Annotated in this window: 53 protein-coding genes and 1 riboswitch (2 of these 54 running past the window's edge); of the genes, 16 read left to right on the top strand and 37 right to left on the bottom strand. The window is 43.0% G+C overall.

Features of this window, described 5'->3' with window-relative positions; genetic code table 11:
• The 3 genes from QNH36_RS08060 to QNH36_RS08050 form a co-directional block, all read right to left on the bottom strand.
• A protein-coding gene (locus QNH36_RS08060) for an AAA family ATPase (RefSeq protein WP_283905028.1) crosses the window boundary here: on the bottom strand, nucleotides 1-727 show its 5' portion. Its footprint begins 218 nt before the window's first position; the window shows 727 of its 945 coding nt (coding positions 1-727); it begins with the start codon at nucleotides 725-727; the stop codon falls past the left edge of the window.
• Nucleotides 728-850: 123 nt separating this feature from the next.
• Entirely contained in the window at nucleotides 851-1,015 is a 165-nt protein-coding gene (locus QNH36_RS08055) for a Spo0E family sporulation regulatory protein-aspartic acid phosphatase (protein WP_395883495.1), read from the bottom strand.
• 100 nt (nucleotides 1,016-1,115) lie between these two features.
• A complete protein-coding gene (locus tag QNH36_RS08050; protein ID WP_144474690.1) occupies nucleotides 1,116-1,310 on the bottom strand; it encodes a hypothetical protein in 195 nt (64 codons plus the stop codon).
• Nucleotides 1,311-1,617: 307 nt separating this feature from the next.
• Here QNH36_RS08050 and QNH36_RS08045 point away from each other — a divergent pair, with 307 nt between their 5' ends.
• Nucleotides 1,618-1,806: a YkvS family protein gene (locus QNH36_RS08045; protein WP_023615106.1), complete on the top strand. Its 189-nt coding sequence runs from the start codon at nucleotides 1,618-1,620 to the stop codon at nucleotides 1,804-1,806.
• Nucleotides 1,807-1,903: 97 nt separating this feature from the next.
• On the opposite strand, the gene QNH36_RS08040 is transcribed toward QNH36_RS08045, so the two are convergent.
• Complete coding sequence (locus tag QNH36_RS08040) at nucleotides 1,904-2,020, bottom strand: DUF6254 family protein (protein WP_222125050.1); 117 nt, start codon at nucleotides 2,018-2,020, stop codon at nucleotides 1,904-1,906.
• A 125-nt stretch (nucleotides 2,021-2,145) separates the two neighbouring features.
• Between QNH36_RS08040 and QNH36_RS08035 the strand changes: the two genes are divergently transcribed.
• Both QNH36_RS08035 and QNH36_RS08030 read left to right on the top strand, forming a co-directional pair.
• Nucleotides 2,146-2,757 (top strand): CPBP family intramembrane glutamic endopeptidase, encoded by a 612-nt coding sequence (locus QNH36_RS08035; protein ID WP_283905027.1) that lies wholly within the window; start codon nucleotides 2,146-2,148, stop codon nucleotides 2,755-2,757.
• Between the two features lie 170 nt (nucleotides 2,758-2,927).
• Nucleotides 2,928-3,587, top strand: coding sequence for a DUF8580 domain-containing lipoprotein (locus QNH36_RS08030; protein ID WP_251542236.1), 660 nt, complete (start codon nucleotides 2,928-2,930; stop codon nucleotides 3,585-3,587).
• A 225-nt stretch (nucleotides 3,588-3,812) separates the two neighbouring features.
• On the opposite strand, the gene QNH36_RS08025 is transcribed toward QNH36_RS08030, so the two are convergent.
• Nucleotides 3,813-4,862 carry a YkvI family membrane protein gene (locus QNH36_RS08025; RefSeq protein ID WP_283905026.1) on the bottom strand — a complete coding sequence of 350 codons (1,050 nt, stop codon included), beginning with the start codon at nucleotides 4,860-4,862 and terminating at the stop codon, nucleotides 3,813-3,815.
• 410 nt (nucleotides 4,863-5,272) lie between these two features.
• Between QNH36_RS08025 and QNH36_RS08020 the strand changes: the two genes are divergently transcribed.
• Nucleotides 5,273-7,426, top strand: a complete 2,154-nt coding sequence (locus tag QNH36_RS08020; protein ID WP_283905025.1) for an ATP-dependent Clp protease ATP-binding subunit — start codon at nucleotides 5,273-5,275, stop codon at nucleotides 7,424-7,426.
• Nucleotides 7,427-7,552: 126 nt separating this feature from the next.
• On the top strand, nucleotides 7,553-10,579 hold the full coding sequence (locus QNH36_RS08015; protein ID WP_283905024.1) for an efflux RND transporter permease subunit: 3,027 nt from the start codon (nucleotides 7,553-7,555) through the stop codon (nucleotides 10,577-10,579).
• A 450-nt stretch (nucleotides 10,580-11,029) separates the two neighbouring features.
• Here the strand turns inward: QNH36_RS08015 and QNH36_RS08010 are convergent, their stop codons facing one another.
• Nucleotides 11,030-12,724, bottom strand: coding sequence for a M3 family oligoendopeptidase (locus QNH36_RS08010; protein WP_144474684.1), 1,695 nt, complete (start codon nucleotides 12,722-12,724; stop codon nucleotides 11,030-11,032).
• Between the two features lie 146 nt (nucleotides 12,725-12,870).
• Entirely contained in the window at nucleotides 12,871-13,308 is a 438-nt protein-coding gene (locus tag QNH36_RS08005) for a MarR family winged helix-turn-helix transcriptional regulator (protein ID WP_079508228.1), read from the bottom strand.
• Nucleotides 13,309-13,570: 262 nt separating this feature from the next.
• On the opposite strand from QNH36_RS08005, the gene QNH36_RS08000 reads away from it, so the two are divergent.
• Nucleotides 13,571-14,140, top strand: coding sequence for a LemA family protein (locus tag QNH36_RS08000; RefSeq protein ID WP_251542243.1), 570 nt, complete (start codon nucleotides 13,571-13,573; stop codon nucleotides 14,138-14,140).
• On the top strand, nucleotides 14,140-14,880 hold the full coding sequence (locus QNH36_RS07995) for a TPM domain-containing protein (RefSeq protein ID WP_251542245.1): 741 nt from the start codon (nucleotides 14,140-14,142) through the stop codon (nucleotides 14,878-14,880). Before QNH36_RS08000 ends, QNH36_RS07995 begins: the two co-directional genes overlap by 1 nt.
• Nucleotides 14,881-14,994: 114 nt before the next feature.
• Here QNH36_RS07995 and QNH36_RS07990 read toward each other — a convergent pair whose 3' ends face one another.
• A complete protein-coding gene (locus tag QNH36_RS07990; protein WP_283905023.1) occupies nucleotides 14,995-15,987 on the bottom strand; it encodes a phosphotransferase enzyme family protein in 993 nt (330 codons plus the stop codon).
• 142 nt (nucleotides 15,988-16,129) lie between these two features.
• On the opposite strand from QNH36_RS07990, the gene QNH36_RS07985 reads away from it, so the two are divergent.
• Complete coding sequence (locus QNH36_RS07985) at nucleotides 16,130-17,362, top strand: MFS transporter (RefSeq protein ID WP_144474680.1); 1,233 nt, start codon at nucleotides 16,130-16,132, stop codon at nucleotides 17,360-17,362.
• 113 nt (nucleotides 17,363-17,475) lie between these two features.
• Nucleotides 17,476-17,670: a hypothetical protein gene (locus tag QNH36_RS07980; RefSeq protein ID WP_144474679.1), complete on the top strand. Its 195-nt coding sequence runs from the start codon at nucleotides 17,476-17,478 to the stop codon at nucleotides 17,668-17,670.
• Between the two features lie 47 nt (nucleotides 17,671-17,717).
• Here the strand turns inward: QNH36_RS07980 and QNH36_RS07975 are convergent, their stop codons facing one another.
• Nucleotides 17,718-18,245 carry a hemerythrin domain-containing protein gene (locus tag QNH36_RS07975; RefSeq protein ID WP_251542258.1) on the bottom strand — a complete coding sequence of 176 codons (528 nt, stop codon included), beginning with the start codon at nucleotides 18,243-18,245 and terminating at the stop codon, nucleotides 17,718-17,720.
• Between the two features lie 215 nt (nucleotides 18,246-18,460).
• On the opposite strand from QNH36_RS07975, the gene QNH36_RS07970 reads away from it, so the two are divergent.
• Nucleotides 18,461-18,796, top strand: a complete 336-nt coding sequence (locus QNH36_RS07970; RefSeq protein ID WP_144474677.1) for a hypothetical protein — start codon at nucleotides 18,461-18,463, stop codon at nucleotides 18,794-18,796.
• 264 nt (nucleotides 18,797-19,060) lie between these two features.
• Here QNH36_RS07970 and QNH36_RS07965 read toward each other — a convergent pair whose 3' ends face one another.
• The 10 genes from QNH36_RS07965 to QNH36_RS07920 all read right to left on the bottom strand — a co-directional run bounded on the left by QNH36_RS07965 (nucleotide 19,061) and on the right by QNH36_RS07920 (nucleotide 28,501).
• Nucleotides 19,061-19,345, bottom strand: coding sequence for a ferredoxin family protein (locus QNH36_RS07965; protein ID WP_023615122.1), 285 nt, complete (start codon nucleotides 19,343-19,345; stop codon nucleotides 19,061-19,063).
• On the bottom strand, nucleotides 19,345-20,640 hold the full coding sequence (locus QNH36_RS07960) for an FAD-dependent oxidoreductase (protein ID WP_144474676.1): 1,296 nt from the start codon (nucleotides 20,638-20,640) through the stop codon (nucleotides 19,345-19,347). Before QNH36_RS07960 ends, QNH36_RS07965 begins: the two co-directional genes overlap by 1 nt.
• Nucleotides 20,633-21,658 carry an electron transfer flavoprotein subunit alpha/FixB family protein gene (locus QNH36_RS07955; RefSeq protein WP_144474675.1) on the bottom strand — a complete coding sequence of 342 codons (1,026 nt, stop codon included), beginning with the start codon at nucleotides 21,656-21,658 and terminating at the stop codon, nucleotides 20,633-20,635. Before QNH36_RS07955 ends, QNH36_RS07960 begins: the two co-directional genes overlap by 8 nt.
• A 27-nt stretch (nucleotides 21,659-21,685) precedes the next feature.
• Nucleotides 21,686-22,513 carry an electron transfer flavoprotein subunit beta/FixA family protein gene (locus QNH36_RS07950; RefSeq protein WP_251542260.1) on the bottom strand — a complete coding sequence of 276 codons (828 nt, stop codon included), beginning with the start codon at nucleotides 22,511-22,513 and terminating at the stop codon, nucleotides 21,686-21,688.
• Nucleotides 22,514-23,183: 670 nt separating this feature from the next.
• Nucleotides 23,184-23,429 carry an aspartyl-phosphate phosphatase Spo0E family protein gene (locus QNH36_RS07945; RefSeq protein ID WP_251542262.1) on the bottom strand — a complete coding sequence of 82 codons (246 nt, stop codon included), beginning with the start codon at nucleotides 23,427-23,429 and terminating at the stop codon, nucleotides 23,184-23,186.
• Nucleotides 23,430-23,581: 152 nt separating this feature from the next.
• The gene (locus tag QNH36_RS07940; protein WP_144474673.1) at nucleotides 23,582-24,121 is read right to left on the bottom strand and encodes a 1,2-dihydroxy-3-keto-5-methylthiopentene dioxygenase; all 540 of its coding nucleotides are present in this window, start codon (nucleotides 24,119-24,121) and stop codon (nucleotides 23,582-23,584) included.
• A 51-nt stretch (nucleotides 24,122-24,172) separates the two neighbouring features.
• Nucleotides 24,173-24,808 (bottom strand): methylthioribulose 1-phosphate dehydratase, encoded by a 636-nt coding sequence (locus QNH36_RS07935; protein ID WP_144474672.1) that lies wholly within the window; start codon nucleotides 24,806-24,808, stop codon nucleotides 24,173-24,175.
• The gene (locus QNH36_RS07930; protein ID WP_144474671.1) at nucleotides 24,805-25,467 is read right to left on the bottom strand and encodes a 2-hydroxy-3-keto-5-methylthiopentenyl-1-phosphate phosphatase; all 663 of its coding nucleotides are present in this window, start codon (nucleotides 25,465-25,467) and stop codon (nucleotides 24,805-24,807) included. Before QNH36_RS07930 ends, QNH36_RS07935 begins: the two co-directional genes overlap by 4 nt.
• Complete coding sequence (gene mtnW, locus QNH36_RS07925) at nucleotides 25,464-26,687, bottom strand: 2,3-diketo-5-methylthiopentyl-1-phosphate enolase (protein WP_251542267.1); 1,224 nt, start codon at nucleotides 26,685-26,687, stop codon at nucleotides 25,464-25,466. The genes QNH36_RS07930 and mtnW overlap by 4 nt, the downstream gene beginning before the upstream one ends.
• Before the next feature lie 447 nt (nucleotides 26,688-27,134).
• A riboswitch (SAM riboswitch) is annotated at nucleotides 27,135-27,242 on the bottom strand.
• Between the two features lie 62 nt (nucleotides 27,243-27,304).
• A complete protein-coding gene (locus QNH36_RS07920; protein WP_251542268.1) occupies nucleotides 27,305-28,501 on the bottom strand; it encodes a pyridoxal phosphate-dependent aminotransferase in 1,197 nt (398 codons plus the stop codon).
• Nucleotides 28,502-28,626: 125 nt separating this feature from the next.
• On the opposite strand from QNH36_RS07920, the gene QNH36_RS07915 reads away from it, so the two are divergent.
• Nucleotides 28,627-29,409 (top strand): carbon-nitrogen family hydrolase, encoded by a 783-nt coding sequence (locus QNH36_RS07915; protein WP_251542269.1) that lies wholly within the window; start codon nucleotides 28,627-28,629, stop codon nucleotides 29,407-29,409.
• A 72-nt stretch (nucleotides 29,410-29,481) separates the two neighbouring features.
• Here QNH36_RS07915 and QNH36_RS07910 read toward each other — a convergent pair whose 3' ends face one another.
• The 4 genes from QNH36_RS07910 to QNH36_RS07895 all read right to left on the bottom strand — a co-directional run bounded on the left by QNH36_RS07910 (nucleotide 29,482) and on the right by QNH36_RS07895 (nucleotide 35,323).
• Nucleotides 29,482-30,066, bottom strand: a complete 585-nt coding sequence (locus tag QNH36_RS07910) for a DUF2087 domain-containing protein (RefSeq protein ID WP_251542399.1) — start codon at nucleotides 30,064-30,066, stop codon at nucleotides 29,482-29,484.
• Between the two features lie 216 nt (nucleotides 30,067-30,282).
• The gene (locus tag QNH36_RS07905; protein WP_283905022.1) at nucleotides 30,283-31,860 is read right to left on the bottom strand and encodes a PAS domain-containing sensor histidine kinase; all 1,578 of its coding nucleotides are present in this window, start codon (nucleotides 31,858-31,860) and stop codon (nucleotides 30,283-30,285) included.
• Nucleotides 31,861-32,015: 155 nt separating this feature from the next.
• Nucleotides 32,016-34,310: a thiamine pyrophosphate-dependent enzyme gene (locus QNH36_RS07900; protein ID WP_283905021.1), complete on the bottom strand. Its 2,295-nt coding sequence runs from the start codon at nucleotides 34,308-34,310 to the stop codon at nucleotides 32,016-32,018.
• Entirely contained in the window at nucleotides 34,310-35,323 is a 1,014-nt protein-coding gene (locus QNH36_RS07895) for a 2-oxoacid:acceptor oxidoreductase family protein (protein WP_144474664.1), read from the bottom strand. The genes QNH36_RS07900 and QNH36_RS07895 overlap by 1 nt, the downstream gene beginning before the upstream one ends.
• Before the next feature lie 345 nt (nucleotides 35,324-35,668).
• Here QNH36_RS07895 and QNH36_RS07890 point away from each other — a divergent pair, with 345 nt between their 5' ends.
• Entirely contained in the window at nucleotides 35,669-36,712 is a 1,044-nt protein-coding gene (locus QNH36_RS07890) for an acyltransferase family protein (RefSeq protein WP_283905020.1), read from the top strand.
• A gap of 137 nt (nucleotides 36,713-36,849) precedes the next feature.
• On the top strand, nucleotides 36,850-38,610 hold the full coding sequence (locus tag QNH36_RS07885; protein ID WP_251542277.1) for a B12-binding domain-containing radical SAM protein: 1,761 nt from the start codon (nucleotides 36,850-36,852) through the stop codon (nucleotides 38,608-38,610).
• Between the two features lie 15 nt (nucleotides 38,611-38,625).
• On the opposite strand, the gene QNH36_RS07880 is transcribed toward QNH36_RS07885, so the two are convergent.
• Together QNH36_RS07880 and QNH36_RS07875 are read right to left on the bottom strand one after the other, a co-directional pair.
• A complete protein-coding gene (locus QNH36_RS07880) occupies nucleotides 38,626-38,772 on the bottom strand; it encodes a hypothetical protein (protein WP_222125049.1) in 147 nt (48 codons plus the stop codon).
• Entirely contained in the window at nucleotides 38,769-38,930 is a 162-nt protein-coding gene (locus QNH36_RS07875) for a hypothetical protein (protein WP_186326636.1), read from the bottom strand. The genes QNH36_RS07880 and QNH36_RS07875 overlap by 4 nt, the downstream gene beginning before the upstream one ends.
• A 136-nt stretch (nucleotides 38,931-39,066) precedes the next feature.
• Between QNH36_RS07875 and QNH36_RS07870 the strand changes: the two genes are divergently transcribed.
• A complete protein-coding gene (locus tag QNH36_RS07870; RefSeq protein WP_144474661.1) occupies nucleotides 39,067-39,414 on the top strand; it encodes a DUF3905 domain-containing protein in 348 nt (115 codons plus the stop codon).
• Between the two features lie 32 nt (nucleotides 39,415-39,446).
• On the opposite strand, the gene QNH36_RS07865 is transcribed toward QNH36_RS07870, so the two are convergent.
• On the bottom strand, nucleotides 39,447-40,802 hold the full coding sequence (locus QNH36_RS07865) for a TrkH family potassium uptake protein (protein WP_144474660.1): 1,356 nt from the start codon (nucleotides 40,800-40,802) through the stop codon (nucleotides 39,447-39,449).
• Between the two features lie 211 nt (nucleotides 40,803-41,013).
• Here QNH36_RS07865 and QNH36_RS07860 point away from each other — a divergent pair, with 211 nt between their 5' ends.
• On the top strand, nucleotides 41,014-41,214 hold the full coding sequence (locus QNH36_RS07860; RefSeq protein WP_144474659.1) for an alpha/beta-type small acid-soluble spore protein: 201 nt from the start codon (nucleotides 41,014-41,016) through the stop codon (nucleotides 41,212-41,214).
• 91 nt (nucleotides 41,215-41,305) lie between these two features.
• Here the strand turns inward: QNH36_RS07860 and QNH36_RS07855 are convergent, their stop codons facing one another.
• From QNH36_RS07855 to QNH36_RS07815, 9 genes are all read right to left on the bottom strand, one after another.
• Nucleotides 41,306-42,385 carry an anti-sigma factor domain-containing protein gene (locus QNH36_RS07855; RefSeq protein ID WP_144474658.1) on the bottom strand — a complete coding sequence of 360 codons (1,080 nt, stop codon included), beginning with the start codon at nucleotides 42,383-42,385 and terminating at the stop codon, nucleotides 41,306-41,308.
• Nucleotides 42,382-43,128, bottom strand: a complete 747-nt coding sequence (gene sigI / locus QNH36_RS07850) for an RNA polymerase sigma factor SigI (RefSeq protein WP_283905385.1) — start codon at nucleotides 43,126-43,128, stop codon at nucleotides 42,382-42,384. The genes QNH36_RS07855 and sigI overlap by 4 nt, the downstream gene beginning before the upstream one ends.
• A gap of 119 nt (nucleotides 43,129-43,247) precedes the next feature.
• The gene (locus tag QNH36_RS07845) at nucleotides 43,248-44,435 is read right to left on the bottom strand and encodes a DUF5667 domain-containing protein (protein WP_283905019.1); all 1,188 of its coding nucleotides are present in this window, start codon (nucleotides 44,433-44,435) and stop codon (nucleotides 43,248-43,250) included.
• A gap of 188 nt (nucleotides 44,436-44,623) precedes the next feature.
• A complete protein-coding gene (locus tag QNH36_RS07840; protein WP_251542401.1) occupies nucleotides 44,624-45,058 on the bottom strand; it encodes a hypothetical protein in 435 nt (144 codons plus the stop codon).
• Nucleotides 45,059-45,349: 291 nt separating this feature from the next.
• Complete coding sequence (locus QNH36_RS07835; protein WP_251542279.1) at nucleotides 45,350-46,897, bottom strand: aldehyde dehydrogenase family protein; 1,548 nt, start codon at nucleotides 46,895-46,897, stop codon at nucleotides 45,350-45,352.
• Between the two features lie 31 nt (nucleotides 46,898-46,928).
• A complete protein-coding gene (locus QNH36_RS07830; protein WP_251542280.1) occupies nucleotides 46,929-48,026 on the bottom strand; it encodes an SDR family oxidoreductase in 1,098 nt (365 codons plus the stop codon).
• 188 nt (nucleotides 48,027-48,214) lie between these two features.
• Nucleotides 48,215-51,481 (bottom strand): efflux RND transporter permease subunit, encoded by a 3,267-nt coding sequence (locus QNH36_RS07825; protein WP_251542281.1) that lies wholly within the window; start codon nucleotides 51,479-51,481, stop codon nucleotides 48,215-48,217.
• Between the two features lie 635 nt (nucleotides 51,482-52,116).
• Complete coding sequence (nhaC, locus tag QNH36_RS07820) at nucleotides 52,117-53,514, bottom strand: Na+/H+ antiporter NhaC (RefSeq protein WP_144474652.1); 1,398 nt, start codon at nucleotides 53,512-53,514, stop codon at nucleotides 52,117-52,119.
• 845 nt (nucleotides 53,515-54,359) lie between these two features.
• Nucleotides 54,360-55,934 (bottom strand): peptide chain release factor 3, encoded by a 1,575-nt coding sequence (locus tag QNH36_RS07815; protein ID WP_186326635.1) that lies wholly within the window; start codon nucleotides 55,932-55,934, stop codon nucleotides 54,360-54,362.
• A 150-nt stretch (nucleotides 55,935-56,084) separates the two neighbouring features.
• Here QNH36_RS07815 and QNH36_RS07810 point away from each other — a divergent pair, with 150 nt between their 5' ends.
• Entirely contained in the window at nucleotides 56,085-56,960 is an 876-nt protein-coding gene (locus QNH36_RS07810) for a metal-dependent hydrolase (RefSeq protein WP_251544030.1), read from the top strand.
• Between the two features lie 27 nt (nucleotides 56,961-56,987).
• On the opposite strand, the gene QNH36_RS07805 is transcribed toward QNH36_RS07810, so the two are convergent.
• Both QNH36_RS07805 and QNH36_RS07800 read right to left on the bottom strand, forming a co-directional pair.
• The gene (locus QNH36_RS07805) at nucleotides 56,988-57,203 is read right to left on the bottom strand and encodes a hypothetical protein (protein ID WP_144474649.1); all 216 of its coding nucleotides are present in this window, start codon (nucleotides 57,201-57,203) and stop codon (nucleotides 56,988-56,990) included.
• Between the two features lie 235 nt (nucleotides 57,204-57,438).
• Nucleotides 57,439-57,671, bottom strand: the 3' end of a protein-coding gene (locus QNH36_RS07800; RefSeq protein ID WP_251544032.1) for an alanyl-tRNA editing protein. 949 nt of this gene lie beyond the right edge of the window; only the last 233 of its 1,182 coding nucleotides appear in the window; its start codon lies off the right edge, out of view; it ends in the stop codon at nucleotides 57,439-57,441.

Below are 57,671 nucleotides of genomic sequence, written 5' to 3'. Positions count from 1 at the left end.
TGATGCCTAATTCGATGGATCCATGATTCCTTGTTTCCCTTGTGATTTTCAATAGATACTCTTCAACCACATCAGCCAGCTTAACCTTCCTTAGTTCCTGCTTAAGAAAGAGGATATCTTCCTCTTTAAAGACAGCAATGATTTCTGCAGCTTCAGTTCCAAATCTGTGCTTTTTGATCATTTCTTTTTCTTCATTGATATCTGGATACCCAAGTGAAAGTTTAATGAAGAAACGGTCCATCTGGGCAACAGGCAGCTGGAAGGTACCCTGCTGTGATTCAACCGGGTTTTGTGTTGCAATGACAAGAAAAGGAGTGTTCAGCGGAATCGTATGTCCATCGATTGTCACCTGATGTTCTTCCATTGCTTCCAGCAAACTAGACTGTGTTCTTGGGGTGGCACGGTTAATTTCATCTGCTAAAAGGATATTGGTTACCACAGGACCTGGTTTCAATTCAAACTCCTGCAGCTTCGGATTGAAGAACTGGATGCCGGTTATGTCACTTGGCAAAACGTCTGGTGTAAACTGGACCCTTGAAAACTTTCCCGTTATGACGTTTGCGAATGTTTTCGCAAGAAGCGTTTTTCCTGTTCCCGGCACACTTTCCATTAAGATATGGCCATCATTCAAAAGGGATATGACCATCATTTCTACTTCCTGGTCCCGTCCGACCACAACCTTCCTAATTTCGTCCTTCAGCTGTTCAAGCTTGTCTATTAACTCCATCCCTCATCATCCCCCTCATATTTCTTATAAGGCCTTAAAAAAGTTTATCATCAGCAAATAAATATGTGAATTTTCAACCAATTAGAGATATAAAAAAGACACTGCTTAAGTGTCTCTCAACATTCATTTTGATAATGGCTGAATTTCTTCCTGAAAAATATTTAACAGCCGATCAAGTTCCTGGCTTACTGATATGGTCTGGACGCTTAGAAAACCTGTTTCTTTTGCCGAATAAATCATTTCTTCTCGTTTTTGTTCGATTTCTTTTTTTATTCTATTACGGCACATAGTTTCCATCTGCGATCACCTCATCAGTCTATGTTAATATTTTACTACTATTCCACTAATAGGTATAGTACATTTTTCCCCTTTAACATAGGTAATCGGATTAGCTCCTTGGTTCATCCATATATTGATAAATGACATCTCCGCCTCTTTGGGCAATACCCCTGAAATATTTAAAGTCTTCTCTCTTAACAATCACTTCACGGAAAACCATAAAATCCTGCTTCGCAACAAAAATCTCTTCAACCTCTCTATTTTTCAAGTTTTCGAGCATTCTTTCAGCTTGTTCCTTGTCCATATTTCACACCCCTTATAACTAATAGGTTAAAACCATTTTATATCCTATTGTTCAATTTGCAAATTGCAATCTTACAGATACATGTTTTCGAACTTAATTAAATGGGAAAAATCCTAAAAAACTTTTAAAATTTTTTCTGGATAGAAATGTTATTTTTCTATATAATAAAAATATAAATTGAATTTTCTAAATTTTAAATTTGAAAATTTCGTGAACATTTAAACTTTATTACAGATTTTTCTTTACGCATTGAAATATTTAAGGCAAAATGTTAGTAATTCGAAATATAACGAAGGAGCGAGGTTATTTGAAGAAAGCTGAAGTTGGAAATGTAATCGAATTCAAAGAAGGATTACAGGGAGTTGTGGAAAAGGTAAATGAGAATTCTGTCATTGTTGATTTAACATATATGAACAATTTCAGGGATTTGGAACTGGACCAGCGTACAGTAATCAATCATAAAAATTATAAAATTGTAAAAGAAACAGCCTATTAATATATTTTATGCAAGAAGAAAAAAGCAGCCTTGGCTGCTTTTTCTTCTTTGGTAAACATTCCGGCTGCGGAGCTGCGTTCCGGCTCTTCAAATTTTTCTATTCCTTTGTTTCTTTGCCAGCTAATTCCTTGTACGATTTAACTTTCCCGTGAGGATGCTGGTCCTGTTTGCGGACAGTCCAATTACGCTCCTTTTCGCGTTTCGATTGAGACATGCTCTTCCCTCCCATCGTTTTTCGTTCTGTCTTAACATACCCCATCTTGTAGAAATCTTTTCCTTACAACTTTAATGAATTATTTGGTACAATAAATTTTGTTTCTGGAAAGGGGTTTATCGAGAATGAAGAAATGGATGGCGGATCCCAGACTGATTCTGGGCATTTTAATCGCGCATCTTCTTATGTTTTTTACCTTCGAGGATCAAAACGTTTTCTGGTATATTTTCACAGCTTCAATGCTTGTTCTTATAAGCTTTTCTATCATCCATGAAGAAATCGAGGACAATGCATCCACACTCTCTTATTTAACATTAGGAATTGTTTCAGGAGCAGGTTTATTTGGTCTCTTTTGGTTCGGAAGTTTATTGATTGAATTGCTGAACCTGCCTTTTTCAGGTCAAATCACCCGCCTGTACAGCAGATTTTCTCCTGAATTATTCTGGCATTATATTGTACTTGTCTTGATTATTGCTCCTGGAGAGGAAATTTTTTGGCGGGGATTCATTCAAAAACGACTTAGTCAATACTTTGGAATGAAAATGACGATTGGTTTATCTGTACTTCTATATTCTTCTGTCCATTTCTATTCCGGTCAATTCATTCTGATACTGGCTGCAGTGATCGCCGGCCTTGCATGGAGCATTTTATATGCGTGGAAACGGAGCATGCCGCTGGTGATTGTATCCCATATTGTTTTTGATTTATTATTATTTGTTTTTCTTCCTCTCAGGTAGCAATGAAAATAATGAATCCTGAAAATGACCCACGCTGGCTCGTGGGTCATTTTCATTATTGTCGGAAGAGACATGTCCATGTTATTTTGATAAGGGATTGTAACATTCTTTCTTTTTTTTCGTCTAAAATTGTAGAAAACATCAAATGAAATAACAGGGGGCAATTCGACATGAACAAATTAGTAAAACCAATCGCACTCATTGGCTTGTCGGCATTTATCATTTCAGGCTGCGGATCCGCAGAAGAGTCTGAAAAAGCAGTGAAAAAGACACCTGAATCACAGCAGGCATCTGCACCGGAAGCTGCGAATGAAGAGCAGCAAGCGGCGGAACAGGAAAAGACCAATGAAGAAGGCCTGATCCGAATCATGGAACAGAACCTTGATTATACATTGAATGGAGAACAGAAGCAGCAAACCGGTTTTCTAAAGTATAACGATAATCAAAATTATTCAATGTATGTCTTGCCTGATTATGAATTGACAGCAGAAGAACCAAACAAAGATGTTCTGATGTTGACCGAGGATGACAGTATCTTCATGAGGATAGAACTGCTTCCAGCAGATGCAGAATGGGAAATGGTTGAAGAAAACGCAAAGGCGCAGCTGGCCGCAGTCGGGCCTGAGGTAAATGAAACTGAAATTCCTGAGGATCCATTTTTCAGCAATGCCTGGGGTATGGAAACAAAAAACGGAGCAGACAATGTTACCACCTACCTTATTAAAAATGAAGAACAGCCTTTGAAGCTTACTCTATTCACAAAAGAAGGTTCTGATCATCGTGATGCCTTCATCCAAATGGCGAAGACAATCATGAAAGAAGAGAAATAAATAAAAAAAGAAGGGCACCCCCCTTCTTTTTTTTTTAGGCTCTTTTCTCAAACTTTGTTGCTATTGACTACTAAATGGGATTGAATGACCTAGTTTTCTTTATAAAATTCAAGCTTATTATGAGAAAAGAGCTTGCACACTTAAAAACGAACTACAAAATTGCTTATAGCACGTTAAAATCGGCTTTAAGATTTTAACAACAATCTTTACGAAAACAGCCTTTTTTTATGATCGATTTGTTAAATTGACAGGCTTCATCCACAGTAAGACAATGAATACTAAGCTGATATAGCCGAATACCGGATACAGGAACGAAAGAAGTGTTCCATAATCAATCAAGCTGATGAAATAACAGATCAGGAAGAGAAAAGAGACAATCAGCATGCTTGGCACTTTGATATGTTTTTGTATCTGTCTTTCCAGACCATAGATATTGCCGATTACAGATGTGAAAATTTCACCATAAACAATTAAGACAAATATCCAATAAAGGCTGGCTGCCAGCTGTTTCATGATAACCGCCATCGGAATCTCGAATGTATCGAATCCTGGAAGCATAATCAAAGTCAAGTGACTTGAGAGCAAAATCAATGTCAGTGCAATTCCCCCAAGAATCCCCCCCCACTTAACTGTCTGATCGTCCTTTATCTCTGCCGCGACAGGTACAAGCACCGCCTGGGCAAGAGACAGGTTCAGTGCCGTATAGGAAAACGGGCCGATTACGGCTTTCCAGCCATCCTCGGCATATGGAATAAACACAACCTGTTCAAAAAAACCAGGCAATTTGACTGACAGGGAAAATAGAATCAGGCTGAACAAGATCATCATCGGAACCACAAAAGTATTAACTGCAAAAACGCCCTTTAGGCCGACTACCATTACTGCAAGTGACAAAGCAATCGTTACAATGATTCCAAGTGATTTCGTTAATCCCAGTTGTTCCTCAAATACAGCCCCGGCTCCGGAAAGCATAACAGCACAAACGCCAAGAAGCATGAACAGCATCAATATATTAATGATCCTTCCAAAAAATCGCCCGAATAAATGCACATTCATTTCTTCATAAGAACGGGCACCAATGGCCGCTGCAATACGCATTAATTTAGCACCCATATATGTAAGAATGTATCCAGCCATGAACACTCCAATCAGTCCAAATATGCCAAAACGGGAAAAGAATTCAACGATTTCCCTTCCGGTCGCAAAACCAGCCCCCACCACAGTTCCGACATAAACAGCTGCAATTTGAAAGGCAGCACCCCAATTTGTTTTCAAAGCGTTCCCCTCCCTCTTCTCAATATATGTATGGAAAGACAAACCATGACGAGCTTTTTATTAAGCTCATTTCATGAACTCCGTTGCTTTCACATCATCAGTAAAAACAGCCTGCTCGGTTTTCGAATATTCCTTTCCATCCATCTCGGTGCACAGTCGAAAAGAGCCTCGAAGCCATATAGGGAGTTGAAAATGGAATTAGCCCGGAAAGCAATACTTTAGGCGAAAATAGCGTTTTATCATGAGGAGAGTATGCCCGCAATGTTATATTGAATTACCAATAATTTCTACAGACAAATATCTTGAAAGTCAAAGTTGGTCAAAGTATAATAAAGTTAAATTGATCAAAGATAGTCAAAGTCAAAGACTTTTTTGATTAAATATAGGAAAAATTTGAAGGAGGAATTTAAATGCTCTGCCAAAATTGCCAGGAAAAACAGGCGAATATTCAATTGAAGGTAAGCTTAAATGGTAACCAGAAGCATTTAATGCTCTGTGAAGACTGCTACCAAAAAGAGAGAGAAAAATTAGGTGCTTCACTCGGCAGCCCAACGTCCGGTTTTAACGGATTCGGAGGTTCGCCGTTTAATGATATGTTCAAACAATTCTCTGGGAATATGAATGATGAACCCCAGAATTCAAAACCTGCTTCTGTAACTAAAACAGCCGGCGGTGGGAATGGCTTTATTGACCAATATGGAAGAAACCTGACTCAAATTGCCAAGACAGGTTTGATTGACCCTGTTATTGGCCGGGACGAAGAAGTTAAACGTGTGATTGAAATATTAAATAGAAGAAATAAAAATAACCCTGTACTGATCGGTGAACCTGGTGTAGGTAAAACAGCTATTGCAGAAGGCCTTGCCTTAAAGATTGTCGAAGGTGATGTGCCAGAGAAGCTGAAGAATAAAGAAGTCTACCTTTTAGACGTCGCTTCAATGGTATCGAACACCGGAATCCGTGGTCAATTCGAAGAAAGAATGAAGCAATTGATTTCTGAATTACAGGCACGCAAAAACATCATTCTTTTCATTGACGAAATCCACCAGCTTGTAGGTGCAGGTTCTGCTGAAGGTTCCATGGATGCAGGCAATATCCTGAAGCCAGCACTTGCCCGTGGTGAACTTCAGGTAGTAGGTGCGACAACCCTGAAGGAATACCGCAAAATTGAAAAAGATGCCGCTTTAGAAAGACGATTCCAGCCCGTCCATGTACTGGAACCAACTGTGGACGAGGCCATCGAAATCCTGGCAGGAATTCAGTCCAAGTATGAGGATTTCCATCAGGTGACTTTTGCGGATGAGGCCATCAAGGCATGTGTCCAGCTTTCTCAACGCTATATCCAGGATCGTTTCCTTCCAGACAAAGCGATTGATCTAATGGACGAAGCAGGATCCAAGCTAAACCTGGTTTCTGACTATACAAATAAAAATGATGCTGAAAGCCGCCTTGCTGAAATTGCGAAGGAAAAGGAAGAAGCATTGAAGCAGGAAGACTATGAAACTGCTGCCAGGCTCCGTGATGAAGAAGCGAAGCTTGAGAAAGCAATAAACGAAAATGGCAATGCTGAACGACCTGTTGTAACAGTCAAGCATATCCAGGAAATCATCGAGAAGAAAACTGGCATTCCCGTCGGCAAGCTTCAGGAAGATGAACAGGAAAAGATGAAAAATCTTGTTGCCAACCTGAATGGCAAAGTCATTGGACAGGAAGATGCCGTGCAGAAAGTAGCCAAAGCGATCCGCCGCAGCCGTGCGGGTCTGAAATCAAAGAACCGTCCAATCGGCTCGTTCCTGTTCGTCGGCCCTACTGGTGTCGGTAAGACAGAGCTGACCAAGACTTTGGCTGAGGAACTCTTTGGTTCAAAGGAGGCAATGGTCCGTCTCGACATGAGTGAGTATATGGAGAAGCACAGTGTTTCCAAGCTGATTGGTTCTCCTCCAGGCTATGTAGGCCATGATGAAGCTGGCCAGTTGACGGAAAAAGTCCGCCGCAACCCATACAGCATCATTTTACTGGACGAGATTGAAAAAGCTCATCCAGATGTACAGCATATGTTCTTGCAGATTCTCGAAGACGGCCGCCTGACTGACAGCCAAGGCCGTACAGTAAGCTTTAAGGACACAGTCATCATTATGACAAGCAACGCAGGTGTTGGACATAAAACCATCAAGGTAGGATTTGACCAGAATACTGCTGTCAATGAATCAAGCATTCTCGATTCACTCGGAGGATTCTTCAAGCCAGAATTCCTGAACCGTTTCGACAGTATCATAGAGTTCAAGTCTCTTGAGAAGGAACACCTTCTTCAGATTGTGGATTTGATGCTTGCAGAGTTGAAAGAAACACTTGCAGAGCAGAATATCAGCCTTGAAGTGACAGTGGAAGTGAAGGCAAAACTGGCTGAGCTTGGATACCATCCAGCATTCGGTGCACGCCCGCTGCGTCGTTCCATCCAGGAACAACTGGAGGATTCCATTGCCGATTTCATTCTTGAAGCTCCGGAAGCAAACCAGTTGGAAGCGGTCATTGAAACTGACCAGATTATCATCAAGCAGAAATAATATTTATTTGATGCCCGAAGTTTTGAAACTTCGGGTTATTTTTATTTTTTACAGTTTAAAAATGAAAACTACATAGAAGGCATATAGAATAGAGTCATAGCTTTTTTATAGAAAAGAGGTATTCTAATGGGATTTTTGACAAGATTCAGTCTTAAAAATGCATTCGCTGTATTCATCATTTCATTTTTACTGATACTTGGCGGCCTGTACTCATTCACCAGGCTAAAGGTTGATTTGCTGCCAAATATCGAATTTCCCCAGCTCTCTGTGGAAGTCATATACCCGGGGGCTTCTCCGCAGGATATCAATGAACAAGTAACCGAGAAGCTTGAAACAAAATTCAAAGGGATCGATGGCATCAAGAAAATGCAAAGTTCTTCATTTGAGAGCATCGCCATCATCAATCTGGAATTCCCGTTTGATACTAAGCTTGATGATGCTGAGCAACAGGTCAACACCTTCATCAAGGAAGCTGGACTGCCTGAGAACGTGCAGACGAATATAAACAGATTCTCTTTTGGTACATTCCCGATTTTCAATATCTCCCTGTTTGCAAAAGGTGATGAAGATCTAGAGACTCTTGTAAACGAAGAAATCCTTCCGGAACTGAATAAAATCCAGGGAATAAACAGTGTTTCTGTTGGCGGCATGACCGATGACATCCTCCAGATCACCGTGGACCAGGAAAGAGCAGCACAGTTGGGGCTCAGTTTGAATGATATTAAAGAAACAATTGATTCCAGAAAATTAAGCTTCCCGGCAGGCAACCTGAACGAAAACGAAATCCAGGTTCCGGTACGGGTGCAGGAAAAAATAGAAAAAATTGAAGAGCTTGAAAACCTGGTGATTCAATCTAAATTTGTGCCTGATGCTCCCCAGGTAAAGTTAAGCGAGCTTGCCTCAATCAAAGTAGTAACTGAAAAACCGGAAATCACGCGATATAACGAAAAAGAATCATTGTCAATGGCCATCACGAAAAAGCAGGACGCGAATACAGTCGAAGTTGCTGAAAAGGTTTTAGCTGTCATCAATAGTTATGACGACCGCCTGGAATACGCAATTGGATTCGATTCAGCTGAAGGAATTGAAAAATCGGTCAACACTCTCGTCAAGGAAGGGTTGCTCGGTGCCCTGTTTGCTTCTATTGCGGTATTGATTTTCCTGAGGAATTTCAGGGCAACGATTATCGCGATGGTCTCCATTCCGCTGTCACTATTGATTTCGTCGATCTTTTTAAACCAGCTTGATATTTCATTGAATATCATGACCCTCGGCGGGATGGCAGTGGCAGTAGGACGTGTCGTCGATGACAGCATTGTCGTCATCGAGAATATCTTCCGGAGGGACCGGAAAACCAATCAGGGAATGACGGATGATCTGATTCAGGATTCAACTAAGGAAATCCTGAAAGCCATCACCTCATCAACGATTACGACAGTTGTAGTCTTCTTGCCGCTTGGCCTTGTCGGTGGAATTACTGGAGAATTCTTTTTGCCTTTCGCACTGACAATCGTCTTTTCACTGCTTGCATCCTTGATTGTTGCCGTCACGATCGTACCAATCCTGGCAAAGTTCTCTTTCAAGAGAGTGCCAAAGGAAGAAAAAGAAGGTGCAATGCAAAGAGCATATGCCTCTTCCATTAGATGGTCACTGAACCATAAGGCTCTAGTGATCTTCCTGTCGATTGTCCTGCTTGCAGGTTCGGGCTTCCTGGTTAAAGGACTTGGTTTCACATTTATACCAAACGAGGAGCAAAAGCTGCTTGTTGCTACATTCCAGCTGCCCTCTTCTACTTCACTGGAAAAAACAAATGAAGTTTCACTGAAAGTCGAGAATATGTTCGCAGAACAAAAAGAAATCAATGATGTAACCGTCGGAATCGGAAGCCGTGATTTTCAGACTGGTTTAAAACGCCAGAACCAGGCAAACTATTTTATCAGCCTTGGAGAAGGAGCGAGTGTTTCTGAGTTCATTCCGAAACTCGAGAAAGAAATGGAAGATACCGTCCTTTCCCTCGAGCCGGATGCGAAAATCGGCATCCAGGAGCAGTCAACAGGTGGACCTCCTTCCAATAACAATGTCAATATCGACTTATATTCTACTGACCTAGCCGCCTTACAGGATGCAGCAGCAAAAGTCGAAGATTACATGAATAAGCAGAATGACTTAAAATATGTTTCTAACAACTTTTCTGAAAAACAAAAACAGGTACTGGTCGATATCGACCCAGAAAAAACAGCGCAGCTTGGTCTTTCGGGCTTCCAGATCCTCGGCACCATCACGGATAAAACAAAACCAGTCGATGCCGGTACCATGCAGCTCGATGGCGATGATCGAAAAGTTTTGATTATCTATGATGAGCAGTCCGAGACAATCGAAGATTTAAAAAATACCATGATTTTCACCCAGCAAGGACCTATTCCAATTACAGAAATCGCGAGAATAACCGAGACAGAAGCATTTACCTCCATACAGAAACTGGATGGCAAAATTTTCGCCCGGGTTTCTGCGCAGATCGATTCCAATGATATCAGGGCCGTTTCGACTGCTGTCATTGAAGGGGTCAAAAATGATATCGACCTTCCAGATGGAGTTTCACTTGAAGGCGGCGGCGGAAGCGATGAAACGGTTGAAACCTTCACTCAACTGGGAATCGCAATGGTTGTGGCCATCGGGCTGGTCTACTTGACGATGTTGATTACCTTCGGGCAGGCAAGGATTCCGTTCATTATCCTATCCTCCCTGATATTTGTCCCAATCGGTTCCCTCCTGGGATTGTGGATTGCCGATGAACCCATGTCAGTCAGTGTCATGATAGGCTTGCTGATGCTAATTGGAATCGTTACGACCAATGCCATTGTCATGGTAGACCGTATTGGCCAGAATCGAACCGAAAAAGGAATGCCTGTACGTGAAGCTTTAATTGAGGCAGGAATTACAAGGCTCCGTCCCATCCTGATGACCGCTTTTGCAACAATCGCTGCATTGATTCCATTGGCACTCACCACCTCATCAGGCACCCTGATCTCAAAAGGGCTGGCAGTAACCGTAATCGGCGGACTTACCTCCTCCACCCTGTTGACATTAATCCTGATCCCAGTGATTTATGAAGTCTTCTTCTTCAAACAAGTGAAAAAAGAACGCAGTATGTAAGACTGAAGCCCGCATTTAGGTGCGGGCTTTTCCTATTGAATCAGCAATGGGGAAAGTGTAATCACCGAATAAGAAGGAGTTGTTATCTCAATGCCTTGAAGCCTCTAAACTCAATCATTCATCAGAAGTGGCATTGGTGACCTGTTTTCTTCAGATTCCTAAAAAACGGACACCAATAATGGCTATTGGTGAACTGATTTCTTACGATTCATAAAAAGCGGGCACCAAAAGCGGTTAAATGCCACTAATAATACCAACAAATTCAGCTATTATCCATTTCCAGGTATACACTCTGCAGTGACTATCAACGAAAATCTATTCAATCCCAGATAACGCTTAGATGTCGGGAACCATAAATTGCATAACAGAAACAAAAAACTGCAGACAAACTGGATTTCCATCAAGTTCGTCTGCAGTCTATAGTGTTGCCCGCAGGCTCCACTTTTCTTTTTACAATTTACTGTCTTCGACTGATTCCAGCCAGCTGTCGATTTCGCCTATCACTGACTCGACACAGCCTTCTTCAAATGGTGATATCAGGTTTGCTTCCTTCACAAGTTCGGTGAATGCCATGCTTCCGCCGAGTTTGCAGAGGTTAGCATAGTCATTCCAGGCTTCTTCCTTGTTTTCCCTTGAACGCTTCCAGAATTGGAATGCACAAATTTGTGCAAGCGTGTAATCAATATAATAGAATGGCGAGTTGTAAATATGGCCCTGACGCTGCCAGAATCCGCCTTCTTCCAGATAGGTGTTGCCATCATAATCTTTGTGCGGCAGATATTTTTTTTCGATTTCACGCCATTGCTGTTTTCTCTCTGCAGGTGTTGCCTCGGGATTCTCATATACCCAGTGCTGGAATTCATCAACAGAGACTCCATATGGCAGGAACAGCAGGCCGCTGCTCAGGTGAGAGAATTTGTACTTATCGGTATCTTCTTTGAAAAATAGATCCATCCATGGCCATGTGAAAAATTCCATGCTCATAGAGTGTATTTCACATGCCTCATATGTTGGCCAGTTATACTCTGGAATCTCAAAATGGCGGCTTGAGTATACCTGGAAGGCATGCCCTGCTTCATGTGTCAGGACATCTATATCCCCTGAAGTTCCGTTGAAATTCGAGAATATGAACGGCGATTTATAGTTTTCAATATATGTGCAGTAACCCCCACCGGCTTTCCCTTTCTTGGCAACCAAATCCATCAGGTTGTTATCGTTCATATATTTGAAGAACTCACCTGTTTCAGCCGAGAGTTCATCATACATCTTCTGGCCGTTTTCAATGATCCACTCCGGACTTCCCTTCGGTGCAGCATTACCCGTCTTGAAATCGAATGGTTCATCATAATATTTCAACTCATTGACACCAATTCGATTTTTCTGGCGTTCCTTCAACTTCGTCGCTACAGGTACGATGTATTTATGGACCTGGTCACGGAATGCCGCTACCATGCTGCTGTCATAATCCGTTCGGGACATACGGTAATAAGCCAGCTCGACAAAGTTGCTGTAGCCGAGTTTATGTGCCATTTCCGTCCTTACTTTTACCAGTTCATCATAAATGCGGTCAAACTCTTCTCCATGCTCTGAGAAAAATGCGAATTTCGCTTCACTGGCTTTTTTCCTCGTTTCACGGTCCTTTGACTCTGTAAATGGATCAAGCTGAGCAAGCGTCCTTTCTTCTCCTTCGAACATAATTTTTGCTGATGCTACAAGCTTTGTATATTGGGTAGAAAGTTTATTTTCCTTTTGCATCAAAGGAACAATTTCCGGAGAAAATTGCTTCAATTGTGCATCAGCAAGTGCGAACAGCTGCTTTCCCCATTTCGCTTCAAGCTCGGCACGGAATGGAGATGACATAAGTGCTTCATAATATTTTGTCACTAGACCTTCTACCTCTGGTGCCAGTTCATCAAGAAAATCTTGCTCTTGCTTATAAAATTCATCTTCAGTATCAATCGAATGACGGATATAGCAAAGATTGAACATGGTTCCGACATCATTTCGCAGGCCATTGATTCCATCCATAGCAACACTTTGTTCCTCAACCGTTCCGGCATTCTTGAATTGTTCAAGAAGCTGATCGAATTTAGCCGTCACTTCGTCCAAATTCGGCCGTGTATATGTATATTCCTCAAACCTCATCGTATTGCCCCCTTTATCTATATAAGGGTGAAAATTCACCCCATCTCCATCCTATTCTACGGATGGTCCCTTTTTTCCTGTTTAATGCCTTGTCTTTTCGAAAAATTTTATTGCCAGGATAACAAAAAAAACGGCAATCGCCGTTTTTAATATTTGCTTACAGATAGACCCAGCTTTTTTAACAGCTCGATCGCCGTACCTTTTTCATCATCTGACAGGCTGTCCATCAATTCGTGAATTAAGGCGCTGTGTTCTGGAAAAATTTCTTCTATTAATTTTTTTCCGTCTTCTGAAATTTTTGCGTATGTCACTCTTCGGTCTTTTGGACATGCCACCCGATTTAAGTAGCCCTTTTCTTCAAGCTTGTCCACTACATAGGTGATACTGCCGCTTGCAAGCAGGATCTTCCCGCCGATTTGCTGGAGTGGCTGCTCCCCTTTATGGTAGAGAAGCTCAAGCACGGCAAACTCCGTTGGGTTTAGTCCATTCTTTTGGATAACCTTATTCACTTTTTCATTAACTGCCCGATAGGCACGGGACAATACAATAAATAATTTTAAAGATTTTTCTGTCTCATTGTTCATGCGTATTCATTCCTTTACCTTTAACGACTAATCCATAACTAGAGTATATCTGAATTTGTTGTTTTTATCAGTATTTCCCTTAATTTTATCATGAAAAACTATTTCGATTCATTATCCAGGTGAACATCGGGAAAGATTAACCCATGCAAAAAGTTTAAAAACATGTCTAATGAGGGAAAAATACGGTCATCTGCAGAAACATCAAGGCTTTCGTTTAACCATTTTAGCGAAAGCCTTCAACAAAGAATTGGGAGTGTCTTGGATGAAAAAAGGTTTAGGAATTGTTATTGGTTTATTGGTGATACTGGGAATTTTCATCATGATGGGTGTTGGCAGCTACAATAAATTTGTCGCTGAAGAAGAGAATGTCGACCAGGCTTATGCCCAGATAGAGAACCAGCTGCAAAGAAGGCTGGACCTGATTCCTAATCTGGTGAATTCAGTAAAAGGATATGCCTCACATGAAAAAGAAGTGATCCAATCGATTTCAGATGCCCGCGCAAGGCTGGCTGGCGCAAATACACCAGAAGAGCAGGCAAACGCAAATGCTGAATTGTCAGGTGCATTAAGCAGATTGTTAGTGGTGGTCGAGAATTACCCAAACCTGAAAGCGGATAAGCAATTCACACAATTGATGGACGAGCTTGCCGGCACAGAAAACAGACTGGCTGTGGCCAGGAAGGATTACAATGACCAGGTGTCCATATACAACAAAATGGTTAAACAGTTTCCAGGTGCCCTTATCGCAAACATAACAGGATTTGATGAGAAGGAATATTTCAAAGCAGACCCTCGGGCACAGGAAGCTCCTGAGGTTGACTTTGGAGGCTGATGATGACTCCAAAAAGATTCCCCGGATTGGCAGCACTGCTTGGCATCCTGCTCTTGCTGCTTCCATCCGGTGCAATCGCGGCACCAAGTGAGATACCGGCACCTGTTGGAGATATCTATGTCCAGGATTTCGCGGACGTTTTAAGTGAAAATGAAGAAATCCAATTACGAACCATCGGCCGGTCGATTGATGGCCAGACAACCTCACAGATTGCTGTTCTGACCGTAGATTCGATCGGGGAGAGAAGCATCGAGGAATATTCCGTTGAGGCATACCGCAAATTTGGCCTGGGAACCAAAGAAAATGATAATGGTGTATTGCTTGTTATTGCCATGCAGGAAAAGAAAATCAGGATTGAGGTCGGTTATGGACTTGAGGGCGTCATTCCTGATGGCAAGGCAGGGAGAATCCTTGACGAATACGCTATTCCCCACTTGAAAAATGGCCAGTCAGACCTGGCAGTAATGAATACGTACCAGGCACTAGCTAATGAGGTGTCAGGTACGAAAGAATATGGGAGCGCCCCGAATGATGTTCAGCAGCAGCAGGATTTCCCCATCCCTTCCTGGCTGCTTATCATTATCGTAGTCGGTGTGATCATCCTCGATTTCATGTTCTTTGGCGGTACCCTCACCTATATGCTTCTATCGATCATTTCAAGAGGCGGCGGAGGGGGTGGAGGGCCCCGGGGAGGAGGAGGCGGTTCCTCGGGTGGCGGCGGATCAAGCCGCGGCTGGTAAGTGGCGCCAATTTCTCTCTTTCAAGTGCCATCTCACATTTGGCATAGGGATCCAATTAACAACAGAAAACACCAGCAGCGGTTGCTCTGGTGTTTTTTTGTGTAGACATCTTCATCAGCCGATTTTCACAATTGGAACTTTACATTTAATTCTTTCGGCGATCTCATCCATCATAGCCAGCAATTTATCATCTCTGTCTTCGGGAGCGATTTTCTTATGCAAGACCGCATACAGGACAACATCCCTAAGCATCAGGAACAATGGAACATGTTCTTTCCATCCTTCGGGGAGTTGATTCCCTTTCTGGTACCCATTGATGAATGAGTCCAGAAACAATTGCCCAAAGCGCTGGCGTTCCTCTTTTTCACTGGCTGGAATTCGATAAAGCAAGGAATAATACAAAGGAATTGCGATATCCGATGCAAACCAGTGGTAACTGGCATCATCAAAATCAAAAACATGGACCTCTTCCCCATCATAAAAGAAATTGCCAGAATGAATATCCGTGTGGATGATTCCAAAATTATCGATTTTTTTCGGGAGAGATGAAATAACCGATATCACTTCTTTTGCATTCTCGACCAGCTCCTGCTCTTCAGCAGGATAATACTTTTCAATCTGGAGGAGGTCATCTTCATCCCAGCTGCTGCGTTTTTTGATGCCTTCGGATGGCTGGTAGTTCTTTGTTGCTCTGTGCATCCTTCCAGTTACCTCTCCCCACTTTTCAAATAGTTTATCACTGAATTGCTCTGATCGGACAGAGACAGCCTTTCCTCTTGCTTTTGCGAATAAGCATCCGTAAAAAATGCTGCCATCCTCCGCTGCTGCTTCTTCAACCAGACTTCCGCCTAACGAAGGAAAAACTTCTGGAACAGACAGGCCTTCACAGTATAAATGTTTCATCCAGTCGAGCTCGGATAAAATCTCATCCTTATAGCGATGGGTACTATGAGTGATTCGCATGATATATGGATGGCCAGCCCTATACGTTTCAAATACATAATTCTCGAAATCCCCAAGCTTCTTTACTTCAGGCTCTAAACCAAAACGCTCCAGAAAATCATTCAACACTTCCCCTGTCATCTGTAAATTCACTGTCTGTTCCATGAATCGGTCTCTCCTTTGAATAATCTGTATTTTCTCAAATTATATTAGACCATATTTTTTAATAGAAAAGCTATTCTTATCTGGTGACTTTTTTTGTAAAATGATATGTAGGAAACCGAAATAAATTTTAAAGGAGAAAAACATGAGCCAAACAGCAGCTGCTGTCAGAGCAAAAACGCAAGATCAAAATGTGACAGCCTATAAAATACTCTTTATCATCGGATTAGTACATTTATTGAACGATTCTATCCAGTCCGTCATTCCGGCGATGTTCCCTATACTCGAAAAATCGATGGGCCTTTCTTTTACCCAGCTAGGGATGATCGCCTTTTCCTTGAATATCGTTTCTTCCATTCTTCAGCCTTTGATTGGGATGGCAACCGATAAAAAGCCGATGCCGTTTGCCCTTCCGCTCGGCCTTACCTCTACAATGTTCGGTGTTCTCGGCCTGGCTTTCGCATCAAGTTTCGAGTTAGTCATTCTCTCTGTTTTATTCATCGGACTTGGTTCAGCTGTCTTCCATCCTGAAGGCTCGAGGGTTGCCTATATGGCAGCAGGACCGCGCAGGGGGCTGGCACAGTCCATTTATCAGGTTGGCGGAAATTCCGGGCAGGCACTAGCTCCGCTAATAACTGCACTGATACTAGTTCCGCTAGGCCAGGTTGGAGCTGTTTGGTTTACGCTTGTCGCTGCCATAGCCGTAGGTTTGCTTATCTATATTGCGACATGGTACAACCGTAAATTGAACTTTGAAAAGATTGCAGCCAAAACCAGACAAGCCACCACTAAAATCAATAAAGGCATTTCTAGAAATATCAAGATGGCTCTAGTCCTGATTTTATTTTTAATCTTTGCAAGGTCCTGGTATATTTCTGGCATGACGAATTTCTATGCTTTTTATGCGATTGACAAATATGGACTTTCGATTAAGGAGGCACAACTATTCCTGTTCGCTTTTCTGGTTGCAGGTGCGTTTGGAACATTCTTTGGCGGCCCGCTCGCTGATCGTTTTGGAAAGAAGAAAATCATTTTCCTTTCCATGATCGCGACTGCTCCTATGTCGGCAATCATCCCATATATGCCACTTTCTGTTGCAGTCATCCTCTTGACCATCAGCGGCTTTATCCTGATGTCGAGCTTTTCCGTTACGGTCGTATATGCCCAGGAACTGGTTCCTGGCAAAATTGGTACGATGGCCGGACTGACAGTAGGATTGGCATTCGGTATGGGTGCTATTGGGTCTGTCGGCCTTGGATATCTCGCTGACATGATCGGGCTTCCAATGATGATTATCTGCGTCGGCTTCCTTCCCCTGCTGGGAATCCTGACGATGTTCCTTCCGACAGATCAACAATTGGCAGAATGGAACCAGTAAATCGCCACACCGGTCTGATCGGCAATTAAAATTTTCCAACTGCATTTTTTACGTTTAGGCATGCCCCTGTTAAGGAAAAAAAGGTAGTAAGGATATATTGAAGGGAGATTATCATGTCTAAGTTTAAGATTAATTATTTTTTTGAAAAAGATTTTGCCGTTTCACGACCAATCGAAGTGGAAAACATTTCTGAAGCCATCCAGGATGCCAAAGACCAGGAAGGCATGATTGAATACACCGGTGAAGATGATGTTTTTTATAAATTCGATACAAAAGACATTAAGCTGGTGACAATCACAAAGGCTTAATTGTAAAGGTAAAGGGTGAAGCAATCGCAGCTTCACCCTTTTTATTTTTATTTGATTAACTTAATGCGCTGAGCCAATTCTTGCTTTTCTTCTTCGCTGAACATATTTTCTGCCATAGGGAACAGGATGCTCTCTTCCTTTGAGAAATGGCTCACCAAAGTGTAGTTTGCATTTTTGATCAGTTGCGCATTGTCGATCATCTGCTCTGCTGTTAGTCCCATTCCATCCTTTGTGTTATGAAGGAAAGTTCCGATAAACCGTTTTGCCTGATCATGTTCATATTCCATCACCGCTATTGGTCCCATTTCCCTGCCGATATAAGCAGCCATCATCTCAAACAAAACGCCCTCTTCCCGCTCTGAATGAGGCTCCAGTTCAGCGAGGAATTCGACGACCAGCTCCTTCAGCTTTAAAAAGTTCTCCTCTATTTCCATACCTTCCTCAACTTTTCGTGAAAGATCCAAAAGGTCCGCAAGCTTTTCCAATAATGGCGGGTGTTCACTTTTTAACTGTTGAAGACCTTCACTTAATGTAAAACTAGAATCCTGGTTTAAACCGCTCATACAGCCAGTCATGTTAACCTGCCTCCTATACATTTTATACCTTCATTATAAAAACCAGTGATCTCACAAGTTGTGATAGGAATCACAATTAGCATTATACGAGTGTAAATGTGAAGGAAATATGACACTTCGTTAAAATTTCTAAAAATTTTAACAATTAGCCTTCAAATATCTAGATACCTTACATATAATGAAGTTATAGCTAATGTAAAAGGAGTGAATGTAGATTGCAGAACTCTTTATATCGCGATTTTTATGGTAAATCACTTGTCCCCGCGGGGCTTAGTGACCAGAAATCCTTCCTTGGCATCCAGCCTGACCTGTTTCATACACATTTAATGATCGGATTGCAGGGTCATCAGGAAGAAGAAAAAGATTTTTTCCATTGGAGTGTTGCCATTTATAAATCAGACTCTTCCGGAATCTATGATGCCAGCAAACCCGTATATGCTTCGGAAAAGTTTGATCGGTTTGATGATGCCATGTTTGAAGCGCGGAAATTAGAAAAAGAAATCCGCAACGATGAACTTCACTTAATGCGTCATCAAGAAAAAATCAGCTGATCTCCCCTCTAAATCTTTACCTCCTTTAGCTTCACTCTTTTTTGTACCCACTTGTGAATTAACTTACATATGATGAATATAGAACATTTCTATAAGATTAATTTTGTAAACTGGTATCCCTCCCCCTATTGAATGACAATACCAATACTTTGATTACCAATATTCCTTTCTCTTCTTCAAAGTTCCCTAAGTACCCAAGCCAAATAAAAAAGCAAAAAGCTGGCGACCATGAAAGTTCAATCGCCAGCTTTTACTTATTCTATATCACGCGAGCCTGAATACGATTCCGTGGCCGCCTTTTGGATATTCCCATTTGATGTTCTGGTACGGGCAGCCGATCCGGCAGCTGCCGCATTCATGGCAGCCTTCATAGCCTACCTGCATCCTTTTTCCTTCCCATTTATAAACCTCAGCCGGGCAGAATACGGTGCAAAGTTTATCAGGGCACTGTGTCATGCAGACGTCATGGTCAAGTACGGTAAGATGCGATTTCGTGTCACACTTAAACCTTAAAAGAAATTGTTTTTCCTCGATGTTTGTTGTTGACATTATTTCACCGCCTTCCAGGCACGATAGATATCTTGCATTACCTTAAAGGTTCCTTTTTCGGCCGTTACACTTCGCATGATTTCTTTTTGCTTCTCTCTCTTTGGTGTCCCATCCACTGTAAAGAATTTGCTCATCGCTTTGTTCATCATTGGCAGATATTCCTTGAAATATTGCGGGTATGTCTCGAAGGTATGTGCCGCATCCTTATACTTTTCAAGGTCTTTAATGATGAAACTTCCAAATAATGCTTCCTTATAGCGATTCAGGCTGCGCTCACTGAAGTCGCCATCTTTCTTGGCCTCAACGATCGCTTCTGCAGCCATTTGTCCCGAAGCCATCGCCATATTGGAACCCTCACGGTGAATTGCATTGACAAGCTGGGCAGCATCCCCTACGACAAGCACCCCGTTTCCGGCAACTCTCGGAACAGAATGGAATCCACCCTCAGGAATCAAGTGGGCGAGATATTCCGCCGATTCTCCTCCCTCCAGATATGGACGGACCATTGGATGCTTTTTCAGATAATCCAGCAGCTCATATGGCTTAAGCTTTGCTTTGATCATACTTGAAAGTGTCGTTCCTACCCCGATATTCAAGCTTTCTTTGTTCGTATAAAGGAAGGCAGTGCCCAGATTGCCTTGTGTAGAATCCCCGAAAATCTCAATAGTCGTTCCATGATTTCCTTCAAGATTGAAGCGTTCATTGATTTTGTCCTTCGGAAGATTGATGACTTCCATCACCGTCAGGGCCACCTCGTCAGGCCGGAATTCCCTATGGAAGCCCAGCTGCTTGGAAAGCAGGGAATTAACCCCGTCTGCCAGCACGACAACATCTGCAAACACTTCTCCATCTGGACGATCGGTCCTTACGCCTATCACTTTACCGTTTTCAACGATACATTCCGTAACAACTGTTTCATTTATCAATAATACCCCTTGTTCGACAGCTTTCTGTGCGAACCATTGGTCAAAATGTGCCCGCAGTACTGTAAAGTTATTATATGGTTCGACCGCCCATTCGAGACCTTTGTAACCAAACTGGACAACTGATTCTTTATCCATCATCCAGAACCGCTGTTCAACGACTGGTCTTTCCAGCGGTGCTTCCTTCCAGAACTCGGGAATGATGTCTTCCATCTGTTTACGGTAAAGAACTCCTCCCATAACGTTCTTTGAGCCTGGATATTCCCCACGTTCAATCAACAATGTTTTCAATCCGTTTTTTGCACAGTTGTAGGCACATGATGTTCCAGCAGGGCCGGCTCCTACGACGATTACATCAAATTTTTCAGACATAGCTCATTTCCCCGCCCTTCTCTTTGCTGAGCTCTTTGAACTGTTTGATCAGCTTTGGAATAATTTCCAATGCATCACCCACTATGCCGTATGTGGCGACATCGAAAATCGGTGCATTCGGGTCTTTGTTGATTGCGATGATCAATTCGGAGTTTTTCATGCCCTCCACATGCTGGATCGCTCCAGATATCCCGATTGCAAAGTAAATTTTTGGTGTGACGGTCTCTCCCGTCTGCCCGACCTGCTGTTCATGCTTAAGCCAGCCTGCTTCAACAACATCCCTTGTTCCTCCGACGCTTGCGCCGATGACTTCGGCCAGTTCATGAATCAGCTGGAATCCCTGGATATCGCCCATTCCTTTTCCACCTGCCACGATGACATGAGCTTCCGCCAGGCTTGCCTTTTTTGTTACGTCCTTCACAATTTTAAGCACTTTTGTGCGCATATCCTCTTCCCTAAGCTCCAGCTCTTCCTCAATGATGACTCCCTTTCGGCCTGTATCAGCTTCCAGGGCCTTCATGACTTTCGGTCTTACGGTCGCCATTTGCGGCCGGTGTTTTTTGCAAAGGATCGTGGCCATGATATTTCCGCCAAATGCCGGACGGCTTGCCTCGAGCAGCCTTTTCTCCACATCAACGTCAAGCATTGTCGTATCTGCAGTCAACCCTGTGCTTAAATCAGTTGCAACTGCACTGGCCAGGTCCTTTCCATTTGGTGTCGCACCATAAAGGAAAATCTCGGGTTTATATTTTTCTGCGAGTATACAAACACCTTTCATAAACGACTCAGTCCGGTAATCTTTCAGGACTGGATGATCGACCACATATACCTGGTCTGCCCCAGCATAAATCACTTCGTTTGCCAAAGGCATAACACCTTCGCCGAGCATCACACCAGCAAGCGGAACCTCCAGCTTGTCTGCAAGCTTTCTGCCGGCACCCAGTAATTCCAGCGAAACACCTTCGATTTTTCCGTCATTTACTTCAATGAATACCCAGACTCCCTGGTTTTCTTGCATCCTTTTATTCCCCCTTCAAATTCGGAATCAAGAGTTGGCTGTATTTAATTTCAATAAATCTTTTCGTTCCAGCAAGACTCCCATCAGCTGTTCTACTTGAGAATCCGGGTTTCCTTCCAGTCTTTTTCCGCCTTCCAGTTTAGGAGGGCTGAACATCTTGCCTACGATGGTTGGAGATCCCTTTAAGCCAAGCTGTGTTTTATCCACATCCTCGAGGTCATTCACTGACCATATTACAGGTTCATAGCGTGCAGCCTTGATCATGTTAGGCATCGGTGCATATTCGATGTCATTAATCTCTTTTTCAACTGTCAGCAAACAAGGAAGCTGCGATTGAAGTACCTCATAACCATCGATTTGCTTCCGTTTGATATGAACATATTTTTCATCCTTATTAACCTCTGAAACTTCTATAACATTTGTGATTGGCGGTATATCAAGACGACGGGCGATACCCGGTCCTACTTGTCCTGTGTCGCCATCAATTGCGTGCTTTCCGCAGATGACAAGGTCAATCGGGTTATTCTTTGAAATTTTTTCGAGCGCTTTGGAAAGAGCATAGCTTGTAGCAAGTGTATCCGCACCCGCGAACGCTCTGTCAGAGATCAAGTAACCCTGGTCCGCGCCAATTTCAACGCTTTTCTTGATGACGGCAACTGCCTGTGGCGGTCCCATGGACAAAACAGAAATCGTTCCACCTGTTTTATCCCTGATTTTGACCGCTTCCTGTACAGCATGGGCATCATAAGGATTCAATATCGCAGGTGCACTCCTTCTGTCCAGAGTATTCGTCTTGGGATTGATTTTAATGATCTTAGTATCGGGCACTTGCTTGACACATACGACAATGTGCATACTCTCTTTTCCCCTCCTTGGATTGAAAAACTATTAAATTGTAAGCGGTTACTTTTAGCTGTTTTCCTATATAGGCCGTTCTTCTTGAAAGAGAGGGACAATATTAGGTCCTTCACTCTTCTGTATCGTCAATCGTGATTAGAAAGAACGAGTACTTCAGAAAACAACTATTTATAAAACGGCCATGTTGACAGATTTCTTCTCTCTATGAGGAAACATCCTTTCAAGGCCTTATAAAAATAAAATGCTTTGTAGTACGATATATGAATCGCATTACAAGCATAGTACCAACAATTAAAAAAGTGAAAAACAAAGATGATATTGATAGTAAAATTTGAGGTTGAAAAAACTTGGATGAGCATCGATCATTGAACCAAATCGATAAAATGGTAATCCGCTGAAATCAACATGATGTTGGGGTAAATTGAATTTGATGATATAAACCTTTCTATGTTAAAAATATATAAAATAAGCTTATAAAAATATGATAAAAATCACACAAAGTCATATTATCGTGAAATTTTGAGCAAATTGTTACATATTTTTGGTTCTGTCAATGTTATTAGTGGATTTCCTTGAACGGAGATATACTTAGATGCTTATAAGGGGGGGAATTGCCTAAATATAATAGCCACCGCCATGGGCCAGCAGTGGCTTTTAATCTGAACATTTAAGCATGTGACAAAATATATTGTTTCTTGGTAAGCAAGATTATCTGTCTGAAGAGGATTTTTGTTTTTTGCCGTTGCACTTCTGTCTCCTTGCACAATGCCTGATATTCATAAATCAAGGTGTCAAGTTCCTGGCTGTGTCGCACTGTTTCATTACTTGTATATCCAGTTTCCAGTGCAGCAGTGATCATCAATTCCCGGACGCGATCAATTTCTTTCAATAAAGCATTTTGCGTTTGATACACTTCTAAAATCTCCTCTACTACTTTAATTGCTTAATAAAATAAATAGATTACTTGAAGAATTATTGCAAATGCTTTGATGAATGTAAATAGAATCGCAAAATAAGACAATTTTCATTCCCGAAATTTTTTTCTTCGACAAAGTTTGCGACTTCTTATTGTGACTGGCTTACTTTATCATTTTCGTAAATCGGCACCCAGCCCTCAGTGGTAACGAAAATCCTGACTGCTACCACCTGGCGGTCTTCCTGAAGCGTAAAGTAGTGGCGGATATTTTCAGGAACAGAGATTAAATCCCCCGGATTCAGGAATACTTCAAAGAATTCACCGTCTTTTCCCTGTATAACGAATACACCATGCCCGCTGACAATGAACCTTACTTCATCATCTGTATGGTGGTGCTCCTGCTTGAAATTCGCAAGCAGCTGGTCAAGATTTGGTGTATGATCTGACAGCGAAATGACATCCTGTGCTTTATAACCGCGACGCGCTGAAATATCATCGATTTCAGCCTTGAATACATCAAGGATCTGCTGCTTTTCTTCATCAGATAACAGGAATTTTTCCTGAAGGCTAGCTGGCAGCTTATTGATCTCCCATTTTTCATAAATGACTTCCTGTGAATTCAGGAATGCTTCTACCTGTTGTTCCTCAATGATTCTTTCCTGTGTGTTCTGCTTAACAATGTATGCCATCTGAATCTCTCCTTTATTTAAGTCGCTTTGTAAATAATTTTAATAATTCATTTAAACTACTTTGAACAGCTGGAATGGTTTATGCTCGAGCAGTCTCAATTGATAACGGAACAAAAACTCCGTCGCTTCGAGGATTTTCTTGGCTTCGAAGGCACTTCTGCCCCAGACGGTAACACCATGATTGCGAATCAGAACGGCTCCAGTATCCCCTTTTACGTGTTCGGAAAATGCCTTAGCAAGCGTTGGGATATGAGCATAATTTGGAATAATGGGAATTTTGAGAACAGCATCTTCCTCCCAAAGATCAAATGCCTTAATCAATTCTTGTCCTTTGAATTGAACCTCCCCCCTGTCACCATACACCTCGGAAATCACATTATTGTCAATGGTATGGACATGCAGGCTGCAGCCTGCATTGGTCTTCTTATAGACCTCCACATGAAGGAGGGTTTCAGCAGAAGGCTTTAAGTGTGTTTCCTCTGCCGGCCGACCATATTGGTCAACAAGTAAGAAGTCCTCATCCGTCCGCTTCCGCTTATCTTTCCCGCTTGCTGTCACAAGGAATTGCACCGGGTCGCTCTCCACTTTAATCGCCAGGTTCCCGCTTGTTCCCATGAACCAATCCCGCTCTGCTAATTCGGCTTTCACATCAGCCAGCTCTTCCCATTTTGATTCTAAAATGCTCATCCTCTCACCCCTGTCTGAATTTTAAGAGCTTCAATACAATCATGGAATGTCTCAAAAGGTGTATATGGAATCTTCCATTCTTCGCATTTATCTTTTAAATAATCTCTCGCAAACACATAATCTGCCTGTTTGGCTGCTTCGAGGTCGGTCACGGAATCACCGATGACGATTTTATAGATTCCGTCCTGATCCAGATTCCTCATGATGGTTGGCTTGCAACAACCGCAATCATTTGAACATTGATCATCACAGCTGTTTGGCCATTCAATTTTTATTGATTCACCTGAGAAATCTGAGCCATTGCAAAAAATGCCTTCAATCGGCCCGAATGATTTGATGATCGGTTCAATGAAAAAGTCAATCCCGCCGCTGACAATATAGACAGGAATCCCCTCCTCTCTCGCAAAATCAAGGAAATCCTGGAACCCGGGACGAATTCTCGCATTTTTCAAGGCAAACTCTATTATTTCCTCCTTCAGGCTGACTGGAAGGAGGGAGAACATTTTCCCGACTCCTTCCCTGATGGAAATCGTACGATTCAGCACTCCTTCCTTCAGTTCTTCCCACCCATCTGGAGCAAACCGGTTCATGATGGCTATAATGTTATCCTTTTCGGTCACTGTACCATCAAAGTCACAGAAAATGACTGGGTGGCTCATTTTGCCACCGCCTTAGCCAAACCCCAAAGTTCGATTGCTGCCCTCAACTCATTGAATTCATGAGCACCTTCCTCGAGCGTTTTACCTTTAAGCACTGTGTCGATCGCCTGCCTGAAAGCTTTTCCGCCTCCCTGTGCTCCCCCGGGATGTCCATGAACACCGCCGCCAGCATTGATGATCGAATCCAGTCCGAAATCCTCGATAAGAAGGGGAACCATTCCCGGATGGATACCAGCGGATGGGACAGGGAATGTTCTCTTGAATTGGTCCTCGGCAGTCAATGCCTCAGCGATCGAAAGAGCCTGCTGTTTTTCAAGGGCGACACTGCCATAAGGAGATGGAAACAGGGAGAAATCTGCACCAGCATAGCGTAGAAGCTTCCCGAGCAGCAAAGAATGGGAAAAACCATATTCATCCGCTGCTGTAAACGCACCGCTTACCGCGGGATGCGCCATGATCGGAATGCCAATCTCATCATCTTCCCTTAGCTCCTGCAGTACATCAAGTCCGTAGGCAAAAACATTGAACAGCAATGCGTCCGCTCCCAACTCAGCTGCTTTTCTCGCCTTGTCTTTCAGCTGGGTCGTTCTGCCCGTCAGATTGGCAGCATAAAGCGTTCTGTGACCGGTAGTTTGATAGACTTCTTCAAGGACCTGTTTTCCTGACATGATTCGTTTTTCAAAAGGAGCAAGCTCATTTTCAAACAAGATTTCGTCATCCTTGATCAGGTCGACTCCGCCAAGACTTTGTTCTTTCAATTGTTTTAACAGGAATGGAAGGTCGCGGCCGATCACTCCTTTGAAGATACTCATCAGCAATGGCCTGTCATAAACACCCAGCTTATTGCGGATTCCTTCAATCCCGAATCGGGGACCTGGAAAAGTTTTTTTCAATTGATCTCCGAATTCGAGATCGACCAGCTTTATTTTTCCGTCGAGCGATAGCTTGCCAAAAACCGTTGTAAGAATTGCCGGCAAGTCTGGAGAAAAATTGATAGCCGGATAAGCGATCTTAATGGTCGCCACGGTATCAGAATTTGCGTCCAGGCCACTGCCTTCGACCGAAACCACTCTTCCCTTATGCTTTTTTAATTGTTTTTGGTCCAATTCCGGCAAATCTGTCCAGGATCCTACTGTCAAACCAAGTGCTATTCCCTCTGCTTTTTTCTCTGGGTTATGCTTAGCGTCATGGACTATGTAAGTTGCTGTAATTTCACTCATGAAAATCAATTCCTTTCAGTTAGAAAATCGATAGCGCCTTATCCAGCTCCGACAAGCGCTGGAGGGCCAGGCAGTGAAGCCGTTCTTTGAATTCATTGCCCAGTATCGAAATCGAAAAGTATAGCTGACTGCCCAGAAACGCAGAAACTGGAGACTCCGATAAAGAAGCGCTTTTTGCTTCTGCCGGCGGAGTTGAAGTTTCGGAGTTTCCAGGAGGCGACACTAGATAATTCGAAAAGCGAAGGCGACTGCCCAACTCCGACAAGCGTTGGAGGGCCTGACAGTGAAGTCGTTCTTTGACTTCATTGGCAGGACCGAAACGTCTCGAGGAGTTAGGAGCCGCAGCTAGCCAAGCGTCTCGAGGGCTGGGCACTGGAGCCAATCAAATTGTAAAAAGCATTAAAAAAACCTCTTCACAAAGAAGAGGTTAGGACGTTCACTAAACTCTTCTTATCTTTCAGCTTTCGCTGCAAGAATTAGCACCGTGCCCAGCATTATGCTGGATCGGTTGCCGGGCTTCATCGGGCTCGTCCCTCCGCCTGCTCTTGATAAGAAAATAATTTAATTAAGTTATTTAATTGGTTAAAGTGAATTTATTAATTAGGATTATGTCAGGTTCACAAATCATTGTCAATATCTTTTTTGAAAATTCCTAAGCTTTCGATTCTGCTGACTGCTTCCTTCAATCTCTTTTCAGAAGTGAGCAAGCCTACCCGAACATAGCCTTCACCATACTCGCCAAACCCAATTCCAGGTGCAACGGCAATATGGGCTTTTTCCAGAAGAAAGTCAGCAAAATCAACGGATGAGGTGAATCCTTCGGGTATCTTAAGCCAGGCAAAAAAAGACCCTTTGGGTGCAGTGACCTTCCAGCCAATACCTGTCAAACCGTCAATGAGTATGTTTCTTCTTGATTCATACAAGTCATTCAATTCTGCTACACATTCCTGTGATCCAAGCAACGCTTCGGCAGCAGCCTCCTGGATCGCACCAAACAAACTGACGTACATATGGTCCTGGAGTAAATTAATTGCAGCAATCACACTCTTGTTGCCAGCTGCAAAACCCACTCGCCATCCGGCCATATTATACGTCTTCGATAAAGTATAAATCTCGATGCCTATATCCTTGGAACCCTTTGACTGCAGAAAGCTATATGGGCGTTTTCCGTCAAAGCCAACCGCCCCATAAGCAAAATCGTGGACAACACATATATTATGTTTTTGTGCAAGATCGATTGTCTGGTCAAAGAATGCTTGATCCGCAATCGCTCCAGTGGGATTATTAGGATAATTCAAGAACATCAATTTCGCCTGGGCGAGTTCTTCGGAGCCTAACTCGGTGTAGTCAGGAAGGAAGCCATTTTCTTCTCTCAGCGGCATTTTTATCATTTCTGCCCTTGCCAGCTCGACTCCTGACCAGTAGTCAGGATAGCCAGGATCTGGAACAAGGATCGAGTCTCCAGGGTTCAACAAGCATTGAGGAATTTCGACCAGTCCAGCCTTGCCGCCAAACAAGATGGCAATTTCCTCTTCAGGATCAAGATCGACGCCATATTCCCTTTTATAAAACTCAGCTGCCGCTTCTTTTAAATACCGAAATCCACGGAATGGTGAATACTTATGGTTCAGAGGATTTTCGGCAGCTGTTTTTAATGTGTCCACAATATGTTCCGGGGTAGGCTGGTCAGGATTCCCCTGTCCGAGATTGATGACATCAGCCCCTTTTTCGGTATATGTGCCCACCTTTTGCACGAGCGAAGCAAAAAATTGTCTGGGCAGGCTTTTCAATAACTCAGATTGTTCGAACTCCATTCTCTCACCTGCTTAATTATTTATTAATTTTAAATTTTTTAATTTGAAATTCTAGTCACAAATGATATAACGTAAATAGTAACTTGTAAAGATATAATTTTCAGAAACTATGGCGGTGACTTTATATGAAATTCAAGATTGCATGCTTGCAGATGGATATAGCATTCGGAAACCCTGAAAAAAACTACGCTGCTGCATCCCTTATGATTGACCGGGCAAGTTCTCATAATCCAGATATCATGGTCCTTCCTGAACTATGGACAACCGGATACGATCTGGCCAATTTGGATGGCACAGCCGAAGAAGAAGCACAGAAGGCCAGAGTTTTTTTCCATGAAGCAGCTGTGAAGCACCAAACCCATTTTATTGGCGGTTCCGTTGCCAACAAAACAGAAGCTGGCATTGAAAATACAATGCTCATTTATAACAAGAATGGTAATTTTGCCGGAAAATACAGTAAGCTTCACCTGTTCCAGCTTATGGATGAGCACTTATACCTCGCTGCTGGGAAAGAAAAAGGCTTGTTCTCTTTGGACGGACATAGTTTCGCCGGGCTGATTTGCTATGACATCCGCTTCCCGGAATGGGTGCGTGCCCATGCCCTTCAAGATGTTGAAGCACTCTTCATTGTCGCAGAATGGCCTATCCAGCGGCTTGAACACTGGCGCGCTTTGCTTATTGCCCGTGCCATTGAAAACCAATGTTTTGTCATTGCCTGCAACCGCGCCGGAGCGGATCCTAACAATACATTTGCGGGCCATTCAATGATCATCGGTCCCTGGGGTGACGTGATCGCTGAAGGCGGGGAAGGCGAGGAGATCCTGTTCGCAGAAATCGATCTTGATCAGGTTAAAGAGGCGAGGAGCAAAATCCCTATTTTTGCAGACAGGCGGCCTGAACTGTATTAATGCATATATCCAGCAAAAAAACCGCCTGGGAAAAGCCCTGTGGCGGTTTTTTTGAATGAGATAATAGAACCATCACTCTGGTTGTGCCCACATCTCTTCCGGATTCAGTTCGTAAATCCCATTTTCGCGATACATATAGTGATTGATGATGAATTCACGCCTGATTGTAGCATAGTCCTCGTAAAACTTTTTAATATATTCGTTCAACTCTTTTTCCGGGTATTTTTTACCCGCTTTTAAACCACGGATCATGTATTCAAAAATCATCAGCCTTTTCTTCCGCTGGGCCGGAATATTTTTTAATTTACCGTCTTTTGTCATGAAATTCTCAATGACCTTCTGCCTTTCGATATTCTGATCGAGCAATGCTTCCACCTCCTCTTCCTTTTTCATGATTAACTTGCCAAGCGACTTGGTCTGCTGCTTGATGACCGACTCGTTCAAATGGAAATAGATTGTGTTCTTATCCCGGCGCTCAATGATGACATTGACATCACGCAGTTTTTTTATATGATGTGTGATTGTGGGCGGCGTGAGGCCTAATTTGCCAGCGATCGCCTGGCCATGAAGCGGCCCGCGGGCCAGCAGCGCAACAATTCTTATCCTTGTAGGGTCGCCCATTGCTTTATGAAAAGCGACAATTCTATCCAGCTGAATGATAATCCCTCCATTATTTCATGATCATCTAATTAGGTATACATCTAATATATAGCATCTTCCGTTATTTGAAAAGCTCTTTTCATTTTCACTTATTTCACATTGCTCATTATGGTTTAAACAGAGTGATTTTCTTCCAAAACTGGCGAAGCCCTATCTTGATAAAATTCTGAGAGACTGTCGCTCAACAAGATCAAAAAAACGCCTGATTATCATTCAATCAGGCGTTCCTTCAGTGATTGGCAAATACAGATGGAAAGTAGTTCCGTGTCCCAGTTCGCTTTCTACTTCAATCGTTCCTCCATGTTCTTCAATAATTTTGAAACTAACCATTAGTCCCAGGCCAGTTCCTCTTTCTTTTGTTGTGTAAAATGGTTCCCCAAGCTTCTCAATTTTATCAGCAGGGATTCCCTCTCCCTCATCCTTGATTGAAATATGTATCTTGTTCCCTGGTGCCTTGCTGATTTCAATATATACGAATCCGCCTTTTGGCATGACTTCAATGGCATTTTTTATGATATTGATAAATACTTTTTTCAACTGATTCGGTTCACAAAAGAGATTGGGTAAACTGTCGTCATAAATCGTCCTGAATTGAACGTCATGGAGGACTGCCTGTGCTGTCAGAAGGTCAACGGTCTCCTTCATTATTTTCGAAATATCTTCTTTGACATACTTAATGGCCTGCGGCTTGGCAAGGATGAGGAACTCATTTATGATCGAGTCTATCCTCTGGAGTTCTGATTTGATCACCTGGAAATAAAGGGAATACTTATCACCCGAGCTGTTCTCAAGAAGCTGGATGAATCCTTTGAGCGCAGTCATTGGATTCCGGATTTCATGAGCTATCCCAGCTGCCAGCTCCCCTAATATATTCAAAGTGTCGGATTTTCGGAGCTGTGCTTCCATTTCGACTTTTTCAGTGATATTCCTGAAGATAATCAAATTCAGGGTGTCGACCAGATGCCGTTTGACCGTGTATTCAAAATGCTTCAACCTGCCATCTTCATATGGGATGGTAATCCTTCCATCCAGCCTTCCTTTTCGCATCAGTTCTTCAATCTTGTCATCAATCAGGGCTTCGGATAATCCAAGGCTAAGGAAAAGCTTCCTGAAATTTTCTTCTTCCAGGCCTTCTGGCTTCAATCCAAGCTTCGCCATGCCGGAAGGGTTGATTTCATAGTGTTTGCAATTTTCATCCCAGAGAATCATGCCCTCGATTGACCCCTCAAAGATTTTCCTGAACCTCTCTTCGCTCTTGCGTATTTCCTGTTCCATTCGGAATCGATCACTTGCATCCCGCACAATCGTCATATGGTACCCGTCACCAGCATTTAGCTTGACGGTAAATTCAAGAAGCCGTTTCTCCCCGCTTGGCAGCAAGAAGAACGCTTCCTCACGCAGCGCGCCTTTTTCTTTGATGATTTTTTTCATTTCGCTATATTTCTCATCTTTTTGATAAATAAAATCCGAGATTTTATGTTTCACTAATTCATCCAGAGTAAGGCCAAAAATTTTGCAGGTCGCTTGATTTGCTGCAATGATCTGTCCAGATGTCCCCCAAAACACAATGCCGTCAAGCGCTTCGCGGAATAAGCTTTTTAATAAGCCTCCGTCATCGAGAAATCTTTCATCTAAATTTGTTTGGCTGGCATCTGGTTCCACATCGAATGAACAATCAGCGGCTGCTTGCTGGTCTTTTACCATCTCTTTTAAAAAGGAATTTTCTTTTTCTAAAGCGGCTATTTTTCCCTTCAGTGCCTTAATATCATCCCGTCCATTAGCACTACTCACCAGAAAGCCTCCTTGTCGGATTCCCATTTTTCTAGTAAATTCTACATTGATGTTGAAAATCCCTTTAATTTCGTGATTATTTCCTGCTTATTTACAAGACTTTTTGGCAGACACTGTTGAAAAAAAAAGCCGGGAATCCCCGGCTTCTTAAATTCTTATAAATATTCGTTTTCGTGCTTTGCCTTAAGGCGCTGCCATCTTTTTTCAACTTCTTCTTCGAATTCAACAAGCATGTTTTTGTTTTCTTCTTTTAACAAATGCTTTGTTTTTCCCATATATTTTAGCCAGTCTGACAGATGGATTTTCTTGTTTTTCGCTTCAGGGTCATATGTTATATTCGTGATTCCCTGCTCCACTTCATAAAGCGGGAAGAAGTTGGAATTGACTGCTGCTTCAACGATCGTCTGTCCATAGCGATCTTCGGACTTCCAGTTAAGCGGACAAGTGATCAGAAGCTTGCCATACACAGTTCCCACGTTCTGGGCATACCATTGTGCCTTCGCTGCCTTTTTCAAAAGATCCTGAGGGAATGCCTCTGTACCCGTGAAGACATAAGGTATATTGGTTGAAGCCATGATTTGTGCAGTATCCTTATGGTGGAACGCCTTTCCTTTTTGGGCCTTTCCTACATTCGATGTGCTGGTCATATGGCCAAATGGAGTGGAATATGAAAGCTGCGAACCTGTATTCATATATCCCTCGTTATCATATTCAAGCATGATCAGTTTATGGCCGCGCAGCGCTGTTCCGATTGCCGATCCCATACCGATGTCCATGCCGCCATCTCCGGTTACCATAACAAATGTGGCATCTGCTGACACTTCGATTTCACCGCGGCGCTTCAATTCAAGGAATGCCTCCAGTGTCCCTGACAGTGTTGCTGCCCCGTTCTGGAACAGATTATGGATCGTCGTCTGTTTATGGGATGTGTGAGGATATGCTGTTGTAACAACATACGCACAGCCCGTCTGGAACAGGATGACAAGATCTCCTTCTATGCCTTTGAAGAACATTTCAAGTCCGCCAAAAATACCGCAGCCAGGACATGCACCATGGCCTGAGGCAATCCGTTTTGGCTTTGAAGTCAGCGCCCTTAATGGCGGAATTTTAACATTCAGTTTGTTTTTCTCTTCATCCCTAGTTACCTGGATGAGTCCTGATTTATACACATCACCATGCTGAGGTTCAATGACAGTCTTCAATGTTTTATCGGGTTCGCCAGGAATATGTCCGTAGTAGTCGAAAGGTTTTTCGGCGTAGCCTTTTTCCATAGCATCCATCGCCAGAGCAAAAAATGCTTCAGCATCATCTGCATAAAAGTCCTTGCCGCCCAAGCCGAACACCCTGCTCTGGACGATGGTTCCATTGTTCCTGTCTTCCTGAAGCGCGGACTTGATTTCGTGCGTCAGGTTCGGGCCATGTCCGCCGTAAGAATCTGCTCTTTCCCCAACAAGAAGGGATTTCACATTCTTTAAAGCTTCCCTGATTTCCTGAGCAGGGAATGGACGGATAATGTTAGGGCTAATGACGCCTGCCTTGATTCCTTGCTCCCTCAGTCTGTCTACAACATCCTTGGCAGATTCTGCAGCTGAGTTCAAAAGAAACAGCGCTACTTCCGCATCCTCCATTTTATAGAGATCGAGAATGTCATAATTGCGGCCTGACAGTTTTGCATACTCTGCAGCCACTTCCTTATAAACATCTTTCGCTCTGTATATTGCTTCTGATTGCTGGAAGTGGTTGTTGATCAAGTCGTCGCCATTCATGTGCGCACCAATCGTCAACGGCTTCTTAGGATCTCGCGCGAAATTGTATTCAGTCGGTGCCTCTCCAACAAATTTTTGGACGACTGCACGATCCTTGAAATAATTCACTTTCCGCTTTTGATGTGATGTGAAGAAGCCATCATAGGCAACCATCACCGGCAGGCGGACATCGGAATGCTCAGCTATTTTCAGCGCCATGATATTCATATCATAAACCGCCTGAGGCGTTCTCGCTGTCAGGATCACCCACCCGGTATTCAAGGCAAAATACAAATCTGAATGGTCGCCGCGAATATCAAGCGGACCGCTGATTGAGCGTGTGACCAGGTTCAGTACCATCGGATACCGTGTGCCGGATTGGACCGGAAGCTGTTCAAGCATGTACATCAATCCATTCGCGCTTGTTGCGTTGAACACGCGCGCTCCCGTTGCAGCAGCTCCATAGCAGATTCCCGCGGAACCATGCTCGCCATCAGCAGGGATCAACTTGATATCATGCTCTCCCCTTGCTTTCATCATGTCCAGATACTGGGCGACTTCTGTTGAAGGGGTGATTGGAAAATAGCCCATGATATGATAATTGATCTGAGCTGCAGCCATTGCCGCCATTTCATTTCCCGATTCAAAAGTGGCCACCTGCTCTGCTGTGCTCATTGCTTTTATATTCTCTTCAAGAATGGACATTAAGAAACCCCTCCAGTCACATAAGGATAGTTTTGTTTTACTTGATTTTCCTCAGCATAGCCGATCATTTCCCTCAGTTCGCTTAATGCTGATGTAGGACATGCCTCGACACATTTCAGGCATCCTTTGCAATATTGGTAGTCGATTCCCTTCAGGAACATTTGCTTTCTTCCGCGCTTATCTTCGCCTTCTTCCCAGACAAAGCAATAATCAGGACATGCAGTGTCACATGCCGCGCAGTTGATACAGTCTGCCTGGTTGAATTGCGGCACGAATCCCTGTCTGGAACCGCTTAAATCTTTGAGAATGCTGTTTGCCTGGGCAGTAATGACTCCGCCAAGACCCTGTGTTTCATAGCCTAGCAGCGGTATTGGACGCTTGAAATCTTTGCCCTGTGCTCCTTCTTCAAGTTCGTATGTCTTGAATTGGACCTCATTATAGCCCCTTTCGAATGTTCGAATGTTTGGTTCTACCAAATGAGGATATTTCTTTTCGAAAGTTTTACGGATTACATGTTTCATTGCTTCAGGATCAAGAAAGTCAATAATGCGGTACAAAGCTCCAAGCATCGCAGTATTCACCTTCGTTTTTTCCTCGACGGCAATCGAAAGTGCATCGACAATCGCGAGTGTTCCATATTCGAGCTGAAGGTCTTGTTTGATATCATCAAAATCCCTTGTTGAGTTAACGAGCAGGATTCCATCCGGGCGCAAGCCGCTGACAACGTCAACCGTTTTGTAAAGCGCTTCATGGAAGACACCAACAACATGCGGCTCTTCTATCGGACTATGGACCCTGATTTCAGTATCTGGATCACAGAACCGGACAAAACTTTTTACCGGCGAGCCTTTTTTCTCGGAACCATATGAAGAAAAGTTGGAACCATTCAGCCCAAGACCAAGAACTCCTGCTTCGGCAAGCATCTTTCCGGCAAGGTTGGCGCCAAGCCCCCCAATCGATTCAAGCCTTATCTCATAAAACCCTAATTCATTCTTCTTCGGTAAGATAGACATAATCTCCCTCCCCAATTTTGTTGTTAAGGTAATTGAATGTGAACATTCCCCACTTTTAATTTTATAGATAACAAGATCATTAAGCTGTGACATATATCAAACATTTGAATTTTTTTATTAGAACACACCCAAAAATTATTCACTTAATCCGTATGCTATAATGGATTCCTTTTATATAACAGAGATGAAATTGTATTAATACAGCACTTAACCCTGATTCAGGAAACGATTCCTGAACCAGGAACCAGTTCCTTAATTTTGAGCAAATAGCCTGGTTTGTCTTTGTCCTGAAAAGGGTAAATATAGGTGAGTATTTTTTGGGGGTCTCTAATTAAGGGAGGAAATATGAAGAAGCGAGATTACTACTTTGACAATGCCAAGTTCATCTTGATTTTTTTCGTCGTATTTGGCCATCTTTTGCGCTCGTTCATTGAAGACAATGAAATGATCTACAATATTTATAAAGTCATATATACATTCCATATGCCAGCCTTCATCCTGGTTTCAGGCTTTTTTGCAAGAGGCTTCAACAAAAAGGGTTATGTAATGAAAATAGCCAAGAAATTGATTCTGCCATATTTCATTTTCCAGCTCATCTATTCAATTTTTTTCTATTTTCTATACAGCAAATCGACCTTTACGATCGATCCGCTGAATCCGCACTGGTCATTATGGTTCTTGATCAGCCTGTTCTGCTGGAACCTTATGTTGATTGGTTTTGCAAAGCTTAGCGCACCTACAGGTCTTTTGATTGCTTTTGGCTTGGGGCTCGGTGTAGGCTATGTTGACTGGATATCCAATTATTTGAGTCTATCCAGGACATTCGTATACTTTCCATTGTTCCTGCTGGGATACCATTTAACGAAGGACCATATTAAAACATTGACAAGGCCTTCGTTTAAAATTGGCGCGCTCATTTCATTCACAGTCGTTTTTTTAGGATTCTACTTCAATCCGGATATTGACTATAAATGGCTTCTTGGATCAAAGCCCTATTCTATGATGGAAGCTGCATCGATTTCAAGCATGTTTACTCGCTTAAGCTTTTACCTGTTAAGTCTGCTGATGGTATTTAGCTTCTTGACAATCGTGCCTAAAAAGCAATATTTCTTTACTGATCTTGGGAAAAATACACTTTATGTGTATTTACTGCATGGTTTTTTTGTCCGAGTTTTCCGCGAAAGTGAGGTCCAGGACTTTTTCCACAGTCCCGAACGTTTTATCCTGCTCGCATTCATCGCCCTGGTGCTGACTCTCTTGCTGTCAAGCAAATATGCGGCCGCATTCGCCCAGCCGCTAATCGAGTTCAAGACATCAAGAATCAACCGCCTTAAAACCAGGATTGGAGCCATCGTCCGCTTTTATCGCAGAAAAATGTTGAGCCAGTAGATATGACTAGAAAAAGAGCCATTCATCGAGAATGGCTCTTTCCTTTTCTTCAACAGGATTCAGCCTGTCTTTTTTGTCTAAACTGAGCTATAATTGGAAGTTGACTTGTTGTGGATTTTTATAAAGGAGATTTTAAAATGAATATCGTCTTAACAACGCTAAACGCGAAGTATATACACACGAACCTTGCCATCAGATATCTTAAAGCATATGCTCAGCCGGAATATGATGCGACCATTGCTGAATATACAATAAAGGATCCCGTAATCAATATAGTGTCAGATCTGATCCAAAAGAAACCTGATGTAATTGGTTTCAGCTGCTATATTTGGAACATCGAAGAAACCATTAAAGTCATTAAAATGATCAAGAAAATCAATCCGGACATCCTAATTGTCGTGGGAGGCCCGGAGGTTACCTATGATGTCCTGGAATGGATGGAAAAAGTGCCTGATTTTGACGTGATTGTCATAGGTGAGGGTGAACAGACATTAAAGCAGCTTCTGGCAGGTTTTTCAAACGGACGTGACTTTTCAGAAGTACATGGCATCGCCTACCGGAATGAAGGAGGCATCCAGCTGAACCCTCAGCGCAATAAGCTTGACTTAAAAGACCTCCCCTCTCCCTATCGCTTCGAAGAGGATGCTGACCATCTTTCAAAAAGGGTAACTTATGTTGAAACAAGCCGCGGCTGTCCATTCAGCTGCCAATTTTGCCTCTCATCCATTGAAGTCGGTGTCCGTTACTTTGATAGGGAGAAGATTAAGGATGATATCCGCTATTTAATGGCAAATGGTGCGAAGACCATTAAGTTCGTGGACAGGACTTTCAATATTAGCCGGAGTTACGCAATGGAAATGTTCCGTTTCCTCATTGACGAGCATCTCCCTGGTACGGTGTTCCAATTCGAAATCACTGCCGACATCATGCGGCCCGAGGTGATCGCTTTCCTGAACGAGGAGGCACCTGCCGGCTTGTTCCGCTTTGAGATTGGGGTACAGTCAACGAATGATTATACAAATGAACTGGTCATGAGAAAACAAAATTTCGATAAACTGAAACGGACTGTCACCATGGTCAAGGAAGGCGGCAAGATCGACCAGCACCTTGATTTGATTGCAGGTTTACCTGAAGAGGATTATCATTCCTTCAAAAAAACCTTCAATGATGTATTTGCGATGAGACCGGAAGAATTGCAGCTTGGATTCCTGAAGATGCTCAGAGGGACTGGATTAAGGCTGAGAGCCGCAGACCATGATTATGTCTATATGGACCATTCGCCATATGAAATCCTCGGGAATAATGTACTTGATTTTAATGACATCATTAAGATCAAACAGGTTGAGGATGTGCTTGAGAAGTATTGGAATGACCACAGGATGGATAATACAGTCGAATTCCTGGTTACAAAGGTTTTTCCATCCCCATTCGATTTCTTCCAGGAATTCGGCTCATACTGGGAAACAAAAGGATGGTCGAGGATTGGCCACCAGCTTGAGGACTTATTTAAAAGACTTTACCAGTTCCTGCAGGAAAAAGGTGTGGAGCACCTTGAGCAAATTGTCAGTTTGATGAAATACGACTATCTCGCCAGCATGAAATACAAGCCCCGAAAGCCATGGTGGGAGCTGTCATCTGATAAGAAGCAGCGATCTGATTTATATAGAGAAATCATTAAGAATCCTGGGGCCCTTGGCCAGGAGTTCATGAATTTGAAGCTTAATGAAAAGGATCTGTACAAACATACCCTGCTAGAAGATATCACAATCAATCTGGATTTACTGATCAAAGATGGAACAATAGAGGATTCACCGTCACATATCCTTGTCTATTTTGATTCCAAGTCAGAAAAACCTCAATTTTTTTCCATTAAAAAGGAAGATCTTAAGCCGGCTTGATTCAGCCGGCTTTCTTTATTTGCAGTCCTTTTCAGCTTTATGTTTCGCCTTTTTACCAGCAAACGGCTGTTCATAAAACTTTCCCGCATTAATATCGCCAAATTCCATGCCGAACTCAACGTTCAAAGGCTTCTGGTGACGCGCCTCATGCTTTTTCATCATGCTCTTCCTTTCCTGCCCTGCTTTGAATTCCTGTTCGCAAATTTCCCCGGATCTTCACCATGAGCAAATTCAGCAGAAAATTCACTTTCCTGAAGATTTTTCTTAGGCGTGTTTGTATATTTAGCCACTGCATTTCTTTCTGCCTTCCGTTTAGCCATTCTGAACACCTCCATCCTTTATTTTTTTCAATCGGTGATTTGCTATGTACAGTTTTGATTACCTTATTTTACAAACGGAACTGTCTTATAAAAAGCGGCATACAACAAAAGATAAACTCAAAAAGGAGGAGCAGAAATGGCGAAAAAAGATCCTGAGCTGAAACCAATGGATATTGAGGAAACATTGCCCCATCAAATCAACGCTCCAAGCTTCAAGGATACCGGGATAGAAATGAAAGCACCATTTAAGAATGAGCACGGTGTCATTATCGGAGACAGTCTTTACGCTTCTGAGGATTCACCGCTGGAAAATTGGTCGGATGAGACGGATCCGGCCGTCATGGCTGGCGACGAATGGGTCCATCCTACCAATGACATTGGCTGGAACACAGCAGAAAACAGGGAGCTTCTCGAGGAAAAGAGAAAACCACAGGGCTATCCATTCATGCATCCAACAAAAGATGTTAGCAAGGGACAAGATTAAAAAAATCCGGGAATTCTCCCGGATTTTTACATTTATCCAATAATCACACGTTCCTTAGGATAACCGATGCTTTCCTTGGTCGTTTTGCCGCCGATAATCAGCAGGAAGGAAATGACTCCTACTCTTCCGATGAACATCAGGATGATCAGAATCAATTTGCCGATATTTGAGAGATCAGGTGTGATTCCCATCGATAATCCTGTGGTCCCAAATGCTGATGCTACTTCAAAGATAATCGCCAGCAATTCATGGTCCTCTGTCACCATCATGATAATGACAGCAAGAAAACAAATCATGACTGCCATAATTGAAACAACCAGGGATTTGATAATATCATCCTGGTGCAGTTCCCTGTTGAAGATCTTGATTGCTCTTCTTCCTCGGGCAAAATGATAAAGGAACAAGAGGTTCAGTGCAAAAGTAGTCGTACGGATTCCACCGCCAACAGAGCTTGGTGAAGCACCTATAAACATCAGGGCTGCCATCAGGAATAGTGTCGGGTCTGTAAAATCATTGACATCCATAGTCGCCATACCGCCACTTCTTGTTGTCGCCGATTGAAAAAATGCATAAAAGAACGAATCAAGCCAAGACTTATCTGAGAAGAAATGGTTGAATTCCAGACCCCAAATAGCGATTGTTCCGAAAATCAAGAGAATGAGAAACGTCAGTGTAGTGATCTTCAGGAAAAGTGAAAAATGAAATGGTGTACTCTTTTTTCTCCTGAAAAGAAAACTTTTCAATTCTATCAGCACAGGGAAACCAATTGCCCCTAGTGTAATCAAGAGAATATTGATTATCACCACAAAATAATCCTGGGCGTACGGAATCAAAGAGGCTCCTGTAATATCGAAACCTGCATTGGTTGTAGCACTTACGGATGCAAACAAACCGTGGAGAAAAGCTTCCTGCCATGTTGGGAAGTATTGAAGAAAATACAACCCTAACAATAATGCACCGACTAACTCGATAATGACAATAATGACCAGAATATCCTTCAGCATTTTTACTAGTCCGGACATACTGGTCTGGTTCTGATCCATCATAATCAGCCTGCGTTCTTTCAAGCCAATTTTCTTCCTGATGATCAGCCAGAAAAAGGTGCCAAGCGCCATGACGCCTATACCGCCAAACTGTAGCACAAACATAAGGATAAAGATTCCTGTAACAGTGAAGGTGTCGTGAAGTATGACAACCGAAAGCCCTGTGACACTGACAGCACTTGCTGCAGTGAACAAAGCGTCCATAAAAGTCCATTTTGCACCGGGCTGTATGGCAACTGGCAAGCTCAATAGAATCATTGAGACAATTACCGCAATTAAATAATACGCCACAATGATTTGTGCCGGAGCTAATTTGTCTAATCTTCTTCTAATATTAGTCCACATGATTGAATCCTTTCTGGCCTAATTCATTATTATCTATGATAAAGAAAACCAATTGATTAATAAAGTGTTTTCTGCAGTTACCTTGATATTGTACATTTCCGGAAAACTTTATCCAAAATATTAAAAGTTACCATTCATGTTCTCACCAGGATTGACAAAACTATCGTTACAGAGAAATGATCTCTGTAATCGACTCAAAGGAGATGACGGCATGGCTCGAAATTCAAATAAATTGCTTGTGCCTGGTGTGGAACAATTTATGGACCAGGTTAAATATGAGATTGCACAGGAATTCGGTGTAAGCCTCGGTTCTGATACTGTTTCAAGAGCGAATGGTTCAGTTGGAGGAGAAATCACCAAGCGTTTAGTTCAGCAGGCTCAGGCCCAGCTTTCTGGACAAAGACAAGAATAAATCAATCAATTCCTCAGCAATATCATCTTGGCTAAAACTGAATATTGACATGGAAAAAGTCCGGAATCATGTTCCGGACTTTTAAAATTCTCTATTTTTTGCCTGAGTTGTCTTTTGTGGTGTTCCCTGCGTTTCCTCTTCGGCCATTATTGTGGTTTTGATTCTTGTTCGTTTTTTTTTCTTGTTTGTAAGTTTGTCCGCTTTGATCAGGCTTAGTTCTCCCATTATTAGCATGATTGTTATTTGAGTGGCTATTGCTGTTCAATACGGCATTATTTTTCTCATTCTTTATATCAGGAGCTGGATTCCTTCGCGGTTCTGAATTTGAATTGCCTTTTGGAGGCTCCGGCTTTTCTTTCTTTACCTGGCCGGGTGCTTCCTTCTTTTTTTGCTCCGGCTCCGGTTCCTGCCTTACAGGCTGTTGGACTGGCTCCTTCTTCTCTTTCTTCGGCTCGGCTTTCTTTTCTTTTTCAACCGGCTTTGCAGCAGGATTCGGTGCAGCAGATTTTTGCTTCTCTTTATACACACCAGTTGTAACACCCTGCTTAACAGCCTTCTCCCTGTCTTCATTTGTTGCTTCCATTAACTTAAGGTTCAGGTCTTCATCAGTTGTTGTCTTCTTAATTTCAGCAATTTTTTGTTCCAATTTCTGGTCCACTGATTTTCTTGCCTTTGTATTATGGACAGTAGCAATGACGACTTCATTCTTATTGTTGAAATATCCCTGGGCTTCGATTTTATCAAGGATCATCTCTGCAACAAGGGCGGCATCTTTCTTCTTCCAGCCCTCAATTTCTGTGATAATTTCTTTCCCCTCAGGATTGTACCCTTTCATTTGAAGAACCTTCAAATCATCATTGACCGCCAATTCAATGCTCGGGTTCACATCTATGGACATATATGCGTATACCTGTCCGTCCTGGTATACCGGCAGGATCGCGGCCATAACGAGCATAAGCGCTGCAGCCAGCATAATTGACCTTGCCTTAAGACTAGTTAAAACTGAAACGTCGAACTTTTTTCTCTTTACTGTTTCCGATTCTGGAAAAAAGTGAATTTCTTCTCCAACCTGATAGTCTTGCTGAAGCTTTCGGGCGCGCAAAAACTCGCCTTCGGGGGTCAACAATGTTAGGTATAGCTCATTGATTTCAAGGATTACTCCTTTTCTCATGTCTCCAACACCCCTTTAATATAATCCTTTAAAAACACATAATCCCCAATTAAAATAAGTGCAATTGCAATAATATATTTTCTGTTTCTCTCTATAGTTTTTCTGCTGACTTTGACCATTTCTTCCAGTTGCTTGATTGGCAATCGTTTTTTCTCAAGCAGCAAGCCCTTCAATTCTTCATTTTCTACCATCGCCTTCGCGACGAGCATGGCATTTTTCCGGGCATCAGCATGCTTTGGTGATTGCACCAGTAAGTCCTGGAATGACAAATCAAATTCAGATAATATCGTTTGGAATTGGATGATTTCTTCTCTTCTCAGTTCCTGTTCTGTCTTTTTACGGAACTCATCAAGTGAAAGTTCATCTTCAAGTGTTGACCGATGCTGCTCTTCCTCATTTGGGTCATTAGCGATATTAAAGCTCAGGTTTTGATTCCTGCTCTGCTGGCGGATATAATCAATTACCCTACGCTTGATCATTACTTCTGCAAAACTTAACAAGGAATTCCCTTTTTCGGATGAATATTTCTGGATTGCCTCATTAAAGGCGATGAGGCCAATGCTAAATTCATCGTCAGACTCATGTATGTACCTCTTGCAGACAGACGAAACAGTCTTGGCAATAAAAGGTTTGTAAGAATCAATTAATTCTTCTCTAAGTGCAGCATCCCCCTGGTGGATTTTCTCAACGGTTTCTTCCAGCGGCCTGCGCTTTTTCTTTGCCATGAACAATAAACTTAGCAATAGCCTCACCTCTTTTCCTCCACACATTATATCATATCTGTCAATTTCTCTATTGTGGTTAGGCAGGGAAAAGATAGCCGTTACTGGCTATCTTTTCGAGTCTATTGTTCAAAACGATATTAATTTTTGTCGTTCCCTTTTCCGTGGCCATTGCCGTGTTGTGCTTTGTTTTGTGGTTTCTTTTCTTCTTTCTTCCCTTGTTTAGCCTGGTGCTTTTCTTCTTTCTTAACTTGCTTTGCCTGACGCTTTTCTTCTTTCACCTGCTGCTTCGCTTCTTTACGCTCTTGTTTCACAGCAGCCTTTTCAGCTTTACGCTCTTGCTTGGCTTTTTCTTTTTCCGCCTTTACAGGAGCAGCGACTACTGAATCATCATCCACAGGCATTGTCTCTTCAGAATTTGCCGCTTCATCTTCAATCTCAGGTGTTTCATCTGCAGGCAGGAGGTCTGGCTCAACCACTGGTTCTAATTCAACAGGTTCAGCAGTTTCTTCTTCCTCTGCTGGTTTCTCACCATACTTTTCTTCTATTTTAGCCAATTTCTTTGCCATCTTGGCGTATGTCTTATCAATATTCTTTTGAAGCTGTGCTTTTGCATTTTCATTGCCGACATGTTCCATAGCCGCTTTTAATGCAATGATATTCTGCCTTAGCATTCCTTCGATTTCCTCAAAAGGATCTACACTTACAGCTTCTTCGCCTTCATTTTCAACCGCTTCTTCTTCAGTGGCTTCGTCTGTCTCTTCTTCAGTTTGCTCAACAGCATCCGAATCGTCAGCTGGTTCCCCTTCTTCAGCAGACTCAGCTTCTGTACCTTCACCATCTTCTTCAGAAACTTTGCCGTCTTCAGCAGCTATTTCTTCTTCTGTTGAGGTTTCCTCGTCAACGATGTCCTGAGAGGTTTCCATATATTGAACTGCCGCTTCAATCACTTTAAGCGCTTCTTCTTCTTTTCCTTCTGCGAACAATGCACTAGCCTCAGCTAGGCGTTCAGATGCATATGTAGCGAGCAATTCTGCTTCTTCAGCCTGATCAAATGTAAAAGCAAGCCTGATTTTCTCCAAGACTATTTTGGTAAAGTAGAAGAAGTCCCCAGGAATCAACGTTGGATTGATTTCTTCTAATTCTTCTACCTGAGATTTTGCATCTTCAATTTCTTCCGGGCTGATATTTTGCAGTTCTACTGGCTCAAGCTCAGAATGGTTTTCTTCTGCCATTGCAATTGGAGAAAAAGTGAACGTTCCAGCAAGCACTAAAGCTAGAGTACTCTTTGCGATTTTCTTCATCTCTTGGTTAGATAGTTTTTTCATTCTCTGTTCACCTCATGTGTTTTTAAGAGCGGCCGCTTTAATCACTAAATGGTTACGTTTGCACTTGGGGGGTTATGGGGGTTTTATAAAAAAAATAAAAAATTCCAGCCTGTAATCGACCGGAATTATCCCTTCATTGTTTTATCATTGATTTTTTAAAAACCGGGCAGGATTAGTATGTAGATGGTTTATTCGCTATAGAACCTTAAAATCAGTTTCCTGATCATTAAACCGACCAGTACACCAGGAATGACGAACATCATCGGCAAAAACACAGGACCGGGAAAGATACCAAGAATGTTGATCTTGGGTGAGATCATCAAACCAACAGTCACAAAGTAGGCCGAAAAAACGAAAGGCAAAAACGTGATTTTTTCATCTTCCGGCATCACGCTCCTGTATGCATCCCACATGGCGAACATATATAGACAGGGGTAAAACATCAGCCACTGATAATCCATAACCTGCATGGCCATTCCCGTTTCACCAAGAAAGCTGTACATTATTCCTTTGTTAAAATTACTTTGCACGTTAACAAGGAACTCTAGTAAGACAAATAATATGCCCTTCACAAGATTGCCCGTCAGCAATTGGGCAAATCCAGGCAGTGCGATGCTCCACATTACCGCTTCTAGTTTGGTTAATTTCTTTTTTATCGCCACGACAGGTTTCATCCTTTAAACAATTTATTGGACTTTCAATATATGATTGCCCAAATTCCTTCAATTTCGAATTGGGTCTTTTTTATCCTTTTCGTTCTTCTACTTGTTTTAGATTGTCCAAATTGTGCCTTGAATTATCATTTTTCCAGATAATTGTTAAGAAATAATCTTAAATACCCGTTAATCCATATAAAATCTCCACTATAGCAAACAAAAATAAAAACCGTCCCTGGATAAGGAACGGCTAAACATTTATTTATTGCTTCTTAATAGTGAGAGATAGTTCTTTGCAAAGTTGACCCAATCTCTTTTTTCGGAAAAATAGCTCTTGAACAAGTTTAGGAATAAAGGATACTTTCCTTTATAAGGATACCATTGAATCTCTGATTTCATGAGTCCCTGGTCTTCCATGATCGCTTTTTCATGGCAAAAGATCCTCAACCCTGCTTCAGAATGGTATCGCCCAATGCCACTTTCCTTTGCACCTCCGAACGGGAGACCATGATTGGCTACGGTGATAATGACGTCATTGATGACGACAGCGCCGGACACCAGCCGGGACGCAACACGGCGCGCTTTTTCCTTATCCTTTGTCCATACACTCGCATTTAACCCAAAAGCAGTGCCATTAGCATAGGCAATCGCCTCTCCTTCCGTATCGAACGGGACCACAGGAAGCAAGGGGCCGAATGTCTCCTCCTGAATGATCTTCATATCCTGTTCAACATCCGTCACGACAGTTGGCGGCAGGAACATGCCTTCCTTCCAATCTTCCGGTTTAAGTCCAGTAGCCAATTTAGCTCCGCGCAGAAGTGCTTCATCCAGCTGCTCCTTCACCACGTTCTTCTGGGCTGGAAAAGTCATGGAACCTACATCATCATCGATGCCATCACCCTGTCTCAGTGAATGGACTTCACCTTTCAATTTCTCAAGAAATTCCCCATAAACTGTCCGTTCAACATATAGACGCTCAGCGCTCATACAAACCTGGCCGCTATTAGTAAAAGCACCCCAGACAGCAGCCTTCGCTGCCCGATCCAGGTTGGCATCCCCGAATACAACCATCGGGTCTTTCCCCCCAAGTTCCAGGGTAGTCGGAATTAAATCCTTAGCTGCCTGCTGCTGAATGATCTTTCCGGTGCGTACAGAGCCCGTGAAAAAGATATAATCCGGCTTGCCAGCAGTGAAAGCGGCGCCCACTTCTTTTCCTCCGTGGGCAACCTGTATTGTGCCATCAGGGAATCCCGAACGCTTGAACAGGTCTTCGATACATTTTCCGACTAGCGGGGTTACCTCTGAGGGTTTCAAAATAACAGAGTTCCCTCCTGCCAACGCGCTTATCATAGGAACCATCGCCAGCTGAAGAGGATAATTCCATGGAGAGATTACGAGAACCACCCCACGAGGCATATACTCGATGAACGATTTCTTGCCGAATAGCAATAATGGTGTCTTTGCTTTTTGCCTGCCCAGGACCTTTTCAGCATGCCTGATGATGTGGTCGATCGCATCGAGTGTTGGCATAATGTCAGCCACAATAGCTTCGGTGAGCACCTTCCCTGTGTCATCAGAAATGACCCGCGCAATTTCGTCCATCTCATCTACCATCAATTGTTTTAGCTTTCTTAAAAAACCGATCCGCTGGGCGATTGGCAAAGTACTCCAACTGGCGACGGCCTTCCTTCCCCGTTCGTAAAAGTACGGCATTTCATGGACAGGCGTCTCTTCCATTTCAGCGATTATTTTTCCTGTAGCCGGTGCGGCAACCGGCATTCTCCGCACATCTTCAACTGAATGCATACTCATTCACCTGCCTATACTAATCAAGTATTTATATTATGTTTATCTGATAATGCGGCTTATGCTTATTCTCCCGGTAAAAGGCTGCCATTGCAGCAATCCCATCCCTGAAATCCGGACATACGATCCCTGAGTCTTTCAAGTCGTCCTGGGCCTGGGAAGAGTCAAATCGGCCCTTCCATGTAAAATAATCGAGCGCCTCCTTTTCAACACCAAGATACCTTCTCAAGCCCCTGAAATGAAGCCCTGCTTTAGCCAGGGACAAAGGCACCGAACCCACTGGCTGCTTCTTCAGCAATTCAAACATCATCATTTCATACAGCTCTGATACTTTGTAAGGTTTCGGATCAGTGAGATGATACGTTTTGCCTGACCCGATTTCTGCAAATGTTAAATAGGTGGTCGCTTCAATAATATAATCCACAGGAACTAGATTGACAACTGTTTCGCCCGTGCCAAGCTTAGGCAAGAAAGGCATGAAGCCAAGCCGGTCGATAAAATTCATGATGAAATATGGTCCATCAAATTTTATGGTTTCCCCTGTTTTTGAATGACCTTTAACGATTCCCGGCCTGATAATGGTGACCGGAATCTCTGACTTAAGCGAGTCTACCAGAACTTCAGCTTCATATTTAGTCTCCTCATAGAAGTTTTTGAATCCTGGTGGCTTTATTAATTCATCTTCATAAAGGATTCCCTCTCGTTTACCGGCAACATATGCTGTGCTGAAATACGTGTAGCGCTGGATATTTTTTAATTTTTCCACCCATTCATTCACATTCCTGGTCCCCTCAACATTCACCCGGTAAGCGATATCCTTAGGAACTGCCAGATCATATATAGCTGCAAGGTGGAAGACATGGGTGACGGTATTCTCAAGTTGATCAGCCTTTTCCGGAACTATGTCCAGACCTGAAACCGTTATGTCACCTGTTATAATCTCAAATTGACTTTCATCAAGGTTAAGATCCCCAACAATTGAAGCCCTTTCAGCCTCTGCCTTATCAGCCATAGAAGGCAATACCAGGACATAAACTGTCCCTTTCCCTTCATTTCTCCGTAATACTTCCCTAATCAATTGATTGCTGATGAATCCTGGAAAGCCAGTGAAAAAATATCCGTATTCCATGAACGTCCTCCTAAACACAGTAATTAGCTATATTTTATCGATAAGCGCTTACATCCGCAATCACTTTGCTGACTATTCTGAAAAATACGATGAATAACGGGTATGATTTTTGATTGAAGTCCCTTTTTTATCGTGAAGTTCACACGCCACTAAAAAATGCCTGGCTGATTTCTGCCAGGCATCACTTTTTATCTTCTTCTTCTAAAATCTTGAGTTGAATCTTCTTCTTTGATCTGTTGGAGAAGTTCCTCAAGCATACCTGTCATCTCTTCCTTCGAGTATTTCCCTTTTAGGAAGGATTCTGTCCGCTGCTCCACTCCTGTTTCATATTCAGGATCTATATGCTCTTTCAGCAGATAAGCTGGTACAAGATGGCCATCTGGTGTTGCATACATTTTATTTCTTCTGCGATAATCCCTGTCAAAAAAGCTGTAGACAACCGGTATCACGAACAGTGTCAGGAACGTACTGCTGATCAAACCGCCAATAACAGTGATCCCCATTGGCTGATTGATTTCAGTTCCTTCGCCAATTCCAAGTGCGAGCGGAATCAAACCAAGAATCGTAGTTAAAGCCGTCATCAGGATTGGACGTGCGCGGTCTTTTACCGACAGAACAATCGCCTCATGCGGATTCAAACCGCGCTCCTTCTTCTGATTGATGTAATCGACAATCACAATCGCGTTGTTCACTACAATCCCTGCAAGGACAATAATACCGATAATTACGGTTAAGCTGACTGGAGTTTGCGTTGCGGTCAATGCAATGGCAACTCCAATTACCATCAACGGCACAGTGAACATGATGACAAATGGATACTTCAATGATTCGAACTGCGCAGCCATGACAAGATAAATCAGGATGATTGCAAGAACGAAAGCTAGAAGCAAGTCATCAATTGAAGATTCGAGGAGTTCTCTGTCCCCACTGAATACAATCTCGGTTTCATCAGGCAAATCAAGCTCTTCTATCTTTTTATCCACTTGTTTGGACATATCTCCAAGATTCGTTGAAGACTTGTATTTCATTGTGAATTCAACTGCACCCTGCTGATTGATTCTCTGGATTTTAACAGGTCCGCTGCCCGTTTCAATATTGGCAATCTGGCCAAGTGAAACATAGTTGCCATCAGGCTTCTTGATCAGCAGTTTCTTTAGATTATCGATATTCTGGGTTACATTGCGGTCATATTCCACAAAAACACCGAGAATCTCTTCATCCTCTCCAGGCATTTGGGTCGCCATATCCCCTCTTGTCACATTGTTGACCACCATCGCAACTTGCGCTGGTGCAAGACCCTGTGCGAGAGCCTTTTCCCTGTCAACAGTGATCTGGACTTCTTCGACAGTGTCATTTTGGCTCGTCGTCAATTCATTGACATCGTCCAAATCCTTCAGGGAATCATATATTTTTCCAACCGATTCATCCAGCCTTTTTTCACTGGAATCACGAACATTGAATGTAAGTGTATTAGGAGCAGAACCTGATGTGGACTGGAGATTGAAACTCAGCTCGGCACTGCTGTTTGCCTCAGCTGCAGCTTGCTCAAGTTCTTTTTTTACATCATCGACAAACTGGAAGGTGCTGATTTCTCTTTCCTCCAGCTCATCCATTTTTACATACAATTCCCCGATATTCGTGTTTGTAGTACCTCTGAAGGAGGCCTCCTGGGTTGTTCCGACCAGACTTACGTATACATCTACATCTTCTTCATCTTTCAACTTATCTTCCAACGCTGACAAAACCTTTTCGGTCTCTGTCAAAGCTGATCCATTTTCAAGATTAACCCTGATGCTGAAGAAGCCCTCATCTGTAGGCGGGATGAACTGCGTACCGACCGTCGTCACTCCATAAGCGCCTCCGGCAAGCATCAGCAGTGTGATCAGAATGACGGCAAAACGATGACGCAGAGCCCACCTGACTGATTTCTCAAGTCCTCTCATCGAGCTGGAGCGCTGCCTTCTCGCTTCAATATTTTTCTTAGGCGCCTTCAGCAGCCTGCTTGCCAGCATCGGGACAACTGTCAAAGCGACAACCAATGATGCAAACAAACTGAATGAAATCGTCAATGCAAACTCTGTGAACAGTTCCCCTATGATTCCGGATATGAATACAACCGGCAAGAACACGGCAACTGTCGTCAAAGTCGAAGCAGTAATTGCAGCACCAACTTCCCTGGAACCATCCCTGGCAGCGGTTTTCGAATCCTTGCCCATTGACAGATGCCGGTAAATATTTTCAATGACGACAATGGCATTATCCACGAGCATCCCGATTCCGAGAGCCAGGCCGCCAAGCGTCATGATATTCAATGTAAAGTCAGCGAAAAACATCAATACGAACGTAAAAATAACAGAATAAGGAATAGCAATCCCGATGATGAGCGGACTCTTCACATTTCTCAGGAAGAAGAACAGCACCAGCATCGCCAATAGGCCTCCGACAATAAGCGAGTTTGAAATATTGCCGATCGCCAGTTTTATATAATCGCCCTGGTCAAAGAGTACATCAGACTTGATTCCAGCGTATTTATCTCTCTCAAGCAAGGTTTCAAGCTCATCAAGGAACGCTTTTGATACTGCTGCCGTATTCGCATCAGACTGCTGAAGGACACTCAGCAGCACTGACGGAGTCTGATTCGTCCTTGTGATCGTCCGGTCATCCTGTTTTTGCAGTTCGACGTTTCCGACATCATCCAGGGTCACCTTTTGTTTGGTCACCGGATTGGTGAACACCGTCAGATTCTTCAATGTATCCAGCGAATCCAGAGTACTGATGACCCTCGTGGTCAGTTCTTTGCCGTCGGTCAAAATCGTATCTCCTGGCATCGAGACATCATTCGCTCTGATTAGATCGACAATGTCCGACTGACTCAGCTTATAATCCCTCAACTTTTCCTGGTCCAGTTTCACCCTCACTTCACGTACGGATGTGCCCGATAAATTGATGCTTGCAACCCCCTCAACCTTGGTGAGTTCCAATTCGAGCTCTTCCGCAAGTTCTCTTAACGCCGATTCATCCTTTCCAGAGCTTAGTGATAGCTGGATGATAGGGAATTGAGACGGGTCAAACTTCATGAACCTTGGCTTGTTCGCATCGTCCGGAATAGGCGTCATATCCAGCCTTTGGATGACCTCATCCTGTATATCATCAATATTGGTGGTCCATGAAAACTGCATCAGGATCAGGTTTGCACCCTCCTGGGAAGTCGATGTCATCGTTTTGATTCCCGGCAGTGTAGCCAGATTCGCCTCCAGCGGCTTCGTCACCTTCTCCATAACCTCTTCAGGACTTGCTCCCTGATAATTCGTCACCACCACACCAACAGGCGGATTTATATCCGGAATGAGCTTCAAAGGAATCCTCATCAATGAAACCACCCCGAGAATCAAGACCAAAAACATCGTAACCAATGTAAAAACAGGTCTCCTGATCGAAAAATTGCTGACTTTCATACGCTAACTCCTTTCGGCGGTAAAACCTTATGACTGACCGGACATTTTTTTAAAGATACCATACTTAATATAGTGAAGCATCAAGGATAATTCAACTATCCAATATGCAATGTTTAGAACAATTTTCAACATACCCTCCATTTTAAATGAAGCAACGGATTATTCAAACTCAAATCCCCTAACTGACACCAGATTTCTCATTAGGGCGGGTGCCCCAACTTGATAGTTATTTGGATTAAGGGTACATATTCAGGGTTTATGTTACCCAAATCCTCTGTTCTCACGGGTTTCGAGCACATATTAGGGGTTTATGTTACCCAAATCCTTTGTTCTTCCTGGTTTCGGGCACATATTAGGGGTTTATGTTACCCAAATCCTTTGTTCTTCCTGGTTTCGGGCACATACTCGGGGTTTATGTTACCCAAATCCTGTGTTCTCTTAGATTTCGGGCACATACTCGGGGTTTATGTTACCCAAATCCTCTGTTCTCTTGGATTTCGGGCACATATTCAGGGTTTATGTTACCCAAATCCTCTGTTCTCACGGGTTTCGGGTACATATTCAGAGTTTATGTTACCCAAATCCTCTGTTCTCTTGGATTTCGGGCACATACTCGGCATAAAAAACGCAGGAGCCTAAGCTACCGCGTTTTTCCTAGTCTTTGATAAAGTTATACCGGTGAAACCTGCTGCAAGGGTCAATACAGGTGACAGCAGGCAAAAGAATGCAAAGGGAACATACTCCATTGTGCTGACTCCCAGGACGCTGCTGAGGAAAACACCGCAAACGCTCCAGGGAACAAGCGGATTGGTTACCGTTCCTGCATCTTCGAGGACTCGGGACAGGTTTTTCGCATGCAGCCCGGCTCTTTCAAAATGGTCTGCGAATGTATTCCCTGTCAAAAGGATCGAAAGGTATTGCTCACCGATCAGCAAATTGATTCCGAGAGCAGACAATGCGGCTGAACCAATCAGCACAGGTCCTTTTTCAAGCCTGCCGGCAAGACCTTGTAATAACGAGGGCAGTACCCCGAGTTTGAATAACAATCCGCCCATGCTCAAGGCAAGAAGAACCAGTGATATGGAGAAAAACATGCTTTCAATTCCGCCCCTTGACAACAGTGAATCCAACTGGGCATTTCCGCTTTCGGAAACATAGCCAGAATATAAAATTTCCGGCAGCGCTTTCCACTCTTGCTTTGGGACAATGAACATACTGATTGCCATCGCTGTGAGAGTCCCTGCTGCAAGGGTTATAATTGATGATACTTTTTTAATAGCCAGAACCAAGATGACCGCCAGCGGAATCAAAGAGTACCAGTGTACAAGGTTCATCTTCATAAGGGTGTTCTGCAAATTCGCTAGTTGGGTGAAATCCGCTGAATGGAGCTCTGGCGATAGAAACCCAAATAAAATAAGTGAAATGAAGAAAGCAGGGATCGTTGTCCAGGACATATTTTTAATATGTTCAAACAGGTCCACCTTAACAGTGGTTGAAGCGAGCACCGTCGTATCAGATAGCGGCGACATTTTATCCCCCAGAAAGGCACCAGAAATCACCGCTCCGGCTGTGATAGCCAGGGAGAAACCCAGTGCTTCACTGACTGCAATGAAAGCTACCCCAATCACTGCCGATGTGGTCAACGAACTTCCTATGCTCAATCCAACTATAGATGTGATGATAAAGACAATTGCATAGAACCATTTGCCAGTCACCAGATCGAATGCAAAAAATATCAGAGTCGGAATGGTACCAGCAGCAATCCAGCTGCTGACAAGCATGCCGATGAAGAAAAATATCATTACTGCGCCAAGGCCGGCCTTTGCACCTTCAACCATACTTTTTTCAAGATCGGCCATCTTAATTTTTTTCAATAATCCATAAATCATCAGCGCCATGATTCCCATGATGACAGGAATATGGGGCATTAATTCCAGCTTGATCATGCCATAGCTTATACCTGCCAAAAGCAGCACTATAACCGCTGCGGCCTCCGAAGTTTTTAATGTGATGGATTCATTTTGATGTATCATGCTGATTCCTCCAATTAGTTGTAAAATGCAAAAAACTCCTCAACGTATAGGGACGAAGGAGCTCCGCGGTACCACCCTAATTGGCAAACAATTTGTCTACCCACTTCATTAACAGTGCCTTTTTGAGACAGGTGTATTTCGAATCTGCCACTGCCTGGATTTTCATCTGCCATCCAGTTTCTATTTGCTGCTCATGGGGATTCTACTAGTTTCTGTCAGCACTATATTTCTTTTTCACTTAAACGCTTTTATGCATAAAAGCGTTATAGAATACTAATACTATATTATGAAAGTAATAGAACGTCAAGAAAAAAACTGTCGTATGTTTGTAGTTTGGAGGCGGTGTTCTGACATGCACTTGAGCAGAAGCGATTGAAGCATCCTTCTAGCAGGATTTCGAGCATGGTGTGGAACAACCTCCGACCATATGCATGGCCACTTCTTGGTATCGGGCGCAGAACGAAGCAAGCTCCGACTGTATTAATGGACCCCTCCTAGTTTCGGACGAAGGAGGAAGCAAGCTCCTACCGTATTCTTGCACCCTTCCTGGTTTCGGGCGCAGAACAATGCAAGCTCCGACCGTATTCTTGGACCCTTCCTGGTTTCGGGCGGAGAACGCAGCAAGCTCGGACCATATTCTATGACCCTTCCTGATTTCGGGCGCAAATCAGAGAAAACTCTGATAAAAAATTGCCGTCATAGCAGGCTTTCGGGCAGATCCTCACATCCGCTGATCCCCATCGCATGGCTTTTTATCTTTTCTGGTCCAAAACAGACCCACAAAGAAGCCGGTTGATTGCCAATCCCACAAAAAAGAGCCGGCAAATTATGCCGACTCAAATTGTTTAGGATACATCCATAGGGTTATAAAGTTTTACTTCCGGATTTTTATCCTGGAACCATCGTAGGGCAAATTCATTTTCGAACAGGAATACTTTTTTGTCAAAGCGGTCCGCCACAAGCAGGCTTCGGGAGCTGGACAGATTCTCGTTCACATCGTCGCCTTCGATCCAGCGGGCAATTTTGGAGCCTTGTCTTTCCATGATGACTTCAACATTATATTCATTCCGCATCCTGGCTTCGAATACTTCGAATTGAAGCTGTCCGACAGCACCGAGAAGGTATTCTTCCGTCTTCAATGTCTTGAACAGCTGGATGGCTCCTTCCTGGACAAGCTGCTGGATTCCTTTATGGAAATGCTTTTGCTTCATGACATTCTTGGCCGAAACCCTAACGAAAAGCTCGGGTGTGAACTGCGGAAGTTTTTCATATAGGAACCCTTCCTTGCCAGATACGATGGTATCGCCAATCTGGTATGTGCCCGGGTCGTAAAGTCCGATGATATCACCGGCAACGGCTTCCTCAACGGTACTGCGGTCATCAGCCATGAACTGGGTGGACTGCGCCAGCTTCATTGTTTTTCCTGTCCGGCTAAGCTGGACGGTCATTCCCCGTTCGAACTTTCCTGAGCAAATGCGCAGAAAAGCAATTCTGTCACGATGGGCCGGGTTCATATTGGCCTGGATTTTGAAAATAAATCCTGAGAATTCCTCAGATTTAGGATCAATTTCTCCTGCCGTAGAGTTCCTTGGCTGTGGCGCAGGTGCGAATTGTAAATATGAATCAAGGAATGTCTGGACTCCGAAAGTCGTCAAGGCACTGCCAAAGAATACCGGCGTTAATGTACCATCGACAATCTTTTCCTTGGAAAATTCATTTCCCGCCTCATCCAAAAGCATGATTTCCTCTAATGTCTGTTCATACAGTGAAGACTCTTTTATAGAATGGTCTCCATCAATTTCGCCTTCCTCATTTAACGAAATAAACCTTTTGTCTTCATCAACCCGGAATTGCTCGATCCGGTTATTGAAACGGTCATAGATTCCGAGGAATTCTTTACCCATTCCGATTGGCCAGTTCATCGGATAAGATTCGATGCCAAGCACTTCTTCAAGTTCAGCTAATAATTCAAGAGGCGCTTTCCCCTGGCGATCCAGCTTATTGATAAAAGTGAAGATTGGAATCCCTCTCATGCGGCAAACCTTGAAGAGCTTGAGCGTCTGGTCCTCAATCCCTTTTGCTGAGTCGATGATCATCACAGCGCTGTCAACAGCTGTCAATGTTCTGTAGGTGTCTTCGGAGAAATCCTGGTGTCCAGGTGTGTCGAGAATGTTCACCTTGAAACCGTCATAATCGAATTGCATGACACTGGAGGTTACGGAAATTCCGCGCTGCTTTTCGATTTCCATCCAGTCACTGGTTGCAAACTTCCCTGTTTTCTTCGCTTTTACAGTACCCGCATCACGGATGGCGCCGCCGAATAACAACAATTTCTCCGTAAGCGTCGTTTTCCCGGCATCCGGGTGGGATATAATCGCAAACGTTCTGCGTGATAATACTTCATCTTGTAATTTTTTCATGATTTGATGTTTCCTTTCTGTTTAAAGGCAAAATTCCTCATAAAATTAATCTTATCTTTCTGGCGGAAAGTTTGCAATCCTGCAAATGCATATCAGAACTTTTAATTATTTTCCTGGAAGCATTATAATAATATTTCAGGAGGTGCGAAAGTGGATTCAGTTACCCATACATTATTCGGCTTAGCCTTATATGGAGCCGTTGATAAAAAACATATGGAGAAAACTCAAAAGCGTGCCTATTTGCTGACCGCGGTTGGCGCAAGCCAAATTCCTGACATAGACGTCATTTCTCAATTTTGGGATAATGATGGACTTTATCAGATGTGGCACAGAGGCATCACCCATTCTGTGTTTCTGACGCCAATTTGGGCATTGTTATTTGTATTGCTGTCTTTTCTCCTTTTTAAAGTGAAGGATCTCAAATTATTTTTCCTAGGCTGGCTGGCCGTCTTTATCCATAATACGAGTGATTTGTTCAATGCCTGGGGAACAGGCTATCTAGAACCGTATTCAAACATCAGGATCACCTTCGGCACAATACCGATAATTGATTTTGTATTCTGGGTCATTCTTGGGACAGCCTTTATTGCTTCCAGGAAAAATAAAGCGAAAAGCCCCTATTATTTTAAATTAGCATGGGTTTTCATTGCGCTGCACATTGTTGTCCAGAGTGTCCAGGGCTGGTTAATCTATAATCAGTACGAAAATGATTATAAGCAGATTGCTCTTTCAGCAGGCTTTATTCCTTGGACATATACAGTAATTGCGAAAAACGACAGCAATGTTAAAATCTTTCAGGACAATCTGTTCACTGACAGAAAGCTGCAATATGAGCTCGCTTCTTCTGAGGAAACAGACCTGAATGGGCTTTTTGCGCAGAAACCGGAAGCGAAGACACTGTACGAATGGTCGCCATTTGTGGTCATCGTCAATGATAGCAAGAAGCTCGGAGTCTATGATCCGCGCTTTTACCGAAATGGACAGTCGTTCCTCTTTGAATATATCGATAAAACCCAGACCAAATAAAAGAGCAGCCCACTGGCTGCTCTTCTGTTATTCCATTCTCGCTTCAATATCGTCCATAAGTTCATCTATTGTGACAGTGATATCATTCGTTTTCCTGGCTACTGCAATCGTGAATTCCAATAACTCTTTATATTTATCTACTGGAATCATTGAATTCGTCTTCTCGTATTCATTCACTTTAAGACCGAGATTTTGCAGGATCATGATTGCCTCTTCTACAGATCCTCTCTCAACTTCATACATTCTGATTCCCCCTATTTCTCTGGTTGAATTCCATTATGAGGGAGTCAAACCTATTTTTAAATGGTAAAACTTTCATCTATAACCAGTTCCACTGTAAAAAATAGGTTATTAGTTGGTGTTTTTGAGATTTTTTAAAAAATATCGGTTTGAAAACTATCTTTACTGCCAAAATCACTCCTTATGAACCGGGTCATTACTCCTGAATTCATGCTGGATTTTTCATTAGGCGTTCATATTATTGGATAATCCTAGTAATTTCTCTGATGAATTCCTCACCTGGCATCAACCTGCCTCCGCCCTGAACAAGCTGATCGCTGCCTCCGCCTTTGCCGTCAATTAATGATAGAGCATGTTTTGACCAATCTTTCAAATTTCCCCGGGCGTTCTTACCCCGGGCAAAAACAAATTGAAGTTTGTCTTCGTTTTCAGCCACTAACAGGAATACCTTGTCATCTGCCTGTATAGCGA

The organism is Mesobacillus sp. AQ2 (assembly GCF_030122805.1).
Taxonomy (GTDB): domain Bacteria; phylum Bacillota; class Bacilli; order Bacillales; family Cytobacillaceae; genus Mesobacillus; species Mesobacillus oceanisediminis_A.
Note: the sequence above shows the minus strand (reverse complement) of the source record. Positions and strands in the feature narration are given on the sequence as shown.

What these genes read in the sequence shown, in the direction of transcription:
- QNH36_RS08055 (WP_395883495.1), bottom strand. Translation starts at nt 1,015, where the DNA reads ATGTGCCGTAATAGAATAAAAAAAGAAATCGAACAAAAACGAGAAGAA.
- QNH36_RS08050 (WP_144474690.1), bottom strand. Translation starts at nt 1,310, where the DNA reads ATGGACAAGGAACAAGCTGAAAGAATGCTCGAAAACTTGAAAAATAGA.
- QNH36_RS08040 (WP_222125050.1), bottom strand. Translation starts at nt 2,020, where the DNA reads ATGTCTCAATCGAAACGCGAAAAGGAGCGTAATTGGACTGTCCGCAAA.
- QNH36_RS08035 (WP_283905027.1), top strand. Translation starts at nt 2,146, where the DNA reads ATGAAGAAATGGATGGCGGATCCCAGACTGATTCTGGGCATTTTAATC.
- QNH36_RS08030 (WP_251542236.1), top strand. Translation starts at nt 2,928, where the DNA reads ATGAACAAATTAGTAAAACCAATCGCACTCATTGGCTTGTCGGCATTT.
- QNH36_RS08020 (WP_283905025.1), top strand. Translation starts at nt 5,273, where the DNA reads ATGCTCTGCCAAAATTGCCAGGAAAAACAGGCGAATATTCAATTGAAG.
- QNH36_RS08015 (WP_283905024.1), top strand. Translation starts at nt 7,553, where the DNA reads ATGGGATTTTTGACAAGATTCAGTCTTAAAAATGCATTCGCTGTATTC.
- QNH36_RS08010 (WP_144474684.1), bottom strand. Translation starts at nt 12,724, where the DNA reads ATGAGGTTTGAGGAATATACATATACACGGCCGAATTTGGACGAAGTG.
- QNH36_RS08005 (WP_079508228.1), bottom strand. Translation starts at nt 13,308, where the DNA reads ATGAACAATGAGACAGAAAAATCTTTAAAATTATTTATTGTATTGTCC.
- QNH36_RS08000 (WP_251542243.1), top strand. Translation starts at nt 13,571, where the DNA reads ATGAAAAAAGGTTTAGGAATTGTTATTGGTTTATTGGTGATACTGGGA.
- QNH36_RS07995 (WP_251542245.1), top strand. Translation starts at nt 14,140, where the DNA reads ATGATGACTCCAAAAAGATTCCCCGGATTGGCAGCACTGCTTGGCATC.
- QNH36_RS07990 (WP_283905023.1), bottom strand. Translation starts at nt 15,987, where the DNA reads ATGGAACAGACAGTGAATTTACAGATGACAGGGGAAGTGTTGAATGAT.
- QNH36_RS07985 (WP_144474680.1), top strand. Translation starts at nt 16,130, where the DNA reads ATGAGCCAAACAGCAGCTGCTGTCAGAGCAAAAACGCAAGATCAAAAT.
- QNH36_RS07980 (WP_144474679.1), top strand. Translation starts at nt 17,476, where the DNA reads ATGTCTAAGTTTAAGATTAATTATTTTTTTGAAAAAGATTTTGCCGTT.
- QNH36_RS07975 (WP_251542258.1), bottom strand. Translation starts at nt 18,245, where the DNA reads ATGACTGGCTGTATGAGCGGTTTAAACCAGGATTCTAGTTTTACATTA.
- QNH36_RS07965 (WP_023615122.1), bottom strand. Translation starts at nt 19,345, where the DNA reads ATGTCAACAACAAACATCGAGGAAAAACAATTTCTTTTAAGGTTTAAG.
- QNH36_RS07960 (WP_144474676.1), bottom strand. Translation starts at nt 20,640, where the DNA reads ATGTCTGAAAAATTTGATGTAATCGTCGTAGGAGCCGGCCCTGCTGGA.
- QNH36_RS07955 (WP_144474675.1), bottom strand. Translation starts at nt 21,658, where the DNA reads ATGCAAGAAAACCAGGGAGTCTGGGTATTCATTGAAGTAAATGACGGA.
- QNH36_RS07950 (WP_251542260.1), bottom strand. Translation starts at nt 22,513, where the DNA reads ATGCACATTGTCGTATGTGTCAAGCAAGTGCCCGATACTAAGATCATT.
- QNH36_RS07940 (WP_144474673.1), bottom strand. Translation starts at nt 24,121, where the DNA reads ATGGCATACATTGTTAAGCAGAACACACAGGAAAGAATCATTGAGGAA.
- QNH36_RS07935 (WP_144474672.1), bottom strand. Translation starts at nt 24,808, where the DNA reads ATGAGCATTTTAGAATCAAAATGGGAAGAGCTGGCTGATGTGAAAGCC.
- QNH36_RS07930 (WP_144474671.1), bottom strand. Translation starts at nt 25,467, where the DNA reads ATGAGCCACCCAGTCATTTTCTGTGACTTTGATGGTACAGTGACCGAA.
- mtnW (WP_251542267.1), bottom strand. Translation starts at nt 26,687, where the DNA reads ATGAGTGAAATTACAGCAACTTACATAGTCCATGACGCTAAGCATAAC.
- QNH36_RS07920 (WP_251542268.1), bottom strand. Translation starts at nt 28,501, where the DNA reads ATGGAGTTCGAACAATCTGAGTTATTGAAAAGCCTGCCCAGACAATTT.
- QNH36_RS07915 (WP_251542269.1), top strand. Translation starts at nt 28,627, where the DNA reads ATGAAATTCAAGATTGCATGCTTGCAGATGGATATAGCATTCGGAAAC.
- QNH36_RS07900 (WP_283905021.1), bottom strand. Translation starts at nt 34,310, where the DNA reads ATGTCCATTCTTGAAGAGAATATAAAAGCAATGAGCACAGCAGAGCAG.
- QNH36_RS07895 (WP_144474664.1), bottom strand. Translation starts at nt 35,323, where the DNA reads ATGTCTATCTTACCGAAGAAGAATGAATTAGGGTTTTATGAGATAAGG.
- QNH36_RS07890 (WP_283905020.1), top strand. Translation starts at nt 35,669, where the DNA reads ATGAAGAAGCGAGATTACTACTTTGACAATGCCAAGTTCATCTTGATT.
- QNH36_RS07885 (WP_251542277.1), top strand. Translation starts at nt 36,850, where the DNA reads ATGAATATCGTCTTAACAACGCTAAACGCGAAGTATATACACACGAAC.
- QNH36_RS07880 (WP_222125049.1), bottom strand. Translation starts at nt 38,772, where the DNA reads ATGATGAAAAAGCATGAGGCGCGTCACCAGAAGCCTTTGAACGTTGAG.
- QNH36_RS07875 (WP_186326636.1), bottom strand. Translation starts at nt 38,930, where the DNA reads ATGGCTAAACGGAAGGCAGAAAGAAATGCAGTGGCTAAATATACAAAC.
- QNH36_RS07870 (WP_144474661.1), top strand. Translation starts at nt 39,067, where the DNA reads ATGGCGAAAAAAGATCCTGAGCTGAAACCAATGGATATTGAGGAAACA.
- QNH36_RS07865 (WP_144474660.1), bottom strand. Translation starts at nt 40,802, where the DNA reads ATGTGGACTAATATTAGAAGAAGATTAGACAAATTAGCTCCGGCACAA.
- QNH36_RS07860 (WP_144474659.1), top strand. Translation starts at nt 41,014, where the DNA reads ATGGCTCGAAATTCAAATAAATTGCTTGTGCCTGGTGTGGAACAATTT.
- QNH36_RS07855 (WP_144474658.1), bottom strand. Translation starts at nt 42,385, where the DNA reads ATGAGAAAAGGAGTAATCCTTGAAATCAATGAGCTATACCTAACATTG.
- QNH36_RS07845 (WP_283905019.1), bottom strand. Translation starts at nt 44,435, where the DNA reads ATGAAAAAACTATCTAACCAAGAGATGAAGAAAATCGCAAAGAGTACT.
- QNH36_RS07840 (WP_251542401.1), bottom strand. Translation starts at nt 45,058, where the DNA reads ATGTGGAGCATCGCACTGCCTGGATTTGCCCAATTGCTGACGGGCAAT.
- QNH36_RS07835 (WP_251542279.1), bottom strand. Translation starts at nt 46,897, where the DNA reads ATGCATTCAGTTGAAGATGTGCGGAGAATGCCGGTTGCCGCACCGGCT.
- QNH36_RS07830 (WP_251542280.1), bottom strand. Translation starts at nt 48,026, where the DNA reads ATGGAATACGGATATTTTTTCACTGGCTTTCCAGGATTCATCAGCAAT.
- QNH36_RS07825 (WP_251542281.1), bottom strand. Translation starts at nt 51,481, where the DNA reads ATGAAAGTCAGCAATTTTTCGATCAGGAGACCTGTTTTTACATTGGTT.
- nhaC (WP_144474652.1), bottom strand. Translation starts at nt 53,514, where the DNA reads ATGATACATCAAAATGAATCCATCACATTAAAAACTTCGGAGGCCGCA.
- QNH36_RS07815 (WP_186326635.1), bottom strand. Translation starts at nt 55,934, where the DNA reads ATGAAAAAATTACAAGATGAAGTATTATCACGCAGAACGTTTGCGATT.
- QNH36_RS07805 (WP_144474649.1), bottom strand. Translation starts at nt 57,203, where the DNA reads ATGTATGAAGTTGAGAGAGGATCTGTAGAAGAGGCAATCATGATCCTG.